The 41,374-nt window shown below is 71.6% G+C and carries 40 protein-coding genes (1 of these 40 cut by a window edge); 16 read left to right on the plus strand and 24 right to left on the minus strand.

Annotation, left to right across the window (positions count from 1 at the left end):
* The 3 genes in view from DMB66_RS16920 to DMB66_RS16930 are tightly spaced (at most 37 nt apart) and all read left to right on the plus strand, a layout consistent with a single transcriptional unit that may run on beyond the window.
* Positions 1–687 carry the 3' portion of an ABC transporter ATP-binding protein gene (locus DMB66_RS16920; protein WP_125805026.1) on the plus strand. It extends 213 nt beyond the left edge of the window, so 687 of the gene's 900 nt are visible here — the last part of the coding sequence; its start codon lies off the left edge, out of view; it ends in the stop codon at positions 685–687.
* A 37-nt stretch (positions 688–724) separates the two neighbouring features.
* On the plus strand, positions 725–2,047 hold the full coding sequence (locus tag DMB66_RS16925) for an ROK family transcriptional regulator (protein ID WP_125805027.1): 1,323 nt from the start codon (positions 725–727) through the stop codon (positions 2,045–2,047).
* Between the two features lie 25 nt (positions 2,048–2,072).
* On the plus strand, positions 2,073–3,347 hold the full coding sequence (locus DMB66_RS16930; protein WP_125805028.1) for an ABC transporter substrate-binding protein: 1,275 nt from the start codon (positions 2,073–2,075) through the stop codon (positions 3,345–3,347).
* On the opposite strand, the gene DMB66_RS16935 is transcribed toward DMB66_RS16930, so the two are convergent.
* Positions 3,318–4,391: a sugar ABC transporter substrate-binding protein gene (locus DMB66_RS16935; RefSeq protein ID WP_125805029.1), complete on the minus strand. Its 1,074-nt coding sequence runs from the start codon at positions 4,389–4,391 to the stop codon at positions 3,318–3,320. The two genes, DMB66_RS16930 and DMB66_RS16935, sit on opposite strands and share 30 nt — an antisense overlap.
* Before the next feature lie 95 nt (positions 4,392–4,486).
* Between DMB66_RS16935 and DMB66_RS16940 the strand changes: the two genes are divergently transcribed.
* The gene (locus DMB66_RS16940) at positions 4,487–6,460 is read left to right on the plus strand and encodes a bifunctional diguanylate cyclase/phosphodiesterase (protein WP_125805030.1); all 1,974 of its coding nucleotides are present in this window, start codon (positions 4,487–4,489) and stop codon (positions 6,458–6,460) included.
* A gap of 20 nt (positions 6,461–6,480) precedes the next feature.
* On the opposite strand, the gene DMB66_RS16945 is transcribed toward DMB66_RS16940, so the two are convergent.
* On the minus strand, positions 6,481–7,335 hold the full coding sequence (locus DMB66_RS16945) for a helix-turn-helix transcriptional regulator (RefSeq protein ID WP_199752419.1): 855 nt from the start codon (positions 7,333–7,335) through the stop codon (positions 6,481–6,483).
* A gap of 92 nt (positions 7,336–7,427) precedes the next feature.
* Here DMB66_RS16945 and DMB66_RS16950 point away from each other — a divergent pair, with 92 nt between their 5' ends.
* Positions 7,428–8,126, plus strand: a complete 699-nt coding sequence (locus DMB66_RS16950) for an SDR family NAD(P)-dependent oxidoreductase (protein ID WP_125805032.1) — start codon at positions 7,428–7,430, stop codon at positions 8,124–8,126.
* On the plus strand, positions 8,120–8,491 hold the full coding sequence (locus DMB66_RS16955) for a hypothetical protein (protein WP_125805033.1): 372 nt from the start codon (positions 8,120–8,122) through the stop codon (positions 8,489–8,491). Before DMB66_RS16950 ends, DMB66_RS16955 begins: the two co-directional genes overlap by 7 nt.
* Here the strand turns inward: DMB66_RS16955 and DMB66_RS16960 are convergent.
* From DMB66_RS16960 to DMB66_RS16980, 5 genes are read right to left on the minus strand one after another with little or no spacing between them, the layout of a single operon-like run.
* A complete protein-coding gene (locus tag DMB66_RS16960) occupies positions 8,444–9,646 on the minus strand; it encodes a S9 family peptidase (protein ID WP_125805034.1) in 1,203 nt (400 codons plus the stop codon). The two genes, DMB66_RS16955 and DMB66_RS16960, sit on opposite strands and share 48 nt — an antisense overlap.
* A 28-nt stretch (positions 9,647–9,674) precedes the next feature.
* The gene (locus tag DMB66_RS16965; protein WP_125805035.1) at positions 9,675–10,646 is read right to left on the minus strand and encodes a fumarylacetoacetate hydrolase family protein; all 972 of its coding nucleotides are present in this window, start codon (positions 10,644–10,646) and stop codon (positions 9,675–9,677) included.
* A gap of 11 nt (positions 10,647–10,657) precedes the next feature.
* A complete protein-coding gene (locus DMB66_RS16970) occupies positions 10,658–11,596 on the minus strand; it encodes a VOC family protein (RefSeq protein WP_125805036.1) in 939 nt (312 codons plus the stop codon).
* Between the two features lie 19 nt (positions 11,597–11,615).
* Positions 11,616–12,746 (minus strand): FAD-dependent monooxygenase, encoded by a 1,131-nt coding sequence (locus tag DMB66_RS16975; protein WP_125805037.1) that lies wholly within the window; start codon positions 12,744–12,746, stop codon positions 11,616–11,618.
* 16 nt (positions 12,747–12,762) lie between these two features.
* Positions 12,763–13,734: a cyclase family protein gene (locus tag DMB66_RS16980; protein WP_199752421.1), complete on the minus strand. Its 972-nt coding sequence runs from the start codon at positions 13,732–13,734 to the stop codon at positions 12,763–12,765.
* Between the two features lie 107 nt (positions 13,735–13,841).
* On the opposite strand from DMB66_RS16980, the gene DMB66_RS16985 reads away from it, so the two are divergent.
* Positions 13,842–14,774 carry a LysR family transcriptional regulator gene (locus DMB66_RS16985; RefSeq protein ID WP_125805038.1) on the plus strand — a complete coding sequence of 311 codons (933 nt, stop codon included), beginning with the start codon at positions 13,842–13,844 and terminating at the stop codon, positions 14,772–14,774.
* An 86-nt stretch (positions 14,775–14,860) separates the two neighbouring features.
* Entirely contained in the window at positions 14,861–16,075 is a 1,215-nt protein-coding gene (locus tag DMB66_RS16990; RefSeq protein WP_125805039.1) for an MFS transporter, read from the plus strand.
* A 34-nt stretch (positions 16,076–16,109) separates the two neighbouring features.
* Here DMB66_RS16990 and DMB66_RS16995 read toward each other — a convergent pair whose 3' ends face one another.
* Positions 16,110–16,934: an SAM-dependent methyltransferase gene (locus tag DMB66_RS16995; protein WP_125805040.1), complete on the minus strand. Its 825-nt coding sequence runs from the start codon at positions 16,932–16,934 to the stop codon at positions 16,110–16,112.
* A 237-nt stretch (positions 16,935–17,171) separates the two neighbouring features.
* The gene (locus DMB66_RS17000) at positions 17,172–17,849 is read right to left on the minus strand and encodes a DUF899 family protein (protein WP_199752423.1); all 678 of its coding nucleotides are present in this window, start codon (positions 17,847–17,849) and stop codon (positions 17,172–17,174) included.
* Between DMB66_RS17000 and DMB66_RS17005 the strand changes: the two genes are divergently transcribed.
* Positions 17,848–18,957 (plus strand): nitronate monooxygenase family protein, encoded by a 1,110-nt coding sequence (locus DMB66_RS17005; RefSeq protein WP_233624611.1) that lies wholly within the window; start codon positions 17,848–17,850, stop codon positions 18,955–18,957. The two genes, DMB66_RS17000 and DMB66_RS17005, sit on opposite strands and share 2 nt — an antisense overlap.
* A gap of 145 nt (positions 18,958–19,102) precedes the next feature.
* Here DMB66_RS17005 and DMB66_RS17010 read toward each other — a convergent pair whose 3' ends face one another.
* From DMB66_RS17010 to paaN, 10 genes are all read right to left on the minus strand, one after another.
* Positions 19,103–20,461 (minus strand): GH1 family beta-glucosidase, encoded by a 1,359-nt coding sequence (locus DMB66_RS17010; RefSeq protein WP_125805042.1) that lies wholly within the window; start codon positions 20,459–20,461, stop codon positions 19,103–19,105.
* A 345-nt stretch (positions 20,462–20,806) separates the two neighbouring features.
* The gene (gene paaE / locus DMB66_RS17015) at positions 20,807–21,865 is read right to left on the minus strand and encodes a 1,2-phenylacetyl-CoA epoxidase subunit PaaE (RefSeq protein ID WP_125805043.1); all 1,059 of its coding nucleotides are present in this window, start codon (positions 21,863–21,865) and stop codon (positions 20,807–20,809) included.
* A 1-nt stretch (position 21,866) separates the two neighbouring features.
* Complete coding sequence (gene paaD, locus DMB66_RS17020) at positions 21,867–22,358, minus strand: 1,2-phenylacetyl-CoA epoxidase subunit PaaD (protein ID WP_125805044.1); 492 nt, start codon at positions 22,356–22,358, stop codon at positions 21,867–21,869.
* The gene (gene paaC / locus DMB66_RS17025) at positions 22,352–23,368 is read right to left on the minus strand and encodes a 1,2-phenylacetyl-CoA epoxidase subunit PaaC (RefSeq protein WP_125805045.1); all 1,017 of its coding nucleotides are present in this window, start codon (positions 23,366–23,368) and stop codon (positions 22,352–22,354) included. Before paaC ends, paaD begins: the two co-directional genes overlap by 7 nt.
* A 9-nt stretch (positions 23,369–23,377) precedes the next feature.
* A complete protein-coding gene (gene paaB / locus DMB66_RS17030) occupies positions 23,378–23,674 on the minus strand; it encodes a 1,2-phenylacetyl-CoA epoxidase subunit PaaB (protein WP_125805046.1) in 297 nt (98 codons plus the stop codon).
* A gap of 85 nt (positions 23,675–23,759) precedes the next feature.
* The gene (paaA, locus tag DMB66_RS17035; protein ID WP_125805047.1) at positions 23,760–24,707 is read right to left on the minus strand and encodes a 1,2-phenylacetyl-CoA epoxidase subunit PaaA; all 948 of its coding nucleotides are present in this window, start codon (positions 24,705–24,707) and stop codon (positions 23,760–23,762) included.
* Positions 24,704–25,558, minus strand: coding sequence for a 3-hydroxyacyl-CoA dehydrogenase family protein (locus DMB66_RS17040; RefSeq protein ID WP_370318595.1), 855 nt, complete (start codon positions 25,556–25,558; stop codon positions 24,704–24,706). Before DMB66_RS17040 ends, paaA begins: the two co-directional genes overlap by 4 nt.
* Positions 25,559–25,715: 157 nt before the next feature.
* Positions 25,716–26,477 carry an enoyl-CoA hydratase/isomerase family protein gene (locus DMB66_RS17045; protein WP_125805049.1) on the minus strand — a complete coding sequence of 254 codons (762 nt, stop codon included), beginning with the start codon at positions 26,475–26,477 and terminating at the stop codon, positions 25,716–25,718.
* On the minus strand, positions 26,477–27,691 hold the full coding sequence (locus DMB66_RS17050; protein WP_125805050.1) for an acetyl-CoA C-acyltransferase: 1,215 nt from the start codon (positions 27,689–27,691) through the stop codon (positions 26,477–26,479). The genes DMB66_RS17045 and DMB66_RS17050 overlap by 1 nt, the downstream gene beginning before the upstream one ends.
* Positions 27,684–29,372, minus strand: a complete 1,689-nt coding sequence (gene paaN / locus DMB66_RS17055; protein WP_125805051.1) for a phenylacetic acid degradation protein PaaN — start codon at positions 29,370–29,372, stop codon at positions 27,684–27,686. Before paaN ends, DMB66_RS17050 begins: the two co-directional genes overlap by 8 nt.
* Before the next feature lie 83 nt (positions 29,373–29,455).
* On the opposite strand from paaN, the gene paaI reads away from it, so the two are divergent.
* From paaI to paaK, 3 genes are read left to right on the plus strand one after another with little or no spacing between them, the layout of a single operon-like run.
* The gene (gene paaI / locus DMB66_RS17060; protein WP_233624613.1) at positions 29,456–29,875 is read left to right on the plus strand and encodes a hydroxyphenylacetyl-CoA thioesterase PaaI; all 420 of its coding nucleotides are present in this window, start codon (positions 29,456–29,458) and stop codon (positions 29,873–29,875) included.
* A complete protein-coding gene (locus DMB66_RS17065; RefSeq protein WP_125805052.1) occupies positions 29,872–30,528 on the plus strand; it encodes a TetR/AcrR family transcriptional regulator in 657 nt (218 codons plus the stop codon). The genes paaI and DMB66_RS17065 overlap by 4 nt, the downstream gene beginning before the upstream one ends.
* A gap of 20 nt (positions 30,529–30,548) precedes the next feature.
* A complete protein-coding gene (paaK, locus tag DMB66_RS17070; protein WP_125805053.1) occupies positions 30,549–31,856 on the plus strand; it encodes a phenylacetate--CoA ligase PaaK in 1,308 nt (435 codons plus the stop codon).
* A gap of 266 nt (positions 31,857–32,122) precedes the next feature.
* Here paaK and DMB66_RS17075 read toward each other — a convergent pair whose 3' ends face one another.
* Positions 32,123–33,133 (minus strand): LacI family DNA-binding transcriptional regulator, encoded by a 1,011-nt coding sequence (locus DMB66_RS17075; protein WP_125805054.1) that lies wholly within the window; start codon positions 33,131–33,133, stop codon positions 32,123–32,125.
* Positions 33,134–33,253: 120 nt separating this feature from the next.
* Between DMB66_RS17075 and DMB66_RS17080 the strand changes: the two genes are divergently transcribed.
* Positions 33,254–34,423 (plus strand): Gfo/Idh/MocA family protein, encoded by a 1,170-nt coding sequence (locus tag DMB66_RS17080; protein WP_125805055.1) that lies wholly within the window; start codon positions 33,254–33,256, stop codon positions 34,421–34,423.
* Positions 34,424–34,573: 150 nt separating this feature from the next.
* Positions 34,574–35,578 carry a sugar phosphate isomerase/epimerase gene (locus tag DMB66_RS17085; RefSeq protein WP_125805056.1) on the plus strand — a complete coding sequence of 335 codons (1,005 nt, stop codon included), beginning with the start codon at positions 34,574–34,576 and terminating at the stop codon, positions 35,576–35,578.
* Between the two features lie 120 nt (positions 35,579–35,698).
* Here DMB66_RS17085 and DMB66_RS17090 read toward each other — a convergent pair whose 3' ends face one another.
* Entirely contained in the window at positions 35,699–36,193 is a 495-nt protein-coding gene (locus DMB66_RS17090) for a hypothetical protein (RefSeq protein ID WP_125805057.1), read from the minus strand.
* 698 nt (positions 36,194–36,891) lie between these two features.
* On the opposite strand from DMB66_RS17090, the gene DMB66_RS63755 reads away from it, so the two are divergent.
* Together DMB66_RS63755 and DMB66_RS63760 are read left to right on the plus strand one after the other, a co-directional pair.
* Positions 36,892–37,701: a hypothetical protein gene (locus DMB66_RS63755; protein WP_233624615.1), complete on the plus strand. Its 810-nt coding sequence runs from the start codon at positions 36,892–36,894 to the stop codon at positions 37,699–37,701.
* On the plus strand, positions 37,698–38,423 hold the full coding sequence (locus DMB66_RS63760; protein ID WP_233624618.1) for an OmpA family protein: 726 nt from the start codon (positions 37,698–37,700) through the stop codon (positions 38,421–38,423). Before DMB66_RS63755 ends, DMB66_RS63760 begins: the two co-directional genes overlap by 4 nt.
* A 17-nt stretch (positions 38,424–38,440) precedes the next feature.
* On the opposite strand, the gene DMB66_RS17100 is transcribed toward DMB66_RS63760, so the two are convergent.
* From DMB66_RS17100 to DMB66_RS17110, 3 genes are read right to left on the minus strand one after another with little or no spacing between them, the layout of a single operon-like run.
* Positions 38,441–39,301, minus strand: a complete 861-nt coding sequence (locus DMB66_RS17100; protein WP_125805059.1) for a sugar phosphate isomerase/epimerase — start codon at positions 39,299–39,301, stop codon at positions 38,441–38,443.
* A complete protein-coding gene (locus tag DMB66_RS17105) occupies positions 39,298–40,326 on the minus strand; it encodes a Gfo/Idh/MocA family protein (protein ID WP_125805060.1) in 1,029 nt (342 codons plus the stop codon). The genes DMB66_RS17100 and DMB66_RS17105 overlap by 4 nt, the downstream gene beginning before the upstream one ends.
* Positions 40,327–40,360: 34 nt before the next feature.
* Complete coding sequence (locus DMB66_RS17110; protein WP_125805061.1) at positions 40,361–41,176, minus strand: ATP-binding cassette domain-containing protein; 816 nt, start codon at positions 41,174–41,176, stop codon at positions 40,361–40,363.
* Between the last annotated feature and the right edge of the window lie 198 nt (positions 41,177–41,374).

A 41,374-nucleotide genomic window follows, 5' to 3' on the forward strand; every position in this document is an offset into this window, starting at 1 on the left:
CTGCGTGGCCCCGGCGGCGAGCCCGTGCCGGACCGGGCCTATCGGGATCACGTGCAGATGGTGTTCCAGGACCCGTTCGCCTCGCTCAACCCGTTTCACAGCGTCGGGCACCACATCGCCCGGCCGCTTCGACTGCACAACCGATCGCGGGGCCGGGAGCAGACCACGCGGCAGGTCATCGAGTTGCTCGATCGCGTCATGCTGCCCGGCCGGGAGATGATCCGCCGCCGGCCCCACGAGCTGTCCGGCGGCCAGCGCCAGCGCGTCGCGATCGCCCGCGCCCTGGCCCCGGGAGCCCAGGTCATCGTGGCCGACGAACCGGTGTCCATGCTGGATGTCTCGATCCGGCTGGACGTCCTCAGGCTGCTCGCCCGGCTGCAGCGGGAGGCGAACCTCGCGGTCCTCTACATCACCCACGACCTCGCCACGGCCCGGCACTTCGCCGACGACATCCTCGTGCTCCTGAACGGACGAGTGGTCGAGCGCGGCCCCGCGGACGACGTGATCCTCGACTCTCGTCATCCGTACACCAAGCTCCTCGCCGCCGCGTCGCCCGATCCCCACGTCCGCCACCGGCGCGACGACTTCGATCCCGAGGCCGTCACCGCGGCCGGAGCCACCGCGGCCTACGACCACTACACCGACAGCTGGGAGGACGACCCGGCCGCCCGTCGAGAACCTGGCTAGCCGCCACGTCGAGGACGAGTCCAGCGGAAGGAGATCGATGACGACCGGCCAGCCGGCCCGTAGGCCGAAGACCCGCGGTGTCGTGCTCGACCTGATCCGAGCGGCCCGGACCATCAGCCGGATCGAGTTGGCCACGAACTCCGGACTGACCCCGCCCACCATCACCCAGGTCGTCCGGGAACTCATCGCGCACGGGTTGGTCGTCGAGGTGGGCCGCGGCGCCTCCACCGGCGGCAAGCGCCGCACGCTGCTGCAGCTCAATCCCACCGCCCGGTACGCCGTCGGCGTGCTCTTCGAACGGAACATCTGCGTCATCGTCGTCGTCGATCTCGCCGGCCGGCTGGCCGCGAGGACCTCGTTCCTGGGTACCGCGTTGCTCCCGCCCGACCAGGCGCTACCCCTGGTGGCATCCCGGGTCGACGCCCTGCTGGAAACCGCCGGCGTGGACCGCGACCTGGTCCTCGGGGTGGGACTGGCCAGCTACGGACCACAGGACAGGCAATCCGGCGTGCTCCTGACCGCCCAGCCCACCGACGAGTGGTTCGGCTACCCGGTCGCGCCGCGACTCTCCGACATCCTCGGGCTCCCGGTGCTGCTCGACAACGACGCCGCGGCCGCCGCGATCGGCGAGTTCTGGCTGGGGACCGTCGAGCCGCACGCCGCCTACGGATGCATCTACATGGCCAGCGGGATCGGCGGGAGCGTCGTCACCGCCGGCCAGGTCTACCGCGGCAGCTCCTCGAACAGCGTAGAGATCGGCCACATCACGATCGACATCAACGGCGACGAATGCCACTGCGGCAACTTCGGTTGCCTGGAGAACTACGCCGGTCCCCCGGCGGTCATCAAACAGGCCATGCGGACCGCCGGCCTCGGCCGGCGGCTCGGGCTCGACCCGAACGACGTCGACGTCATGACGCACTTCGGCCGGATCGCGACCGCGGCCAGTGCGGGCGATCCGACCGCCACCGATCTCATCGTCCGTTCCGCTCGCCACCTCGGCACCGGAGCGGTCACCATGATGAGCCTCTTCGACCTCGACCTGATCGTCCTCGCCGGCCCCAGCTTCGCCGCGGCCGGCGCCATCTACCAGTCGGTCATCCGGGAAGAAACCCACCGGAGAGCCTTCGCGCGCCGCGCACACCCCCTGCGGGTCATCGCATCGACCAGCGGCGCGGACGCGGCCGCGATCGGCGGCGCCGTCCTGGTGCTGCGGAGCGAACTGGCGTTCTTGGAGCTGAACGGCGCTGAACCACCCCAGCCTCCGGAGGATGCGAAGGATGACCATCTCAGCCGGCGAGCGAGAGCCGCCCTGACGACGAAACGCGTTTCCCGGCCCACCGCCACCGGCGGCGGGTAGCCTCCCTCAGGGAGGTCCGAGATCGATGATTATGTCCCGGAGAAGTGTTTTGGGCCTGGGCGTGGCGGGTGCGTGCGCGGGGCTCGGCGCCGGTTGCGGCGACGGCACGGCGGCCTCGGAGGCCGGCACGACCGCGCTGTGGTCCTGGCCCGGCGGCCTGAGCGAGAAGGTGCTCGCGGACGCCGTCACCCAGTTCGCCGGCCGCACCGAGCTGAAGGTCTCGGTGCTCTCCGGCGACTACAAGCAACAACTGCTCGCCGTGCTGGACCGGGAGCAGGACGTGCCGGACATCGTCGGGATCAAGGGCGAGGACATCGCGTCGCTCCTGCCCCGGGCCGACCGGTTCGTCGATCTCAACACCCTCGGCGCCGCCGAGGTGCAGGACGACTACCTGCGGTGGAAGTGGCAGCAGGGCAGCACCTTCGACGGCCGGCTGGTCGGCTTCCCGATCGACATCGGGCCCACCGCGATGTTCTACCGGGCGGACGTGTTCCGCCGGGCCGGGCTGCCGGACTCACCGGAGCGGGTCGACACGCTGATGGCGTCCTGGCCCAAGTTCCTCGAGGTGGGTCGCCGGATCGTCAAGGCGGTGCCCGGCGTCCGGCTGTTGGCGAGCGGCACCCAGGTGTTCGCCATCCGGATGAGCCAGGGCTCGATCCGCTTCGTGGACGCGAGCAACCATTTCGTCGGGGATCAGCCGCACGTGCGCGCCGCGTGGGACTGCGCCGTCCGGCTGGGCGACTGGGGACTCAGCGCCAAGGTGCAGAGCGACGAGGAGGCCTGGCGCGAGGGCATCGCCGGGGGCACGCTGGCGGCGGAACTCGGTGCGGCCTGGCACGCGCTCGACCTCCAGCAGACCGCGCCGGACACCGCCGGGCTGTGGCGGGTCGCCGCCGGGCCGGCCGCGGGGGCCAATTCGGGCGGATCGTTCCTGGCGATACCCGCGGCGGCCCACGACCCGGCGCAGTCCTTCGCCGTCATCCGCTGGCTGCTGTCGCCGGAGAACCAGGCCCGGGCCTTCGTCGACGCCGGGTTGTTCCCGTCCACCCCGGCGGCGTACGAGCAGCCCGGGATGACCCAGCCGGAGGAGTTCTTCGGCGGGCAGCGCACGGTGGAGGTGTTCGGCGAGTCGGCCAAGAAGGCGCCGCGCGCGTACGAGGCGCCGTCCGACTCGACGCTCGCTCAGGTGTACGCGGACGAGCTCGACAAGGTGGAGACCGGCGCCAAGGCCTCGGCGCAGGGCTGGCAGGACGCGGTCGCCCAGGCGCGCTCAATGGCAACCAGCCTCGGCGTGAGCTGACGGGCACCCGGCGGCACCGAGCGGTCGCAGGTAGGCATCCGGCCTGGCCACGATGTCGTCCGCCAGGCGCTGGAACCATCGCGAGCGATTACCCAGCGCCTCCTGGCGCTCCAGGATCCGGTCGACGTTGCCCGCGGTGATCGGCAGGCCCGGCGTGACGATCCAGCCCCGCGGCAGCGGGGTGGCGTACTTGGCGTGCGCCGCCTGCAGCATGCCGGCCACCGCACCCTGCAGGAAGAGCTCGGGCGAGACCAGCACGAGGTTGCCGGACTTGACGGCGCGCAGGGCCCGCCGGTCCACGCTGAAGCCGCCGGCGACCCAGGCGCCGTTGGTCCGCAGCCGAATCGACGCCAGGTTGTACGCGTCCGCGTCGCCGGTGCCCAGAAACGCCAGCGCGGTGGGGTTCGCCTCGATCAGGATGCGCCACGCCGCCCGGTTGGCGGCCGGATCCTGCTTGGTGTCGAACGGGCCCAGCACCATCAGCCGCGGCCGCAGGCGGCGCAGCTCGTCGCGGATGCCGGCGATCCGGAGGTCCAGCGCGGGCGCGCCGGGCACCGAGGTGCCCAGCACCACGACACCCGCCGACGAGCCGGGCAGCCGGTCGGCGGCCTGCTGCGCCAGCATCGTCCCCAGCAGGTAGTTGTTGTTGCCGATGTACAGCGACACCCCCGATCCGGTGGCGGGCGGGAAGTCCACGGCCACCACCGGCGTACCGGCCGCCACCGTCTGGGCGAGCGCACCGGCCAGCAGTTCCGCGCTCTGGGTGAAGACGGACAGGCCGCCCGGATGGCTCTTCCGCAGGTCGCGCAGGGTGGTGAACTGCCGTGCGGTGTCGCCGATGCCGGTGCCGGCCTCGTCGTGCCACACGCCGGGCACCCGCTCGACGCCGAAGCCGAAGCCGATCGTCATCTCCTGGGTGTAGCCGAGGGCGGCGTCCGCGGTCAGGAACGCCACCGCGGGGCGCGGTACGGCGCGGTCGGGCGCGGGCACGATCACGTACCCGGCGGCGGCCGCGAGGAGCGGGATCAACCGGAGCCAGCGCATGTCAGGCTCATCGGCGCGGATCCGCTCAATCTTCGGGGTAAGCGGTCGATGGCGTAGGTAGCGGCAGTCGACGAGGCGGGCGGAGAGGCGGTGGCATGCGGGTTTCCCGGATCTTCCATCGCGCCGTCGCGCGAAGCGCCGTCGCCGCCCTGGCCCTCGGTCTGACGCTGCTCGCCGGCCTGGCCGTGGTGAGCACCCGGAACACCGCGCGCGCCGCGACCGAGATCGCCGCGACCGAGCGGATCAGCGAGCAGTGGAGCCAGGTCTTCCTGCGGATCAGCATCGAGTACGAGCAGCTGGTCGACTTCGTGCGGGCCGACGACGCGGTCGGCCGTGCCCCGCTGATCGCCTCGATCGGCTCGGCGGAGGAGAACCTCCGGTGGCTCAACACCCATGGTGGGCGTAAAGACGCACTCCAGGCACAAATGCTGCAGAACACCTATTTCGGGTACAGCTACACCCTGCGCGGGCTCGTCGACGCCGACGAGCGCGGCGACCGCGGGCAGGTGCTCCTGAACGCCGAGCAGGCGGCGCTGAGCGCCTCGGCCCTGCGCAAGCAGGCCGCCGCCAACGTCGCCCGGAACAGCCTGGAGATCGGCACGGCGCTGAGCGAGACCCAGGAACGGAGCCGGAACCTGCAGTTCGCGGTCCTGGCCATCTCCGGCCTGGACCTCGCACTGGTGCTGTTCTGCGCGCTCGTGCTGCTCGGCTACCAGCGCAGCACCGAACGGCAGGCCCGGGACAGCCGGCACCGGGCGACCCACGACGGGCTGACCACCGTGCCCAACCGCGACCTGCTGGCCGAGCGGACCGAGGCCGCGCTGGCGGCGGCGGACCGGGACAGCACCAGCGTCGGCCTGCTCCTGCTCGACCTCAACAAGTTCAAGGAAGTCAACGACACGCTCGGCCACCACGCCGGGGACGTGCTGCTGTGCAAGGTCGCCGACCGGTTGACCGCCGCGGCCCGGCGCGGCGACACCGTCGCCCGGCTCGGCGGGGACGAGTTCGCCGTCCTGCTGCCCGGCCTGGCCTCGGCGGACGACCTGCTCATGATCGGCCACCGGATGCTGGCCGCGGTGTGCGGCGTCGCCCACATCGAGGACGTGGCGGTCGACGTCAGCGTCAGCGTCGGCGCGGCGCTGTACCCGTCGCCGAGCGCCGACGCCGCCGAACTGCTGCGCTACGCCGACATCGCGATGTACACCGCCAAGCGCGGCCACCTCGGCGTGGCCCTCTACAACCCGGCAGCCGACGATCACACCCCCGAGCGGCTGTCCGTGCTCGGGGAGCTGCGCCACGCCATCGAGGCCGGCGAACTGGAGCTGCACTACCAGCCGAAGGTGTGCGCCACCACCCGGGAACTGAACAGCGTCGAGTCGCTCGTACGCTGGCGGCACCCGACCCGCGGCCTGATCGCGCCGGACCAGTTCATTCCGGTCGCCGAGCAGAACGGCCTGATGCTGCCCCTGACCGACGCCATCCTGGCCATGGCGCTCGCCCAGCAGCGGGCCTGGAGCGCCGAAGGGCTGTCGCTGCCGGTGGCCGTCAACGTCGGCTCGGCCTGCCTGCTGGACGAGAGCTTCCCCGGCCGCGTCGCCGAGCGCCTGCGCGCGCACTCGGTGGCCCCCGCCCAGCTCACCATCGAGATCACCGAGACCGCTATGGTGACCGACCCGGACCGCGCCACGTCGGTGCTCGCCACGTTGCGCGCCCTGGGCGTCCGCGTCTCGATCGACGACTTCGGCACCGGCTACTCGTCCATGAGCTACCTGCACACCATGCCGCTCGACGAGCTGAAGATCGACCGGCAGTTCACCGCGCGGATCTTCAGCACCGACAACGGCGCGGCCATCGTCGCGGCGATCGTCCAGCTCGCGCACGCCTCGGCGCTCCACGTGGTGGTCGAAGGTGTCGAGGACGAGCGCAGCATGGTGGCCATCGCGCGGATGGGCTGCGACCTCGCCCAGGGCTACCACATCTGCAAGCCGCTGCCCGCCGAGGAGGTGCCGGCCTGGGCACAGCGCTGGCAGGCCGGCGGCCTGCCGCAGCTCGCGGACCTCAGCACGTAGCTACGCGGGCACCGCCGCCGTCACGCCACACTGAGATGCCGCAGGCCGGTGACGCGGAGAAGCTCCAGCGCCGAGGCCTCGGGCGTGCCCGGCCCCGCCGAGTAGACCAGCAGGCTCTGGTCGGCCTCCGGCACGAGGAGCACGTCGCAGTCGAGGGTGAGCGAGCCGAGCTCCGGGTGGACGACGGTGGTGGCGGCGGATCGTCGCCGGCCGGAGCGTCCGGCCCGCCAGAGCCGATCGAACGGCTCGCTGCCGGCCCGCAGCTCGGCGACGAGGCGGGCCAGCTCGGGGTCGTCGGGATAGCGGGCCTGCGTGGTGCGCAGACTGCCGACGCAGTCCGCGGCGGCGTCGGCGTGGGGATCGGGGAGCACCGTCACGCGGCCGATGCCGGTGCCGAGAAACCGCTGGCGGATGAGGTTACGCCGGGCCGGTGGCAGGGCGGAGAAGTCTCCGAACAGCGCTGCGGCGAGCGCGTTCCAGGCCAGCACATCGGATTTGGCGGACAGCACGAGGGCGGGCAGCTCACCGATCCGGTCCAGCAACCGCCGGGTGGCCCAGTGCACCCGCATGGGAACGGTGGCCGCTTGCGGAGGCGCGGAGCCGGCCAGCCGGAAGAGCGTGCTCCGGTCGTCGTCGCTGAGCCGCAGCGCCCGCGCCAGCGCGTTGAGCACCTGGGGCGACGGCCTCGGACCGCGACCCTGCTCGAGCCGGATCACGTAGTCGATGCCGAGACCCGCGAGCTGGGCGACCTCCTCGCGCCGCAGTCCCGGCACCTGCCGGCGCGGACCGGCCGGCAATCCGACGTCGGCCGGCGTGATCCGGGACCGGGCGGCGCGCAGCACGGCCGCGAGTTGGTCTCTGTCCACGTGTTCCATTGTGCCCGGTGAACGGTGGCCCGGGGTGGTACCGCTGGTCCCAGGCGCCGGCGGTCCTGGTGATCGGCCCGGATGACCGACAGGCTGTGCACATGACGACGATCGCCCTGGTGACCGGGGCCAACAAGGGACTGGGGCGGGAGACCGTACGGCGCCTCGCCGCCCTGGGCTGGGATGTGTTCCTGACCGCGCGGGACGAGGCGCGCGGCAGGGCGGCCGCCGCCGAGCTGGCGGTGCGGTTCATCCCGCTCGACGTGACCTCCGACGAGTCCGTCACGGCCGCCGCGAAGACCGTGCACCACCAGGTGGGCCGGCTGGACGTGCTGGTGAACAACGCCGGCGTCGGCGCTCCGCACACCGCGGTCGACGAGACCCGGGCCGCGGACCTGCAGGACGTGTTCGATGTCAACGTGCTCGGGCCGGTCCGCGTGACCAACGCGTTCCTGCCGCTGCTGCGCGCCGCCGAGCATCCCCGGATCGTGATGGTATCCAGCACCCTGGGGTCCATCCCGTTCTCCGGCCAACCGCACGTCCTGGACGCGGTGCCGCCGCAGCTCGGCTATCCCGCCGCCAAGGCGGCGCTGAACATGATCACCGTCCAGTACGCCCGCGCGCTCGACGGGATCAAGGTCAACGCCGTCGAGCCCGGCTACACCGCCACCGACCTCACCGGCCACCGGGGCCACCAGACGGTGGCCGAGGGGGCCGGCCCGATCGTCCGGCTCGCCCGCATCGGCCCGGACGGCCCGACCGGCGGGTTCTTCGACCAGGAGGGGACCGCACCGTGGTGACCCTGTCGCTGGGCCTGCACCCGAGCGCGCTCGACTACAGCCGGCACCCCGGGCTGGACGAGGCGACCCTGACGGCACGGATAGCGGCTGGCGAGGCGGCTCTGCACGAGGCCGGGTTCGCCATCGTGTCGTGCCAGGTCCCCGCCGACCCGGACGAGGCGGAGGCGCGGATCCGGGAGTGCCTGGCCACCCGCCCGGTCCAGGCCGTGATGATCGGCGCGGGACTGCGCACCGCGCCCGAGCACACGCTGCTGTTCGAGCGCGCGGTGAATCTCCTCAACGCCCTTGTCCCCGGCATCGTGTTCTGCTTCAACACCTCACCGGAGACGACCGTCGACGCGTTGCGCCGGTGCGCCCGCACCTAGGCGCTGGGTGGCGAGCTCGGCGAAGGTGTCGGCGACCCAGTCGGCGATGAAGGTGCTCACGTGGGGCAGGTGGTCCAGGCCGATGTGTTCGGTCCCGCCCTCCTCCGGCGTGAAGACGCGCAGCTCACGCTTCGGGCTGTTGACCGCCTGCCGGTAGGAGCGGTGCGCGTACTCCAGGGGGATCTGCCGGTCGTTGGCTCCGTGCGCGATGAGGAACGGCACGGTGATCTTGTCGACGACGCCGTCGAGGTGGACGGCGTCGGCGAACGCGATGAACTCCGGCAGGTCGGTGTGGCCCCAGACCCAGAGGACGTGCTCCCAGTAGTGCGGCACCGGGCGCTCGCCCTCGCGTTCGAGGCGGCGGCGCTGCACCGCGCCCCAGTTGTGGTTGGCGCCCCAGGCCACGCAGAGGGCGAACCGCTTCTCGAAGGCCGCCGCGCGGGGGGCGTAGTAGCCGCCGAGTGACCAGCCGACGATGCCGATCCGGGAGGCGTCGACATCATCTCGGGTCTCCAGCCAGTCGACGGCGGCGCCGGCCCAGGCCTCGGCGTCGACCCGGGCGGTCAGGCCCCGCAGGCGAAGCGCCTCGCCGGTGCCGGGCTGGTCGAGCATCAGGCAGGAGATGCCGCGGGCGGCCAGCTCCGCCCAGTGGCCCGAGGAGTACTGATGTTCCTTGGTGGAGTCCAGGCCGTTGACCAGCACGACGACCGGGACGGCTCCGTGGTCGGCGGCGGGTGCCTCGCTGAAGTACGCGGGCAGGGTGGTCCCCTCGTACGGGATGGTCACGCGGGTCACCCGGGCGTCGAACGCCTTCTCCTGCAGGGCCAGCACGCGCCGGTAGGTGGGGATCCGGTGGGGGTCGGAGTTGGACAGCATCCGCTCGGCCAGGCACAGGTAGTTGGTGGCACGCGCGTACAGCTGGCCCGCGGTCCGGGTGTGCCCGGCCCTCTCCGCCTCCTCGGCCTGGCCGACGAGCCGGTCGGTCAGCGCGGTCCAGGCGCGCAGGAAGTCGGGGGTGCCGGCGTCCTCGCCGCCGGTGGCGGCCTCCTTGATCGGCCGGCAGGCGCGGTCGATCTCGTCGATGAGGCCGCCGGAGTTCAGGGCCGCGACGACGCCCAGGTTCCAGACGTAGTTGCCGGGGAAGTACTCGAACACGAGGGTTCCTCTCTGGTCACTCGGTCGGTCACGGGGTGCGCTTGCGCAGACGTGGCCGCGCTCGGGCCGGCCGGACGGGCGGCAGGTCGATGCCGGGCACGACCCGGTTGCGGATCGTGCCGATGCCCTCGACGGTCATCTCCACGACGTCGCCGGGCACCAGCGGCGGCGGCGCCTGGTCGCCGCGGCGCCCCCACAGCTCGGCCAGGCAGCCGCCGTTGCCGCAGGTGCCCGAGCCGAGCACGTCGCCGGCGCGCACCCAGGTGCCGCGGGAGGCGTAGGCGATGAGTTCCTCGAACGGCCAGCCCATGTTGGACAGCAGGTCCTGGCCGATCTCGGTGCCGTTGACCGACACCCGCAGGTCCAGGGCGAGGAAGCCGTCGGCGTCGCGATAGGGCTCCAGCTCGTCGGCGGTGACCAGCCACGGCCCGAGGGTGCTGGCCGAGTCCTTGCCCTTCGCCGGGCCGAGGTTGACCTTCATCTCGCGGGCCTGCAGGTCGCGCGCCGACCAGTCGTTGAGGATGGTGTAGCCGAAGATCGACTCGCGGGCCCGCTCGGGGGTGAGGGAGGCGCCGTCCCGGCCGACGACGGCCGCGACCTCGAGCTCGAAGTCGAATCGCTGCGACCCCGGCGGCACCGGGACGTCATCGTGGGCGCCGACCAGCGCGTACGGGTTGGTGAAGTAGAAGGTCGGTGCCTGGTACCACTCCGGCGGGACGCCGCCGGCGCCGTCGATGCTCCGGCGTACGCCCTCGACGTGCTCCTCGAACGCGACGAAGTCCCGTACGGTCGGGGGTGTGAGCGGGGGCAGCAGCCGGAGGCCGTCCTCCCACCGCAGTGCCGGGGCGCGCAGCGCCCGCTCCCCCGCCTCCAGCGCGGCGGGCAGGCCGGCGCGCACGAGGTCGAGCACCGTCAGCCCGTCCGGCAGGGGGTGCGCGCCGGTGCCGGAGATCACGCCCGACCGCGTCCGGCCGGCGGACTGCCAGGTGGCGAACCTCATCGCCGGCCGCCTCAGACCGGCGGGGCCTGGAACAGGCCCCGGTCCGGGTCGTTGAACGACTGCTTCGCGACGAACTCGTTCATCGCGTTCGCGGTGCCCCACTGGTCGGCGACCTCGGGCCGGCTGAAGTCGTAGAGGTGCGGGTGCCAGGCATCCTCGTCGATCTGTTCCAGCTCGGTGGTGTATTCCATCGTGTTGCCGCTGGGGTCCAGGAAGTAGCTGAAGGTGTTGTTGCCGGCCAGGTGCCGGCCGGGGCCCCAGATCTTCTCGACGCCGGCGCGCAGCACGCGGCCGGTGCCGCGCAGGTACTCGTCGAGGCCGCGCAGCTCGAAGCTGGCGTGGTGCAGCGCGGGGTGCGGGCCGCGGGCAATCGCCAGGCTGTGGTGCCAGCGGTTGACCCGCATGAACCACATCATCTCGCCCATCCGCGGGTGCAGCAGGGTGTCCGACAACGCGAACGCGAGGTGCTTCTCGTAGAAGGCACGAGTGCCCTCCGGGTCGGCGGAATTGATGACGACGTGCGACAACCGGACCGGGATGGACTCACCTTCCTCGATCGGCCGGTGCCTGCGCACCGCGACACCGGCGCTGATCTCGACGGTACGGCCCTCGTTGTCGAAGAACCGGAATCCGTAGCCGCCGCCGGGGGTCCGCAGCGTGCCGGGTTCGCTGACCAGCCGGACGCCGTCGGTGGCGAGCCGGGCCGCGAGGGTGTCGACATCGGCGGCGGTCTCGGCGCCGAACGCGATCAGGTCGATCCGCTTGTCCGGGGCGTGGCGCAGCCGCACGATGTACTGCTCGGGTGAGCCCTCGGCGGCCAGGAACGTCAGGCCGCTGTCGGTGTGCTCGGCCCTGAGGCCCCACGTGTTCGTGTAGAAGTCGAGCTGCGCGGCGTAGTCGGGCACGGCCAGGTCGACGTGCCGCAGGTGGGTGATCAGGCGCTGGGTCATGTCGTTCCTCGGGTCGGGGTCAGGCGGGCTGGCTGACGAGCTCGGCGATGCGCCGCACCAGGCTCGGGACGTCGCCGTGCTCGTGGTCGAGCTGCCACTGGGCGAGTTGGTTGGAGGCGTCGACGACGGCCTTCGTGCGGTCATAGCGGCGGGCGGCGAAGGCGTCCCACAGCCGCTGGTCGACCGCGTCGTGCTCGATCAGCAGTTCGGCCAGGACGGCGGCGTCCTCCAGGGCCATGGCGCCGCCCTGGGCCAGAGTGGGCGGGCAGGTGTGCGCGGCATCGCCGATGAGCACGACGCGGCCGCGGTTCCACGGGGCGTCGAGCAGGTGGGTCTGGAAGTGGGTGTAGTTGATCCGTGACGGGTCGGTGAGCGTCTCGCGGATCGCGTCCCACGGTCCGTGGTACGCCTCGGACAACCGCTTCATCGTGGCGAGCTGTTGCTGCGGGGACAGGCCGCTGCGGTCCTGCGCGCCCTCCACGATGTACGCGTAGAGCGAGTCCTCGCCGGTCGGGCAGTACCCGGCGATGTAGCAGGGTCCGCCGTAGTACAGGTCGGTCCGGGTGACACCGGCCGGCCGGGGACCGGACGCCCGCCAGATGCCCATGCCGACCGGCCTGGTCTCCAGGCCGATGCCCAGCACGCGCCGCGTCCAGGAGCGGATGCCGTCGGCGCCGACGACCACGTCGTAGCGCCCGGTGGAGCCGTCGGAGAAGGTGGTGTCGACCCCGGCGGCGTCCTGCGTCAGCTCGGCGACGGTCGTACCGAATCTCACCTCGGCGCCGGCCTCGGCGGCCCGGCCGGCCAGGATCCGGGCCAGGTCCGGGCGGGGCATGCCCATGACCGCGGGCAGGTCGGGGCCGCCGCTCTTGGCGTCGGGAAACTCCGCCACCACGGTGCCGGCGGGATCGGGTGCGCGCAGGCCGGTGACGTCGAAGGCGTACCCCTTCCGCCGTGCCTGTTCCCAGACGCCGAGGCCGCGCAGTTCACGCAGGGCGTTGCCGGGCAGGGTGATCCCGGAGCCGAGGGCGGGGACGTCGGGCTCGATCTCGACGAGATCGACGGCGACGCCGCGCGAGGCCAGGTGGACGGCGGTGGCCATACCGGCCAGGCCGCTTCCCACGACGAGGGCATTGTTCACGGCAGCCATGGCGGAAGGTCCTTCGTCACTTGACGGCGATGGGGTTGACCGGCGCGCCGACGGCGCCGGTGACGGGCAGCGGGGCGGCGGTGAGGAAGAAGTCCCAGACACCGTCGGCGGCGCAGTCGGCGGCGAGCGCGTCGAAGTCCCACATCTCGCCGATGAACAGGCCGAGGTGCGGGATCACCACCTGATGCAGCGGCTGGAACGCCTCGTCGAACTCGTTGGGCCGCACCTCGAAGCCCCAGGTGTCGGTGGCGATGCCGGCGATCTCGGCGGCGTGCAACCAGTCGGCGGTGGTGAACGACAGCCCCGGCGACGGCCCGCCGGCGTATTCACCCCAGCCCTCCCGCCGGGCCCGCGCGAGCCGGCCGGTGCGCACGCACACCAGGTCACCGCGGCCGACCCGGGCGGATTCGCCCTGCGCCGCGATCGTCTCGTCGAGGTGCTCCGCGGTGATCGGGAAGCCGTCGGGCAGCTCGCCGTCGACGCCGAACGCGCGGCCCACGTCGAGCAGCACGCCGCGGCCGGCGATGTGCGCGGCGGCGGTCTCGATGCCGGTGACCGAGTCGCCCAGGCTGGTGACGACGTCGCCGGCCCGGCGGCCGTTCCAGGCCATGCCGTGGTCGAAGATGTGGCCGAGGCCGTCCCACTGGGTGGAGGCCTGCAGCGGCATGAAGATCACGTCGTCGGCGCCGCCGATGCCGTGCGGGAACCCCTGGACGCCCCGCTCGGCGTCCAGCCCGGTGTCCAGCATCGTGTGCACCGGGTTGGTGCGCCGCCGCCAGCCGTGCTGCGGGCCGTTCGCGTCGAAGGACTGCGCGAGGGACAAGCTGGCGCCCCGGCGGACCAGCGCCGCGCCCTCCCGCCGCTTGGCGTCGTCGAGGAAGTTCAGCGTGCCCAGCACGTCGTCGGCGCCCCAGCGGCCCCAGTTCGAGCACCGCTTCGCGGCCGCCGCGACGGCGCCTGCCGGGTCGGCCCGGTCCAGTTCCCGCATGTGAGTTCTCCTCCGCTGTGGCTCACCTCACGGTCGGCCACAGATGACGTATCGGGGAAGACGAGATTTCGTATGTGGGTCATCAGCGCGGTGGATACCCTGGCCGCGTGAACCTGGCGAGCCTGGACCTGAACCTGCTCGTGGCGCTGGACGCGCTGCTGCAGCAGCGCAGTGTCACCCGCGCCGCGGCGCAGATGGGGCTGAGCCAGCCGGCCCTGTCCGCGGCGCTGGCCCGGCTGCGCCGCCATTTCGACGACGAGCTGCTCACCCGGGCCGGCAACGAATACCGGCTCACCCCGCTGGCGGTCCGGCTCAAGGAGCGCACCCGGCTGGCGCTGTCCGGGGTGGAGCGGGTCTTCACCGCCCAGCCCGAGTTCGACCCGGCGTCGTCGACCCGGGAGTTCTCCCTGCTGGTCAGCGACTACATGGTCGCGGTCATCGGTGGTGCCATCGCGAGGCTGCTCGCCAGCGAGGCGCCGCACAGCCGGCTGCGGTTCCTGGCCAACACCCCGGAGCGGGTCGAGGCGGCCCCCCAGACGCTGCTGAGCACCGATCTGATGGTGCTGCCGCACGGCTTCGTCACCGACCTGTCGCACCAGGACCTGCACCAGGACGACTGGGTCTGCGTGGTCTCCGCGGACAACGCCGCCGTCGGCGACCGGCTGACCGTCGACCACCTCGAGACTCTGCCCTGGTTGGTGACCTACCACGGGCCGACCGCGTCGACCACGGCCGGCCGGCAGATGCGGATGCTCGGCATCGAACCGCGCGTCCAGGTCGTCACCGAGAGCTTCCTGACCGTGCCCCGGCTCATCGCCGGCACCGACCGGATCGCCCTGCTGCAGCGGCGCCTGGCTGATCTGCTGCCGCCCGACAGCAGCGTACGTGCGCTGGCACCACCGTTCGAGGCGGCACCGCTCATCGAGGCGATGTGGTGGCACCCGATGTACGACGCCGACCCGGAGCACGAATATCTGCGTGATGTCGTCGTCCGCGCGGTCGGCATCAGCCTCGTTGATAGCCCGCCTCAGCAGAAGTGATTTCCGCTCCGGCACGCGGGTGCGAACACTGCTGAAGCAGTGATGCCGGTCACCTCGATCGGCTGCCTGACCGCCGGAGAGTCCCCATGAGCGCTACCCAAGCCGACCTCCTCGGTGAGGTCGCCGTCGACCCGGCCACCGGACGCCCCGCCGGGCGCGTCGAGGCACTGATCCTGCTGCTGTCCAGCTGCCTGTCCGTCCTGGGCGCCGTGCTGCTCGCGCCGGTGCTGCCGCGCATCGAGGATGCCTTCGCCGGCACCGCCGGCGTCGAGGCACTCACCCCGATCGTGCTGACCGCGCCCGCGCTGATCATCGGGCTCACCGCGATGATCGCCGGCCGGATCGTCGACCGGCTGGGCCGCAAGCGGCTGCTGGTCGGCGCGCTGATCGGCTACGCGTTCGTCGGCACCGCGCCGCTGTGGCTGCCCTCGCTGGAGCTCATCGTCGCCAGCCGGATCCTCGTCGGCCTGACCGAGGCGGCGATCATGACCTGCTGCACCACCCTGCTGGCCGACTACTTCCACGGCCACCAACGGGACCGCTACTTCGGCCTGCAGGTCGTCTACACCACCGTCTCCGCCACCATATTCTTCGGCGTCGGCGGCGCGCTGGGCGCCCAGGACTGGCGGGCGCCGTTCTGGCTCTACGCCGTCAGCCTGCCGTTGGCGGCGCTCGCCGCCCGCTATGTCTGGCAACCGACGCCGCACGCCCACGCATCGGCGAAGAAGCTGCCCCCGCTGCCCCGTCGGCGACTGCTCGCGCCGGTGGGTGTCACGCTGCTCGGCGGACTGATCTTCTACGTCCTCATCGTCGAGCTCTCCTTCAAGCTCGACGACATCGGCGTGACATCCACCGCGACGATCGGCGCCGTCAGCGCCGTGGCGTCGCTGGGCACCGCGGCCGGGGCGTTCCTGTTCGGCCGGCTCGCCCGGCTGGGCGCCGCGGTCACCGTGCCGCTGGCGTTCGCGCTGTCCGGGCTCGGGCTGGTCGGCCTGGCCCTCGCGCCGGCCGTGCCGGTGGTCGTCGTCTGCGCGGTCGTGACCGGCTTCGGCAACGGCCTGCTGCTGCCCGCGCTGCTGACCTGGGCGCTGGGCTCGCTGACCTTCGAACAGCGCGGCCGCGGCACCGGGATCTGGACCTCGGCGTTGTTCATCGGCCAGTTCGTCTGCCCGCTGGCGGTGCTCGCGCTCAGCGGCGCGATCAGCGGCCTGGACTCCGCGCTGCTGGTCCTCGGCGCCGTCGCGGTCAGCGCCGCCGCCGGCGTCCGGCTGGCCCGGCCACGCCGGACCGCGACGCACTGATCCCCCGGGTACGGCCGCCCGCGGGCGTGCGCCTTCACGGCTTTCGCGCCACCCCGCCGATCATGGTGTAGTAGCTGACCTGCTGCTCGGCCATGGCCCCCGGGTCGGCTCGCCACTCGGCCAGCGGCACGAGACCGGGCTCGACCATCTCGAAGTCGCCGAAGTACGCCTCGATCTCGGCGCGCTGCCGCCAGCGGCCGGTGCCCAGGGTCTCGTTGAACACCCGCTCGGCGTCGTGCACCTTCGCCGAGATGTCCGGGTGCTCCTCGGCCGGGTCCCAGAAGTGGATGACCGCCAGGTGGCTGCCCGACGGCAGCGCGTCGCGCAGGGTCGCCGCGACCCTGGCCGGCTCCTCCGCGTCGTGCAGGTGGTGCAGGATCGACAGCAGCAGCAGGCCGATCGGCTTGGTGAAATCCAGGTACTGGCGCACGGCTCCGTGTTCGAGAATCGCCTCGGGCGCGCGGATGTCAGCCTCGATGACCGTGGTGTTGTCGTTGTCGGCGAGCAGCGCGCGACCGTGCACGAGCACCATCGGGTCATTGTCCACATAGACGACTCTGGCCGCCGGATCCACGTCGTGCGCGACCTGGTGCACATTGGTCTCGGTGGGCAGACCCGAGCCGATGTCGAGGAACTGCCGGATGCCCACGTCCGCGGCCAGATAGCGGACGGCCCTGCGCAGGAACGCGCGGCAGGCGAGGCCCGCCTCCGGTGCGTCCGGAATGATGGCCAGCGCGCGTTCCGCGGCGATCCGATCGACCGCGAAATTGTCCTTGCCGCCGACCATGAAGTCGTAGACCCGGGCGATGCTGGGCTTGGTCACGTCAACGCCGCGGGGCGCTACCTCGTGCTCGATCACTCCAGCGCTCCTCTCCAGTGGACCTGCGCGCCGGCCAGCGAGCCTAGTGGACTGTGTCACACCCCGTCGACCGCGCGGCGGTGCTTGTCGCGGTCTCGTTCCTTTTCGATCCGACGCGCGCCGCCCGGGCCGTCACTGTGTCGCGTCCCCCTTTTCGATCCGACTGGGTGGCGGCGGGCCTGCCCACCGACTCCGCTTGACGCCGGCCGGGCGGGCTCGCTCGCGCTCCCGGGACGGTCAGGTCGGGGGACCGTACAACCGGGCGACATCGGGCGAGTCGAGCCAACCGCTGTAGGTCGGTGCCTGCGGCCAGCCCTCCGGGGAGTCCTGCCACTCCTCCTGCCGCCCGTAGGGCAGCAGATCGACCAGGGCGAACGTGTAGGTGAGCTGTTCGACCCCGCGACCGGTCGTGTGCCAGGTGCGGTACACGGTCTCGCCGTCCCGCAGGAAGACGTTCAGCGCGAACCCGCCACGCGGTGGTGCGTCGACGTCGGCCCCGAACTGGCTGCCGGCCGTGGAATACCACGTCATCCTGTTGCCGACGCGCTCGGCGTAGGCGAGGGCCGCCTCGATCGGGCCCTGGGTGACGATCACGAACCGGGCGTCGTAGTTGTCGAGGAAACCCAGCCGGGTGAACGACGAGGTGAGACTGGTGCAGCCGCCGCACTGCCACTCGGCGTCCGGATCCCACATGTGGTTGTAGACGATCAACTGCGACCTGCCGTCGAAGATGTCCACGAGCCGGACCGGCCCGTCGGCACCGACCAGGGTGTATGCGGGCATCCGCACCATGGGGAGGCGCCGTCGCTGGGCGGCGATCGCGTCGAGCTCCCGGGTGGCCGCCTTCTCGCGGGCGCGCAGTTCGTCCAGCTCCTTGCGCCAGGTCGCATGATCGACAACGGGTGGCATAGCCATGATCAGCATCTCCTTCGTCGGCTCGCGTCTTTTCCAAGATGCCCGAAGAATCCCGGTAGCGCACCCTCGGGGACCGATCGCGTGTCCGTTGCCAGTGAAGGTGAGGCAGCGCCTCACCTTGCTGGCGGGATTCCGCGGCGACAATGTGATTATGGCTTTGTCGACGGGGTTCACGAGGTTGTTCGGGATGCGACATCCGATCGGATCGGCGCCGATGGGTGGATCGGCCGGTGGTGCGCTGGCCGCGGCGGTGTCTCGCGGCGGCGGGTTCGGGATGGTGGGCGGCGGGGACCGGGAGTGGCTGGATCGCGAGCTGCCGATCGTCGCCGCGGCCGCCGGCGGGCCGTGGGGCGTGGGCTTTCTGACCTGGGCGGCCACGCCTGGAGTTGTGGAGCATGCGCTGGAGTACGGCCCGAGCGCGGTGATGTTGTCCTTCGGCGACCCGGCCCCGTTCACGGAGACCGTCCGCAAGGCCGGGGCGGCTCTGATCCTTCAGGTGACCGACCTACGGGAGGCTCGGCGCGCCGTGGATCTGGGCGCAGACGTGATCGTGGCGCAGGGAACCGAGGCCGGTGGTCATGGCGCGCGGCGTGGGCGATCCACGTTGCCGTTCGTTCCGGTCGTGGTGGACCTCGCGGGATCGGTGCCGGTGCTGGCGGCCGGTGGGATCGCCGACGGACGCGGAATCGCCGCGGTCCTTGCCCTGGGAGCCGCGGGGGCCGTGATCGGCACCCGTTTTCAGGCCACCACCGAGGCGTTGGCCGATCCGGCGATCGTCAAAGCGATCGTCGAAGGGCACGGCGAGGACACCGAGCGCAGCGCGATCCTGGACATCGTCCGCGGCTCCCGGTGGCCGGCGGAATACACCGCCCGCACTCTCGGTCATCCGCATCTTGACCGGTGGCGCGGCCGGGAAGCCAAGCTGGCCGGTGATCCCCGGGCCAGGCGGGACTATCAGAGCGATATCGAGCGGGGCGTCATTCCCCCGTCACCGGTCTGGGCCGGTGAGGGCACCGATCTGATCAGGGACGTGCCCTCCGCAGCGAACCTGGTCACAGCCCTTGCCGCCGAGGCTGAGGTCGCCTTGGCCCGAGCCGGCCAGGGTTGACCGGGCACCGCGGATCGCCGCGGCCCCGGGCATCCGGGCGCGGATGACTTCCAAGGACGCGTACCCGGAACGGCCGGTTCGGCCAGCGCCGCAGGCAGGGGACGGGCTCAGTCGCGGCCATCGGCATCGGCATCGGCGCCGGGGGTCACTGCGTTCCGCCGCGGATCAGGTCGCGGTACCAGTCAAACGATGCCCGGGGCGTACGCCGCTGGGTGTCGAAGTCGACGCGCACGAGACCGAACCGTTGGCTGTATCCCTCGGCCCACTCGAAGTTGTCCAGCAGCGACCAGACGAAGTAGCCGCGGACGTCGACCCCGGCGGCCATCGCGGCGTGGACCGCGCGAATGTGGCCGTCCAGATACGCGATCCGATCGGTGTCGGGGCCGTCGCCGTCCGGAAAGGCGCAACCGTTCTCGGTGATCCAGATCGGCGGCATCTTCCCCGGATACCGCTCGTGCAACCCGACCAGCACCTCCCGCAGGCCATCCGGTGCGATCGGCCAGTCGAAGCCGGTGGTCGGGAAGCCGGCCAGCGGCGGTGCGTCGAACGGCATCAGTGCGTCCGGCTGCGGGGCGCCGATGCCGGACGGGTTGTAATAGTTCACCCCGAGCCAGTCGAGCGGCGTCGAAATGACCCGCAGATCGCCGTCGAGCACGACGCTGTCGACGTCGGCCCCGGCAAGCATCTCGTATCCGGGCGGGTAGCTGCCGAGCAGCAGCGGATCGGTGAACAGCCGATTGTGCAACAGGTCGTACCCGGCGGCGGCTGCTCGATCCTCGTCGCCGGCGCTGTCGCGAGTGCCGTCCGCGCCGACCGCCCAGACCGCGGTGTAGTTGTTGGCGATGCTCACCCCGGCGCCGCTGGTGTGCCGGCGGATCGCCGCGACGGCGAGCCCATGACCGAGCAACTGGTGGTGGACGACCGGGAACGCGCTGTCGAGCCCGGTCCGGCCCGGCGCGTGGCTGCCGTCCATGTGCCCCAGGTAGGTGTGCATGACCGGCTCGTTCAGGGTGATCCACAGCTTGACCCGGTCGCCGAGCCGGGCGGCGACCAGATCCGCGTACTCGCCGAACCGGGCCGCGGTGTCCCGGTTGGCCCAGCCACCGGCGTCGTCCAGCGGCTGCGGCATGTCCCAGTGGAACAGCGTGGCGATCGGATCGATGCCCTGCTCCAGCAGCGCGTCCACAAGCCGGTCATAGAAGGCCAGGCCGGCCGGGTTGGCCGGGCCGGTCCCGGTGGGCTGGATCCGCGGCCAGGCGATCGAGAAACGGTACGCACCGATGCCGAGATCGGCCATGAGCCCGACGTCCTCGGCGTAGCGGTGGTAGTGGTCGGCAGCGACATCGCCGGTCTCGCCGCGCTGAACCCGGCCGGGCTCCCGGCAGAACTTGTCCCAGATCGACGGCCCGCGCCCGCCCTCGGTCACCGCACCCTCGATCTGGTAGGCGGACGTGGAGACGCCCCAGGTGAAGCCCTCGGGAAACGCCGGCAACGGTTGACTCATGAAAGACCCCCTCGGACGCGAACGTGAGAATTGCTCGCACTCTATCGGCCGTCGGGCATGGACGAACCCCCTCGACGCGAACCTGCGGCCGGGCCCGGGTAGGCGCGACCGGGAAGGCGCCACCGGGAAGGCGCGGCCCGGATGGGCGCGGCCCGGATGGGCGCGGCCCGGATGGGCGCGGCCCGGGTAGGCACGGCCGGGTAGGCACGGCCGGGTAGGCACGGCCGTTGAGTCCCGGCGGTCGGCCGCCCGCACTCGGACCAGGCGGCGGGTAAGGTCCGGGCCGCTGGCCAGGCCCGGACCGCCGGCCGGTGCGCGGCCCTTCTCGGCCGCTTGCCGCCCCTCTCAGTCGTCGAAGTCGACGATGACCTTCGCGGATGTGGGCGTCGACTGGCAGGTCAGGACGAAGCCCGCCGCCACCTCGGCGGGCTCCAGCGCGAAGTTGCGCCGCATCACGACCTCACCCTCGACCACCCGTGCCCGGCAGGTGCCGCACACCCCGCCCTTGCAGGCGAACGGAAGGTCCGGACGGGAACGCTGCGCGCCTTCCAGGACGGTCTCGCCCTGCGGCACGGTGACCGTGGTCGAGCGGCCGTCGAGCATCACGGTGACCTCGCTGCTCGGCCCCTCCGGCGTGTGCTCCTCGCGGACCGGTGCCGGCGGCGCCTCGTCCACCCAGAACAGCTCGCGGTGCACCCGCTCGGCCGGCACGCCGTGCTCGCCGAGCACCTCGGTCGCCGCGGTGACCATGCCGAACGGCCCGCACAGCCACCAGTGCTCCACGGCGCCGATGTCGATCAGCAGCGGAAGCAGGGCACGCAACTTGTCGGCGTCGAGCCGTCCGGTCAGCAGGTCGACCTCGCGGGGTTCACGGGAGAGGAGATGCACCAGTTCGAGGCGGGCCGGGTGGGTGTCCTTCAGGTCGGCGAGTTCCTCGGCGAACATGACGGTGTCGGCGCGCCGGTTGCCGTACAGGATGCTGACCTGGGCTTCCGGGTGCCGCAGCAGTGAGGCGGCGATCGACAACACCGGGGTGATGCCGGAGCCCGCGGCGATCAGCACGTGCCGGCCGCCGGCTTCGAGGTCGGGGGTGAAGGTGCCGGTAGGCGGTGCCACCTCGACCTCGTCACCGGCCCGCAGGCCGTGCACGAGCCAGGACGACACCAGGCCACCGGGAACCTCACGCACGCCGATCCGCGGCCGCGCACCGGCCGGCGCGCAGATCGAATAGGTGCGGCGCTCGTCGGCGCCGGCGCCGGCGCGGCGCACGGTGAGCGACTGACCGGGCCGGAACGTGTACCGGCCGACCAGCTCCGCGGGCACGTCGAAGGTGACAGCCACCGCGTCGTCGCAGAGCCGCTCGACGGCGGCCACCCGCAGCGGGTGGAACTCGCGGACCACCACGTCAGATCTCCTTCACGTGCTCGAACGGCTCGCGGCAGACCGGGCAGCGGCGCAGGGAGCGGCAGGCGGTGGCGCTGAACGCGGCGATCTCCTCGGTGTCGGGATGCCCGCACTGGGGGCAGCCGATGGCAGGCCGGCGGGGAACCAGGGTGAGCGGCACCGGCCCGGAAGCTCGGCGCGGCGCGGCCCCGGGCGGCGAGATCCCGGCGGCGGCGAGCTTGTCCCGCCCGGCCGCGGTGATCCAGTCCGTGGTCCAGGCCGGGGTGAGGACGGTTCGCACCTCGACCCGGTCGTAACCGGCGCCGTGCAGGGCGTCGGTGAGGTCGTCCTGGATGGTCCGCATGGCGGGGCAGCCCGAATACGTGGGTGTGATCGTGACGACGACGCCGTCGCCGGACTCGTCGACGCCCCGCAGAATCCCGAGATCCGCGAGGGTGAGCATGGGCAGCTCGGGGTCGGCCACCCGGGCGGCCACCGCGGCGGCGGTCACCACACACCCCCCGGCAGGGACCGGGCCACACCCTGCAGCTCGGCGAGAATGCCGGTCAACTCGGCGGTGTGCAGGCCGTCGCGGCCGCCGCCCGCGAGCGCGGCACCGTCGGCGGCCTCCGTCGCCCCCGCACCCGACGCACGCAAGGTCGCAGCCTCCAGCACCTGGGACCACACGGCATCGAACTCGGCCCGCAACGTCGACGGGTCCACCGCGACCGGACCAGCGACTGGGCCAGCGGCCGAACCAGCAAACGGGCCAGCGGCCAAACCAGCGACTGAACCCTCGACCGAACCAGCAAACGGGCCAGCGGCCGGACCAGCGGCACCGCCCGCGACCGGGCGCACGGACAGGCGTAGCTCGGTCTGGTCCGGCCGGAACAGCTCGTCGATCAGCGGGGTCACCGCGTCGATCGCCGCCTGCATCCGGGCGTGTGAGACCTCCGTGCCGTCGCCGAGCCGGACCACCCACCGCGCCGCATAGTCGCGGTGGTAGGTGACCTCCTTGACGCCCTTCGCGCCGATCGCCGCCAGCACCGGGTCGGCCGAGGCGCTCAGCCTGTCCAGCAGGGCGAGCCGCCACGTCGCGAACACCAGCAGCCGGGCCACCAGATGCGCGAAGTCGGCGTCCGCCCGCTCGACGAGCCGCACGTTGCGGAATTCGGCGGCATCCCGCAGGTACGCGAGTGCGTCCTCGTCACGCCCCGCGTCCTCCACCTCGGCGGCCCGGCTCAGCAACAACCGGGCCTGCCCGAGCAGGTCGAGAGCGATGTTGGCCAGGGCCAGCTCGTCCTCCAGCTCGGGCGCGCGGGTCACCCACTGCTGCAGCCGGTGCGACATGATGAGCGCGTCGTCGCCGAGGGCGAGGCAGTATGCGGTCAGGTCGCCCCGGTCGACCCCCGGCGGCACGGCGGACTCCACGCCGGCGAGCGGGTCGGTGAAACCGGTGCCGTAGGCCCACCGCGCGTCGTCGTCGTGGTCGGTGAGCGCCTCGTAGGCGTCGTCGAAGGACATGGGATCGCCTCAGATGTGCGGTACGGAGTCGGGGATCGCGTAGTACGTCGGGTGCCGGTAGACCTTGTCGCCGCTGGGCGAGAAGAAGGCTTCCTTCTCGTCCGGAGTGGACGCGGCCACGTCGTCGGAGCGCACCACCCAGAGGCTCACGCCCTCGTTGCGCCTCGTGTAGAGGTCCCGGGCGTGATGCAGCGCCATCTGATGGTCGGCGGCCCGCAGCGAGCCGACGTGCACGTGGTTGAGGCCGCGCTTGGCCCGCACGAACACCTCGAACAACGGCCACTCGTGCTTGACATCGTCACTCATGCGGTGCCCACCTTCGGCCTGCCCTCGTGGCCCTCGCCTGCGAGGCCGTTGTTCAGCGCGGCCGGGTGCCGCTCGGTGCGCTCGCTCATACCCCTGCCTCCTGACGGCGCCTGGCGTGTGCGGCGGCTGCCTCGCGGACCCAGGCGCCTTCCTCGTCGGCACGGCGCCTGTTCTCGATCCGCAACGCGTTGCACGGTCCGTCGCCGGAGATCACGCGCTTGAGCTCGGACCAGTCGATCGGCCCGAAGTCCCAGTGCCCGCGCTCGGCGTTCCAGCGCAGCTCCGGGTCGGGCAGCGTGACGCCGAGAGCCTCGGCCTGCGGCACGCTCATGTCCACATAGCGCTGCCGCAGCTCGTCGTTGCTGTGCCGCTTGATCTTCCAGGCCATCGACTGCGCGGAGTTCGGCGACTGGTCGTCGGGCGGGCCGAACATCATCAGCGACGGCCACCACCAGCGGTTGACGGCATCCCGCACCATGTCGCGCTGCGCCGGGGTGCCGCGCATCATCGTCATCAGCAACTCGTAGCCCTGCCGCTGGTGGAAGGACTCCTCCTTGCAGATTCGGATCATCGCGCGGCCGTACGGGCCGTACGAGCTTCGGCACAGCGGCACCTGGTTGCAGATCGCGGCGCCGTCGACCAGCCAGCCGATGACGCCGACGTCCGCGAACGACAGCGTCGGGTAGTTGAAGATCGACGAATACTTCTGCCGGCCCTCGATGAGCCGCCGGGTCAGGTCGCCACGATCGGCGCCGAGGGTCTCCGCCGCCGAGTAGAGGTAGAGCCCGTGCCCGGCCTCGTCCTGCACCTTGGCCAGCAGGATCGCCTTGCGCCGCAACGAGGGCGCCCGGGTGATCCACTCCCCCTCCGGCTGCATGCCGATGATCTCGGAGTGGGCGTGCTGGGCGATCTGCCTGATCATCGTCTTGCGGTAGCCCTCAGGCATCCAGTCGCGCGGCTCGATGCGCTGGTCCTTCGCGATGGTCTCGGTGAAGGCCTTCTCGTGGGTCTCCGTGCGGGACGTGTCGGTCATCGGCTCTCCTCCCAGGTGTGGAAGCCCTGCCCGGTCTTGCGGCCCAGCTCGCCGCGGGCCACTTTGTCGCGCAGCAGTTGCGGCGGGCTGAACCTGTCGCCGAGCTCGGCGTGCAGGTGCTCGGCGATGGCGAGCCGGACGTCGAGGCCGACGAGGTCGGTCGAGCGCAGCGGTCCCATCGGATGTCGGTAGCCCAGCTCCATGGCGCGGTCGATCGACGCGGCGTCCGCGACGCCCTCCTCCAGCATCCGGATCGCCTCGAGCCCGAGCAGCACGCCCAGGCGGCTGGTGGCGAAGCCGGGCGAGTCACGGACCACGATCGCGGTCTTGCCGAGGCCGGCCGACCACGACTGCGCGGCATCACGGACGCCCTCGGCCGTCTGCGGGCCGACGACGATCTCGACAAGGTCGCTGACCGGCACCGGGTTGAAGAAATGCATGCCGACGAGACGCTCGGGGCGACGCAGGCCTTCGGCGAGCCCGGCGATGGAGAGGGAGCTGGTGTTGGTCGCGAGCACGGTGTGCTCCCCGACAGCCTTCTCGGCGGCGGCGAGGACACCGATCTTGAGCCGGGCGTCCTCGGGCACGGCCTCCACGACCAGTTCCACGTCGGCGGGCAGGGCGGCGATGTCGTCGGTGAGGGTGATCCGGTCGAGGACGGACCCGGGATCCTCGGCCAGCCTGCCACGCGCGGCGGCCCGGCGCAGCGTGGCACTGAGGCGTTCCAGGGCTGACACGCCGGCGGCGCGGTCGGCCTCCACGACGGTCACCGAGGCTCCGGCCGCGGCGAAGACCTGCGCGATCCCGGCGCCCATCCGGCCACCACCGATCACCCCGACGCGCTTCGGCACGCCCGCGCTCGGCGCCGTGGCGGCGTTCATCGGGCTTCCCCGTCCAGGGGAACGCCGCCCGGTACGCCGACACGCGAGGGCGCAGAAGCTGTCATCGGCGCTCTCCCGTCCAGGAAGACGCCCACCAGACCACGAGCGCGCGAGAACGAAGCGGCGGTCATCGGCGTTCGCCGCTCAGGAAGGCGTCCATCCGGGTGCGCTTGTCCTGCGACTCGAAGAGGATCGCCTGGGCGAGGTCGTCGGTGACCGGGTGGCCGCCCGGCGCGTCGGTGACCAGCTTCGTCAGCCGCAACGCGAGCGGTCCCGACCGGGCCATCCGGTCGAGCAGCGCGTGGGCGCGCTGGAGCAGCTCCTCCGCCGGCACGATCTCGGCTACCAGGCCCAGCCGGTAGGCGTCGTCGGCGTCGAGCCGCCGGCCGGCCAGCAGCACCTGTTTGGCCACGGACGCACCGAGCAGCTCCCGCAGCCGCCAGCAGGCCCCGGCCGCGGCGAGGATGCCCAGGCCGGGCTCGGGGTTGCCGAAGGTCGCCGTCGGCGAGGCCAGCCGGACGTCGCAGGCGTATGCCAGCTCCGCGCCACCACCCAGCGCCCACCCGTCGACGGCGGCCACGGTGGGCAGCGGCAGCCGGGCGATCCGGTCGAACAGGCGGCTGTTGATGCCCTGCAGGGCCTGCTCCCGGCCGCGGTCGCGCAGCTCGCCGATGTCGGCGCCGGCGGCGAACGTGCCCCCGTCGCCGGTCAGGAGCAGCAACCGCGGCCGTTCCTCCAGGCCGGCGCAGACCTCGTGCAGCTCCCGGACCATGGCCGCGTTGATGGCGTTGCGGGCCTGCGGCCGGTGCAGCGTCACGACCACACGGTCGTCGGACTCCTCGACCTTGATGGTGGCGAAGGCCCGCACCGCGGTGGTGGCTTCCGGCATCAGACCCGCTCCACCAGCATCGCGACGCCCTGGCCGACGCCGACGCAGAGGGTGGCCAGGCCCCGGCGGGCGTTCTCGCGTTCCATGCGGCCGAGCAGCGTGACGGTGATCCGGGCACCGGAGCAGCCCAGCGGGTGCCCGAGCGCGATCGCGCCGCCGTCGGCGTTGACCCGCTCCTCGTCCAGCTTGAGCCGGCGCACGACCGCCAGGGACTGCACGGCGAAGGCCTCGTTGAGCTCGACCGCGTCCAGGTCGGCGGCGCCCCAGCCGGCCCGGGCCAGCGCCTTCTCGGTGGCAGGCACCGGGCCCAGGCCCATGAGCTGCGGGGGGACGCCCGCGCTCGCCGAGGTGACGATGCGGGCGCGCGGGGTCAGGTTGTATCGCCGCACGGCCTCGGCGCTGGCCACCACCACGGCGGCCGCGCCGTCGGAGAGCGGCGACGACGACCCCGCGGTCACCACGCCGCCGGCGCGGAACACCGTGCGCAGAGCGCCGAGGCGTTCGAGGCTGCTGCCCCGGCGCGGGATCTCGTCGACAGTCAGCTCGCCGTCCTTGAGCGGCACCGGGGTGATCTCCGCGGCGAAGCGTCCCGCGTCGATCGCCGCGATGGCCCGCTCGTGGCTGCGCAGCGCGAAGGCGTCGCTGTCGGCCCGGGTGATGCCGTCGAGAGCCGCGACCTCCTCCGCCGTCTCCCCCATGGCCAGGGTGACCCGGCGGTCGTCCGGGCCGGTGCCGGCGTCCATGTCGTGGGCGGCGAAGCGGGGGTTGACGAAGCGCCAGCCCAGCGAGGAATCGACGACCTCGCCGGGGCGGGCCCACGGCGTGCCCGGCTTGGCCATGACCCACGGCGCCCGGGTCATCGACTCGACACCACCGGCCACGATCAGGTCGGCCTCGCCGCTGCGGACCGCCTGTGCCGCGGAGACGATCGCGGTCAGGCCGCTGGCGCACAGCCGATTGACCGTGTAGCCGGGGACCGTGTCGGGCAGCCCGGCGAGCAGCGCGGCCATGCGGGCGACGTTGCGGTTGTCCTCACCGGCCTGATTGGCGGCGCCGAGGATCACCTCGTCGATCGCGTCGGCGGGCACCCCACCGCGGCTGACCGCCTCGCGGACGACCAGGGCGGCGAGATCGTCGGGGCGCACGCTGGAGAGGGCACCACCGTACTTGCCCTGCGGGGTGCGGACTCCGCCGACCAGGAAGGCCTCAGGCATTGTTCTCCTCGGTGACGTGGTGACGCGACTGCAGCGTGAAGAAGCGGCCGGTGACGAACTGGGAATCGGTCAACGAGGCGGTGGCGGTCGGATTCGCCGCCGCGCCGTGCAGGTCGCTGAACGCGGCGGTCTGGTTGACGAAGACGCCGCCGGTCAGATTTTGCGAGAGGTGCACACCGGCGTCGAGCGCGGCCTCGCGGGTCGCCGCTAGCACCTCCGGCGAGGTCGAGTAGACCGAGGCGGTGAGGGCGCCGTGATGCTGCACGGTCTCGGTGAAGAGCGCGAGGCTGTGCGCGGTCGACTCGGTGGCGATGACGAACGACACCGGCCCGAACCACTCACGGGTGTAGGACTTCTCGTCGGCGACGTCGAGCCGCAGCACCACGGGAGTGCGGATGGTCGCCCCCGGAAACTGCTCGTCGGCCACGGCCGTGGACCGGTGGATGACGTTCGGGGCGTTGCCGGCCTCCGCGAGCCGGGCGAGCACGCCGTCGTTCACGATCGCGCCGAGCGTGCCGACCGCGCGCTTGGGGTCACCGAGCAGCTTGTCGAGCGACGCGGACAGGTCGGCGCCGAACTCCTCCACACTGCGGTGGCCGGCGTCGGTCTCGATGCCGGTGGACGGGACCAGCAGATTTTGCGGGGTGGTGCACATCTGGCCGCTGTAGAGCGACAGGGAGAACGCCAGGTTGCGCAGCATGCCCTTGTAATCGTCGGTGGAGTCGACGATGACCGTGTTGAGCCCGGCCTTCTCGGTGTAGACGACCGCCTGGCGGGCGTTGGACTCCAGCCAGTTGCCGAACTCGCTGGACCCGGTGAAGTCCACGATCCGCACGTCGCGGTGGGTGGCCAGGGTGGCGGCGATGCCCTCGCCGGGCTCCTCGACCGCGAGGGTGACCAGATTGGGATCCTGCCCGGCCTCGGCGAGCACCTCGCGGGCGACCTGCACCGTGATGGCGAGCGGCAGCACGGCGCCGGGGTGCGGCTTGACGATGACCGCGTTGCCGGTGACCAGGCTCGCGAACAGGCCCGGGTAGCCGTTCCAGGTGGGGAAGGTGTTGCAGCCGATCATCAGGGCGACGCCGCGACCGACGACCGTGCTGGTCTTGGCCATGCGCAGCGGGTCACTGCCGCGCTGCGGCTTGCTCCAGGTCGTGGTCGCGGGGATCCGCGTCGACTCGGCGAGCGCGACCGCGACCGCTTCGAGCCCGCGGTCCTGCGCGTGTGCCCCGCCGGCCTGGAACGCCATGACGAAGGCCTGGCCGGTGGTGTGCTGGACGGCGTGGGCGAGCTCGAAGATGCGGGCGTTGAGCCGGCGCAGGATCTCGGCGGCGACGCCGGCTCGGCCCTGCGGGCCGGCGGCGCGCCAGCCGGGAGTCGCGGCACGGGCGGCGGCGATCAGGTCGGCCGGGTCACCCTTGGGATAACGGATGTCGAGGGCGATCCCGTACGGCGAGCGCTCGGTCGCTACCGTGCCGGTCGCACCGGGCACCTCGACCGGGAACTCCGCGCCGAGCAGGGCCTGGAACGCTCGTTCCCCGGCGGGGGCGGCGTCCTCGCCGTAGACGGACTTGCTGGGCGACTCGGGGTAGGCGGACCAGTAGTCGCGCGTCGCGGCCGCCTCGATCGCCTTGGCGAGCAACTCGCGATGCTTCTCGTAGAACTCGGCCGGGGTTGTCATCGGCGCTCCTGTGCGGTTGGCTGTACCTCATATTTACCGTCCACTTGGTCGGTAATCAAGTCCGGGCCGGAAAAGGAGAGAACATGGCACGGGGTGACGGAGCACCGACGGCGGCACACGGCATGTTCGACCGTGACAAGGCTTCCCAGGCCCTCGGCATCGAGCTCGTCTCCGCAGCTCGCGGCGCTGCCGTCGCGCGGATGCGAGTGACCGCCGACATGGTCAACGGGCACGGCATGACCCATGGCGGCTATGTGTTCCTGCTGGCCGACACCACCTTCGCCCTGGCCTGCAACGCGGCCGGCCCGGTCACCGTCGCGTCCGGTGCTGACATCACGTTCCTCCGGCCCACCGCCGAGGGTGACGAGCTGGAGGCCCGCGCCGCGGAGCGCGCGTCCAACGGCCGCAGCGGCGTCTACGACGTCACGGTAACCCGTGCCGGTGACGTGATCGCCGAGTTCCGCGGTCGCAGCCGGGTCATCAGCCCTGGCCGACCGGCATGACCGGGGAGAACGACGCGCTCGCGCTCGCCCGTGCCGAGCGCGTTGTCGACCACCTCGAGGAACGCAACCGGCCGAAGCGCGGGCGGCCCGGCCATGACCTCGGCGCGGTGCTAGCGGCCGCCGTCCGGCTGTTCAACGAGCGTGGCTACGAGGCCACCAGCATGGACGACGTGGCCAGGCGGCTCGGCATCACGAAGTCCAGCCTCTATCACCACGTCACCGGCAAGCAGGAGTTGCTGCGGATAGCCGTCGACCAGGCGCTGGACGGCCTGCACGAGGCGATGGACGAGGTGGAAGGGCTGGACGCGCCCGCCCTCGACCGGCTCGAGAGCCTCATCCGGCGCAGCGTGCTCGTCCTCGCGGAGCGGCTTGAATACGTGACGTTACTGCTGCGCGTCCGCGGGAACACCGCGGTGGAGCAGCAGGCCCTGCTGAGCCGCCGGATCTTCGACGCCAAGGTCACCGAGCTGGTCAAGCAGGCCCAGGCCGAGGGCGCCATCCGCCCGGACGTGGACGCGGCCACCGCGGCCCGCCTGCTCTTCGGCATGGTCAACTCATTGATCGAGTGGTACAGCCCCCAGCGCGGCGGAGCGGCGGAGCTCGCCGACACCGTCACCACCATCGCCTTCGACGGCCTACGCACGAGGCAGTGAGGTTCGCAGAGGAGACCGACATGCAGCACCGCACCCCCAGGCCCGAGGACCTCGATCCGATCGAGCGCGCGTCCGTGGACGAGCTGCGCGGGCTACAGCTCAGGCGCCTGCAGTGGTCGCTGCGCCACGCGTACGACAACGTGCCGCAGTACCGCAAGATGTTCGACGAGGCCCAGGTCCACCCCGATGACCTGCGCGCGCACGGCGACCTGGCGAAGTTCCCGTTCACCGACAAGGCCGTGCTGCGCGCGAACTACCCGTTCGACATGTTCGCCGTGCCCCGCGAGCAGATCTCCCGCCTGCACGCCTCCTCCGGCACGACCGGCCGCCCCACCGTCGTCGGCTACACCCGGCAGGACGTCCGGACCTGGGCCGAGCTGATGGCGCGGTCGATCCGCGCGTCCGGCGGCCGCCGCGGCGACCGGGTCCACGTCGCCTACGGCTACGGCCTGTTCACCGGCGGGCTCGGCGCCCACTACGGCGCGGAGGAGCTGGGCTGCACGGTCATCCCGGTGTCGGGCGGCATGACCGAGCGACAGGTGATGCTGATCAACGACTTCAAACCGGACGTCATCATGGTCACGCCCAGTTACATGCTGGCCATCGTGGACGAGATGCACCGGCAGGGCATCGACCCGCGCGAGACGTCGCTGGCCGTCGGCATCTTCGGCGCCGAGCCGTGGACGCAGGACCTGCGGCGGGAGATCGAGCAGCAGCTCGACATCCACGCGCTGGACATCTACGGCCTGTCCGAGGTGATGGGTCCCGGCGTGGCGACCGAGTGCGTGGAGACCAAGGACGGCCTGCACGTCTGGGAGGACCACTTCTACCCCGAGATCATCGACCCGCTGACCGGCGAGGTGCTGCCGGACGGCGAGACCGGCGAGCTGGTCTTCACGTCGCTGAGCAAGGAGGCGATGCCGGTCGTGCGTTACCGCACCCGGGATCTGACTCGGCTGCTGCCGGGCACGGCCCGGCCGATGCGCCGCATCGAGAAGATCACCGGCCGGACGGACGACATGATCATCCTGCGCGGCGTCAACCTCTTCCCGACCCAGATCGAGGAGTTGATCCTGCGCACGCGGCAGCTGGCGCCGCACTTCCAGTGCGTGCTGTCCCGCGTCGGGCGCCTCGACGCGCTGACGGTCAGGGTGGAGCGCCGGCCCGGCGCCGGGCCGGCGGCCGCCGAACTGGCGGGCCGGGAGCTGGCCGATCTGGTCAAGAACACGATCGGCGTGAGCGTGACGGTGGAGGTGATCGAACCAGACGGCGTGGAGCGCTCGATGGGCAAGATGCGCCGGATCGTGGACCAGCGACCGAAGGACTGACCCCGGGCACGCACCGCCGCTCACGGCCCCGGCGGCGGCGCGAATCCCAGGCTCGCCCCACGGTCACGGCTCCCGCCGTGACGCGGCGACGGGCCCGGTGCAACCCCCGGATCACCAGGCTCGCCTCCACCGGTCAGGGCTCCTGCCGCAGCGCGACCGGCCCGGCGCCGCCCCGAATCACCAGGCTCGCCCCACCGGTCACGGCTCCCGCCGTGACGCGGCGACGAGCCTGGTGAACCCCCGGATCACCAGGCTCTCCTCGTCGGTCAAGGCTCCTGCTGTGGCGTGACGGGCCCGGTGCTGCCCCGGATCACCAGGCGCGGGTTGAGCACGACCTCCTGGCGTTGGGTGCGGCCCTCGTCGAGGCGCTGGACCGCGGCGAGCACCGCGTGGCGGGCCTGGGCGGCGGCGTCCTGGTTGACCGTCGTCAGGTCGATGTGGGCTAGGTGGGCGAGCGTGCTGTCGTCGTACCCCACGATCGAGATCTGCCCGGGAATCTCGATGCCGGCGCGGACGAACGCGTCCATGACCCCGACGGCGCAGCGGTCGTTGGAGGCCACGACGGCCGTCGGCCGGTCGCTGCCGGCGGCGATCAGCCGCCCGGCGCGGATGCCGCCCTCCTCGGTGTGGTCGCCGGCGATGATGCGGATCTCGCCGGCGAGCCCGGCCCGGCGCATGCCGTCGCGGTAGCCGCGCCGGCGCGCGGCAGCGACGACGCCGCGGCCGCCGTCGACGAAGGCGATACGCCGGTGACCGAAATCGATCAGGTGGGTCAACGCCTCGGCGACCCCGACGTGGTCTGCCGAACGGACCACGTCAACCTCGCCGCCGGCGACCCGCCGGCCGATGGTGACCACCGGGACCTGGGCGGCGAGCGCGACGAGCCGCTGATCCGCGGCATCCGGGCCGAGCAGGAGCACGGCCTCGCAGCGGAAGTCGAGCAGCGTCTCGATCGCCCGATCCTCATCACGGTGCCGGGTCAGCGTGGAGAGCACCACCTCATAGCCGATCCGGTCGGCCTCGGCCTGGATCTCCTCGACCAGCTCGGCGTGGAACGGGCTGCGGATGTCGAGCATCACACCGAGCAGATGACGCCGCCGGCGCGCCAGCATGCTCGCCGTGCGATCGGCTCGATAGCCCAGCTCAGCGGCCGCCTCGAGAACCCGGCGGCGGGTCTCCGCGCTGGGGCCGGCAACGCCGCGCAGCACCAGCGAGACCGACGCCGTGGAGACGCCGACCCGCGCGGCGACGTCGTCGAGCCGGGGTCGCTGATCCACTCCTGAAACCTCCGGTCACACCCTTGACACACAACGAGATCGACTTGGATAGTACTCGAAGTTCAAGCGCTTTAAAGAACCGGCCCGCCCGCCACTCCCCTCAGCCGGAGGTCCACCCAAATGACAGATCCGTCCCCTCGCGTCGCCGTCATCGGCGCCGGCATGGTCGGCCGCGCCCACGCGAACGCATACCGCAACGCGGCCACCGTCTTCGCCTCCGGCCGGCCTGCCCCACGCCTGGTCGCCATCGCCGACGCGCACGAGCCGTTCGCGGCCGACGCCGCCACGCGCTACGGCTTCGAGCGCACCGAGACCGACTGGCGCGCCGTGATCGACGCGCCCGACATCGACGCGGTCACCGTCGCGGTCGCCAACAACCTGCACCGCGAGATCGTCGAGGCGGCGCTCGCCGCCGGCAAGCACGTCCTCTGCGAGAAGCCGCTCGCCCCCAGCATCGACGACGCGCAGGCCATGGTCGACGCGGCCGCCGCCACCGACCGTGTCGCGGCGGTCGGCTTCACGTTCCGGCGCTCCCCCGCGATCAACGCCATCCGCGAACAGGTCCGCGACGGCGGCCTCGGACGGGTGCGGCACATCGTCGGCAACTACTTCACCGACTACGGCTTCGACCCGCAGCGCCCGATGAGCTGGCGATATCTCGGTGGCCCGGGGTCGGGGGCGCTCGCCGACATCGGCAGTCACCTGGTCGACCTCGCCGAGTTCTTCTGCGGCCCGACCACCGGTGTGCAGGGCGCCTCGATGAGCACCCTGGTCACCTCCCGCCCCAAACCGCTCGGCGTGGCCGTCGGGCACGCCGGCGGCGTCGAGCTCAGCGACGAGCGCGTCCCGGTGGAAAACGAGGACATCTGCACCTTCACCACCACCTACGCCGGCGGCACGCTCGGCACGTTCTCCGTCTCCCGGGTGGCGTTCGGGCACGCCAACACGCTGCGGCTGGAGCTGTTCTGCGAAAACGGCACCGCGTCGTTCGACCTGACCCGGCCGGGCGAGTTCAGCATCATCGACGGCACACCCGGGCAGAGCGTCAACGGCGCCCGGCAGGTCTTCATCGGGCCCTGGCACCCATACGTCGCCCGCGCGCTACCCATGGACTTCCCCACCGTCGGGCACGGCCAGAACGACTTCTTCGTGTTCCAGGCGCGTGCCTTCCTCGACCAGATCGCCGGCATCGAGGAGCTCCCGCCGTGCCCGGACCTGGCCCACGGCCTGCACAACCTGCGCGTGCTCGACGCGGTGGTCGCCGCCACCGACAAGCCCGTCCAGCTCTGACCACCCGTCCAACTCTGACCACCCGTCCAGCTTCGACCGCACGTCCAGCACTGATCGCCCTGTTCTGACCGCACGTCCAGCTCCGACCACCCGCCCAGCTCTGACCGCCCATCCAGCTCTGACCGCCCGCCCCGTCCGGAAGGCAAAACCATGAAGCTCGGCGCCTACACCGCGTGCCTGCACGACCGTTCCCTCGACGAGACCCTCAAGATTCTGAGCGAGCTGGGCCTGACCAGCGCGGAGATCAACGCGGGCGGCTTCATCCCCGCCCCGCACCTGCCGATCGACGACATCCTCGCCAGCGCGGGCGCCCGCGAGGACTACCTCGGCCGCTTCACCCAGGCCGGCATCGAACTGACCGGCCTCAACGTCAACGGCAACCCCCTCAACCCCGACCCTGCGGTGGGCCCGCAGCACGCGGCAGACCTGCATCGCGCGATCGAGGTAGCGGCCGCCCTGGGGGTCAAGCGCGTCGTAACCATGTCCGGCCTGCCGGGCGGCGAGCCCGGCGGCAAGACGGCGAACTGGGTGGTGAACCCCTGGGACAGTCAATACCTGGACATCATCGACTACCAGTGGCAGCAGGTGGCGATCCCGTTCTGGAAGGACATCAACGCCCGCGCGGCCGCCGCGGACGTCAAGGTCTGCATCGAGATGCACCCCCACAACATCGTCTTCAACCCGCCGACGCTGCAGCGCCTGGTCGAGCAGACCAACGCCACCCACGTCGGCGCCGAGATGGACCCGAGCCACCTGTTCTGGCAGGGCATGGACCCGGTCGCCTGCGTGCAGTATCTCGGCGACCTGGTCTTCCACGCCGCGGCCAAGGACACCAGGATCAATCCCGACAACGCCAAGGTGTACGGCGTCCTCGACGACCGCTTCGCCCGCACCCCGGCGGACGCGAACCCGCTGAACCTGGGTGGCGCCAACACGCTGAACCAGTGGCCGAGGAACCCGTCCTGGGAGTTCGTGGCGGTCGGCCGGGGCCACGGAGTGGAGGACTTCTGGGTGCCGTTCCTGCAGGCGTTGCACGCGGTCGACCCGGACATCGCGGTCAACATCGAGCACGAGGACCAGGCGTTCGACCAGGTCGAGGGTCTCCGCCTGGCCGCGGAAAACCTGCTGTCCGCCGCGGCCAAGGCCGGTGTGTGAGACCCCCAGGGGCCAGATCCGACCGAAGCCGTCTCCTGAAGCGCTAGGTCCGGCTGGGCTGCGCGGGCGCGCTCACCGAAGCGCACTGACAGGTAACGCGGCTGAACTCCGAGTGGGCGGTCATCGCGTGAGTCGGGGCGTTGCGACTGCCAGCCGGTGGGCCTCGGCGATGACGTCAGTGTCGATGTCCTGGACGGTCAGATCGGTGTAGTCGATTGTGTCGTAGGCGTCGTCCAGCTCGGCGAGGCGTTCGGCGGCGGGTAGGCGGTCGTGTCCAAAGGTGTGGTGGGCCCACGCCGCGAAGGAGCGCGGGTCCAAGTCACCGGATAGAGCGCGTGTCGCCATGACCGCCAGGGTGGCTTCCTGCCCGGCCATGCTGTCCGGCTCGTAGTAGGGCAGGCCGACCTCGGCAAGCGCCTGCTCCAGGTTCTCGAACATGTCGCTGTTTTGTGCCGTGCGCAGTGCCACCGCGGCGAGCATCGCCAGGGCGTCGCCATCCGCGCCGTCGGCAAGGACGTCACAGGCCGCCCGGACAACGTCGGCCGGTGTTGCGTGATCAGTGCTCCAGAGGGCGGCCGCGTCGTGGAGTCTCGTCACGGCATCGGATCGGTTCACGGCGTCATCATGGCGGTCGGTCGCGACGTCCGCTTGCGAATATCCAGTTCGCGGCCTCCACCCACTCCGTCTCAGGTGCCCGTGAGCACGTCTGCGAGGTTGCCCGCGATCTGGCGGAGGGCCGGATCACCGAACAGCCCGCCGCGGTTGAACCGAACCAGGCGTTCGAGTTGGGCGTAGGCGAGGAGCGCTGGAGCAGGTCACCGTGGAGGTGGGCTCCGGCATCCGCATGGCGGCCGACGGCACCGCGCTCTACGACAAGGACGTGCAGAGGCAGGCGCGGCTCCCGGTCCGGCCGCCGGCGCTCGAGCTGGGCGGTGCGGCGGCACCGTTCGCCTCCATGGAGTCGACCCGGCCAAGCCGCTATGCCGTCACGTCCGCCAACATCCCCCGCAGGCAGAGGGCAATCTTGGGGACTACGCGGGCCTCCGGGCAGCACTGCTTCCCGACTCGGTGCACGGGCCTGCGAACAAGCCGCCAGTGGACGTGGACATCATCCAAGATCGGGTTCATCGTGGAGCAGGTGAGATCTCCGGTGCCGGAGTCGCCGTTGTGCTCGGCTCGCAGCATCCCGATCTCGTGCGGGCGTGGTCCGCTCCAGGCTGGAGCTCGGCGTCGGTCTTGGCGGCATGCGACCCGACAGTCACCAGGTCGGCCGTTAGGCTGAGCCGCGGTCATCGATGACAGCGGGAGGTCACGTGCGGCGCTCACTAGGCCTGGTCGCGGCCGCCCTGCTCATGGCGGCTCTCGCGGCCTGCGGCGATGACGAGGACCCTCCAGAGCGCGCCGCCTCGCTCGCTCCTTCCCCTTCGGCGGCGGCGGTCACCGGGCAGCCGCCCGCGCAGACTCGGGTTGTCGATGCGGCCGGCGACATCCTGCAGATGAGCGTCGGACCGCTTGTTCGCTCCGGGACCGCCGTCGTACTGACCGTGCAGACCCGGCTCGACAAGTCCGGCAGCGGGGGCGCCAGTCTCCTCAGCCGACACTTCTCGACCCTGCTGACGAACTCGTTCGACGCGGCCCGGCTCGTCGATGAGGGCGGGCGGCGGGTCTTTCTCGTCTCCAAGGGCCTCGACGGCAGCCGCTGCGTCTGCACGGGCGCTGTGCGCTTCGAGGTCGGCGAGACCCGGCCCCTGCAGGCTGTCTTCGCTGGCGTTCCCGCCGGGGTGGCGCGGCTTTCGGTGATGCTTCCGTACGCCGGGGTCTTCACCGACGTTCCCGTGGTCGACGGTGCCGTGCCGCTGCCGCCCAGCGCCGGCACCAAGGCCGGCGGGGTGCAGGATCCGCTCGACCCGGCGGCGGCCGCTCCCGCCTTCGCCGGGTCGCTGGAGTCCTACACCGAGCGGCTCGATGTCGCGTTGCGGACCCGGCGGACGGCCGAGCAGGTCGACATCAGCCTCGCCACCGACGTGTTGTTCCGGCTGGACAGCGCCGAGCTCACCCCCGGCGCCGGCAAGTCCATCGCCGCCGCGGTCGCGGATCTGCGGGCTGCCGGGCCGGCCCGCTGACCGTCACCGGCCATACCGACAGCACCGGGAGCACCGCGCACAACCAGGCCCTTTCCCAGCAGCGCGCCCGGGCCGTGGCCGGCGCGCTGCGGAAGTCGCTGCCCGACGGCGAGTGGCCGAAGACCGTCGCGGCCGAGGGCGAGAGCAAGCCCGCCGTGCCGAACGACTCGGCTGCCCATCGGGCGCTCAACCGGCGGGTCGCCATCACCTACCGGGCCCCGGCCCGGGCCGCCGCGACCCCCGCGCCGGCCGAGGCCGTACTGCCGAAGACCACCGGAACGCAGGGCCGGGCGCCGGACGGTGTCGAGGTCGCCATGCCGCTGAATCGTGGCACCATCCGGTTCGTGCCCGGCCCGGCCACGGTCCGCGGCCCGTTCCTGCTGGTCAGCCTCACCGCCCGCAACGTCGGCGACACCAAGGCGACCATCCTGGACTTCCTCGGCCAGGGCGTCTTCACCGTCCGGGACGAGTTCGATCCCTACGCCCGGTACGGCACCGCCGGCGTCCGGCTCCTGCAGGGCGACACGGCCGCCTACGGCCTCGACTACGAGTCCTCCCCCGGCGCCCACCGCTGCCTCTGCGACCGGATCCTCAGCAAGGCGATCCCACCGGGCAGCGAACAGGTGCTGTCTCTGTGGTTCCCGGCCCCGCCACCCGGTACGGCCACCGTCGCCCTCGATGTCCCCGACCGGCTGCGGATCACCGACATCCCCGTTTCCTAAAGGGAAGCAGAGCTGGGTCAGCGGGCGTATTTCGCCACGTACTGGTTGACCTGCGCCAGGTTGAAGCGGCCGCTCTCCGCCGCCCTTTCCTCCCAGGCGAAGACGCACACCGTCGCGATGCCGTCGAAGCCCACCTCCGCCAGCGTGCCGAAGAACAGGTCCCAGTCCACCTCGCCCTGGCCGATGTCCAGGTGCTGGTGGACCCGGACCGTCGAGCCCGGCGGGTTCACGATGTATCGCAGGCCCGACGAGCCGCGGTGGTCGAATGAGTCCGCGATGTGCACCTGGGTCAGCAGCGGCCCGGCGTGCCGCATCACCGCCGCCAGGTCGCCGCCCTGGTGGAACGTGTGCGGGGCGCAGTACAGGAACGTGACCAGCGGGGAGTTGATGCCCTTGACCAGGTTGACCCCGGCGATGCCGTCCTCGACGAAGTCGTCCGGGTGGGGTTCCAGGACCAGCCGCACGCCCTCGCGTTCGAAGATCGGCAGGAGCTCCTCCAGGGAGCGCCAGAACTGGGCCTCGCTCGCCGCGGACGCCTCCGGGCGGCCGTTGAACTCCGAGTTCATCACCTGCACGCCCAGGTCGACCGTGATCTCGATGGCGCGCTTCCAGTAGCGGACCGCCGCCTGGCGTTCGTCCTCGTCCGGCCCCGACCACTTGTACAGCGGCAGCACCGAGGACACCGACACCTCCGCGGCCGCCAGCTCGCGCTTGAACGCCGCCACGTCCGCCGACGAGGCCCGCGGGTGCAGGAAGAACGGCATGAAGTCGTCGCGGGGGGACAGTTCGATGTGGCGGTAGCCCAGGTCGGCCACCACACGGGGCAGTTCCAGCAGCGGGACGGTGCGCAGCATGTACGGATCCAGCGCGATCTTCACGGCAGTACCACCTCGTTCTCGTAGAAGGCCGGCTTCGGGGCCATGACCACCGGCACTCGTTCCCCGGTGCGCAGCGCCGTCACGCCCGCGTCCGACACCACCGCGGCCGCGTAGCCGTCCCAGGCGTTCGGCCCGACCGGCGCCCCGCCCCCGGCGAGCGAGTCGATCCATTCCTGGATCTCCACGTCGTACGCGCGCAGGAACCTGTCCCGCCAGTCCGCCGACACCGGCGTGGCCAGTTGCCGGGACGTGCGGACCGCCACCGGGCTCAGTTCGCCCAGGGCCGCCGTACCGTCCTCGCCCACGACCTCGCCTCGGATGTCGTAGCCGTACCGGATGTTCACCGAGATCTCCACGTCCACGAGCGCGCCGCCGGCCATCTCGAGGATCAGCAGCAGCGGGTCCTGCAGTGGGCCGCCGTTGCGGCTCTTGCGCGGGATCAGCACCCGGGCCGCGGCGATCTCCTCGCCGAACATCCAGCGGGCCATGTCGATCTCGTGCACCGCGGTGTCGGTGATCGCCATCTCCTTCTCGTAGAAGGACGGCACGCCCGCGTTGCGGTGGGCGCAGTGCATCATCAGCGGCGCGCCGATCGCGCCGCTGTCGACCACCTGCTTGAGCGCCCGGTACGCCTCGTCGTACCGGCGCATGTAGCCGACCTGCACCAGCCGGCGGCCGGCCGCCACCTCGGCGTGCACGATCCGCAGGCAGGCGCCCTGGGTCGTGGCCAACGGCTTCTCGCAGAAGACCGGTTTGCCGGCGGCGATCGACGCGAGGACGTACTGCTCGTGGGTGGGTCCCCAGGAGCAGACGACGACCGCGTCGACCGCCGGGTCAGCGATGAGTTCCTCGCCGGTGGCGTGCAGGGTGGCGCCGGGCAGGCCCTCGGCGACCTTCTTGGCGGTGTCCACGTCGACGTCGGTGACGGCGGTGACCGTCACTCCCGCCAGCACCGTGGTCATCCGCCGGATGTGGTCCTGGCCGATCATTCCGGTGCCGATGACACCGACCCGCAACACGCTCATGACCTCTTCTTCCTTGATGACAGCGCGGCCGGAGTCAGCGGCCGAGCTCGTGGGAAAGCTCGGTCAGCTCGTCGCCGCCGGCCATCTGGGTGGTCAGCTCGTCCAGGCCGACCTCGGAACGGTTCTTGTCCAGGACCGTGCCGCCCAGCTTGAGGATGATGAAATGGTCACCCACCAGATACGCGTGGTGCGGATTGTGGGTGATGAACACCACGCCCAACCCCGCATCACGCGCCGCCGCCGTGTACTTGAGCACCACACCGGACTGCTTGACACCCAACGCCGCGGTCGGCTCGTCGAGAATCAACACCCGCGCACCGAAATACACCGCACGAGCGATCGCCACACACTGGCGCTGACCACCCGACAGAGTGCCGATCGGCTGGTTGATGTCCTTGACGACGATGCCCATCTTGCGCAGTTCCTCATCCGCGATCCGCTTCATCTCCTTGATCCGCAGACCCGCAAGCGGATACTTACCGGCCCGCAGCTCCGAGCCGAGGAAGAAGTTGCGCCAGACCTCCATCAACGAGACCACAGCCAGGTCCTGATACACCGTGGCGATCCCGTGGTCCAGGGCCTCCCGCGGAGAGCCGAAGGTCAGCTCCTTGCCGTCGACCTTGAGGCTGCCCTCGTTGTGCGGATGCAACCCCGACATGATCTTGATCAGGGTCGACTTACCGGCACCGTTGTCACCCAGCACACAAGTGACCTCACCCGCGTTCACCCGCAGATTGATACCGCGCAGAGCCCGGATCGCGCCGTAACTCTTACCGATCTCGGCCATCTCGATCAACGGCTCGCCCTTACGCAGCTGCGAGTCCGCGTGCTCGGCCAGGGTGTCAGTCATGTCTGAGCCTCCATTGCCATGCCCTCGTGGCCCTCGCCTGCGAGGCCACGACCCGGTGCGGCTGGGTGCCGCTCGGTGCAGTCGGTCATGTCATCCCACCTTCCGCGCGGTGGACATCCGCTTGACGTAGAGGTTGACCAACACGGCGAGCAGCAACATCACACCGAGGAAGGCCTTGAACCAGTTCGGATCCCAGCC

The organism is Actinoplanes sp. ATCC 53533, assembly GCF_003947245.1.

Bases quoted from the DNA above. Each gene is read 5' to 3' on its own strand.
- DMB66_RS16925 (WP_125805027.1), top strand. From the start codon at position 725: ATGACGACCGGCCAGCCGGCCCGTAGGCCGAAGACCCGCGGTGTCGTG.
- DMB66_RS16930 (WP_125805028.1), top strand. From the start codon at position 2,073: ATGATTATGTCCCGGAGAAGTGTTTTGGGCCTGGGCGTGGCGGGTGCG.
- DMB66_RS16935 (WP_125805029.1), bottom strand. From the start codon at position 4,391: ATGCGCTGGCTCCGGTTGATCCCGCTCCTCGCGGCCGCCGCCGGGTAC.
- DMB66_RS16940 (WP_125805030.1), top strand. From the start codon at position 4,487: ATGCGGGTTTCCCGGATCTTCCATCGCGCCGTCGCGCGAAGCGCCGTC.
- DMB66_RS16945 (WP_199752419.1), bottom strand. From the start codon at position 7,335: ATGGAACACGTGGACAGAGACCAACTCGCGGCCGTGCTGCGCGCCGCC.
- DMB66_RS16950 (WP_125805032.1), top strand. From the start codon at position 7,428: ATGACGACGATCGCCCTGGTGACCGGGGCCAACAAGGGACTGGGGCGG.
- DMB66_RS16965 (WP_125805035.1), bottom strand. From the start codon at position 10,646: ATGAGGTTCGCCACCTGGCAGTCCGCCGGCCGGACGCGGTCGGGCGTG.
- DMB66_RS16970 (WP_125805036.1), bottom strand. From the start codon at position 11,596: ATGACCCAGCGCCTGATCACCCACCTGCGGCACGTCGACCTGGCCGTG.
- DMB66_RS16975 (WP_125805037.1), bottom strand. From the start codon at position 12,746: ATGGCTGCCGTGAACAATGCCCTCGTCGTGGGAAGCGGCCTGGCCGGT.
- DMB66_RS16980 (WP_199752421.1), bottom strand. From the start codon at position 13,734: ATGCGGGAACTGGACCGGGCCGACCCGGCAGGCGCCGTCGCGGCGGCC.
- DMB66_RS16990 (WP_125805039.1), top strand. From the start codon at position 14,861: ATGAGCGCTACCCAAGCCGACCTCCTCGGTGAGGTCGCCGTCGACCCG.
- DMB66_RS17005 (WP_233624611.1), top strand. From the start codon at position 17,848: ATGATCAGCATCTCCTTCGTCGGCTCGCGTCTTTTCCAAGATGCCCGA.
- DMB66_RS17000 (WP_199752423.1), bottom strand. From the start codon at position 17,849: ATGGCTATGCCACCCGTTGTCGATCATGCGACCTGGCGCAAGGAGCTG.
- DMB66_RS17010 (WP_125805042.1), bottom strand. From the start codon at position 20,461: ATGAGTCAACCGTTGCCGGCGTTTCCCGAGGGCTTCACCTGGGGCGTC.
- paaC (WP_125805045.1), bottom strand. From the start codon at position 23,368: ATGTCCTTCGACGACGCCTACGAGGCGCTCACCGACCACGACGACGAC.
- paaB (WP_125805046.1), bottom strand. From the start codon at position 23,674: ATGAGTGACGATGTCAAGCACGAGTGGCCGTTGTTCGAGGTGTTCGTG.
- paaA (WP_125805047.1), bottom strand. From the start codon at position 24,707: ATGACCGACACGTCCCGCACGGAGACCCACGAGAAGGCCTTCACCGAG.
- DMB66_RS17045 (WP_125805049.1), bottom strand. From the start codon at position 26,477: ATGCCGGAAGCCACCACCGCGGTGCGGGCCTTCGCCACCATCAAGGTC.
- DMB66_RS17050 (WP_125805050.1), bottom strand. From the start codon at position 27,691: ATGCCTGAGGCCTTCCTGGTCGGCGGAGTCCGCACCCCGCAGGGCAAG.
- paaN (WP_125805051.1), bottom strand. From the start codon at position 29,372: ATGACAACCCCGGCCGAGTTCTACGAGAAGCATCGCGAGTTGCTCGCC.
- paaI (WP_233624613.1), top strand. From the start codon at position 29,456: ATGGCACGGGGTGACGGAGCACCGACGGCGGCACACGGCATGTTCGAC.
- DMB66_RS17065 (WP_125805052.1), top strand. From the start codon at position 29,872: ATGACCGGGGAGAACGACGCGCTCGCGCTCGCCCGTGCCGAGCGCGTT.
- paaK (WP_125805053.1), top strand. From the start codon at position 30,549: ATGCAGCACCGCACCCCCAGGCCCGAGGACCTCGATCCGATCGAGCGC.
- DMB66_RS17080 (WP_125805055.1), top strand. From the start codon at position 33,254: ATGACAGATCCGTCCCCTCGCGTCGCCGTCATCGGCGCCGGCATGGTC.
- DMB66_RS17085 (WP_125805056.1), top strand. From the start codon at position 34,574: ATGAAGCTCGGCGCCTACACCGCGTGCCTGCACGACCGTTCCCTCGAC.
- DMB66_RS17105 (WP_125805060.1), bottom strand. From the start codon at position 40,326: ATGAGCGTGTTGCGGGTCGGTGTCATCGGCACCGGAATGATCGGCCAG.
- DMB66_RS17110 (WP_125805061.1), bottom strand. From the start codon at position 41,176: ATGACTGACACCCTGGCCGAGCACGCGGACTCGCAGCTGCGTAAGGGC.